The organism is Streptomyces sp. LUP30 (assembly GCF_001746365.1).
In the GTDB taxonomy this organism is placed as follows: domain Bacteria; phylum Actinomycetota; class Actinomycetes; order Streptomycetales; family Streptomycetaceae; genus Streptomyces.
In genome coordinates, this window is record NZ_MJAJ01000016.1 from 55,538 (window position 1) to 111,573 (window position 56,036).

Genomic DNA, 56,036 nt, shown 5'->3' on the forward strand with positions numbered 1-56,036 from the left:
CGGCTCGGCCGGGGGAGCCGCCACCCGGGTGCCTGCGCCGCGACGGGTGCGGATGAGCTCGGCGGCCTCCAGCTCACGGTAGGCGCGGGCCACGGTGCCCGGCGCCAGGCCCAGGTCGGCGGCGAGCTGGCGCACGGTCGGCAGCCGTTCGCCCTCGGTCAGCCGGCCGGTGACGATCAGGGCCGCCAGCTGGGCGCGGATCTGCTCGAACGGGGGCACCTGGCTGGTGGTGTCGACGCGGACGGCGGGTTCACTCATCGCCGACGGCCCGGGGCACGACGATGGTGAACAGGCACCATCCCAGACTGAACAGGGTCACCAGGCTCAGCGGGTAGATCACCAGAGCGGTGACGTTGCCCAGCATGCCGGCGCAGGTCGTGCGGGACAGCACTCTGCCGATCATCCCGAGGACGATCAGCAGCTGGCTGGAGACCAGCAGTCCCCATGCCGCGGTGATCGCCCACGAGCGGTCGTGGCGCTGCTGGTTGTCGCCGGGGCGGTGGGCGATGCGGCGCAGTGCCCAGACGCAGGCGGCGGTGCCGACGGCCAGGGAGGCGAGGAGGGGGGTGGCGTAGTAGATGCCGGGCCAGGGGCCCAGGGGTCTGGCCACGCTCCGGCAGGTCACGGTGATGGCCCGGCCCGTGCGGCCGGCGGCGTCGGCGGAGGCGGCGAACGTCCCCACCGTCAGGAGGGCCAGGAGGCACGCCGTCTGGAAGAGCAGCAGCGGGGCCATTCGGGGCGGCACATGGTCGCGGACCCGGCGGGGGGTGAGGGCGGCCGTGCGGACCGCCTCCTGGGGTGCGAGGGTGAGGGAGTCACCGAGCAGGACGCCGCCGACCGCGCTCAGGCCGAACGCGGTGATCGCGGTGACGAAGCGCATGGCGAGGGCGGTCTCGCCGCCCATGGCCCCCAACCGTTGTGCGACCACGACGCCCAGTGTCAGCCCCGCCCAACGGGCGCAGAGGTCGGCGCGGGCCAACAGGCGTTCTGGTGAGACGGTGTCGAGCATGTCGGCCCCCGGCGAGTACTTGTATCAAGCGGTGCACTTGTATCAAGCGGTGAGTACAAGAGGTGGGTACAAGATGCCCTGGACGGGATCTTGTGTCAAACCCCTGATACAAGCGGGTCGGGCCCCGGGGCGCGAGCTGACCGCGGACGCTGTGGTGAGGTATAAATCGGGTACGGATCCCGGCAGTTGTGGGTCCCGCGGCTCTGGGAGGAGGCAGGCGTGTCGAGTGACCGGTCCGCCTCGCGTTCCGCTCGCCCGCCCCGGCTCCCGCGCTCGCTCCCGCGGTCGGTGACGCGATCGGCCCCGCACCGGGTCCTCCGCTCGATCCCGCGGCCGGCCGCGCTGCTCCTCCTGCTCGTCACGGACGTCCTCCTCCTGGACTCCGGCGGCCTCTCCGCCGTGTCGGCCGCGTTCGCGCTGGCCGCGACCGCCGCGGCCGGATCCGCCCTCGCCGTCTGCGCGCTGGTGGCCGCGCGCAGCGCCCCCGCCGTCCCGCCCACCCGGGTCCGGACGGCCATCAGGGACCGGGCCCGCCGTACGGGCTTCCTGCCGCAACGCGATCCCGACGCGTCCGGCCGGCCCCGCCCCAGGGCCCCCGGCCACGCCCTCCCGACGACCGTCGCGTAGGGCGCACCCAGTCTCGACTCCGTGACCCCGCGCGGGTCGTCATGCCGCAGCCCCGAACCACCGGCACGACGAGACCCCCGGAGGGCTCCTCACCCATGTCCGTACTCCTGTCCCTGCCCATGTCCGTTTTCGCCGGCCTGGTCGAGCACCTCGCCGACCTGCTCCAGCCCCTGTTCGGCGCCGCCTCCGCGGCCGCCGCGATCGTCCTGTTCACCGCCTCGGTACGACTCCTCGTGCATCCCCTGTCGCGTGCGGCCGCCCGCGGACAGAAGGCCCGCGCGGCGCTGCAGCCGAAGATCGCGGAACTGCGCGAGAAGCACGGCAGGAATCCCGAGAAGCTCCAGCGGGCGGTGCTGGACCTGCACGCCGAGGAGAAGGTGTCGCCGCTCTCGGGCTGCCTGCCCAGCCTGCTCCAGCTCCCCGCGTTCTTCGTGCTCTACCGCCTCTTCTCCGGCTCCTCGGCCGGTGGCGCGGGCCACGGACTGCTCGACCACCACCTGTTCGCCGCGCCCCTGGCCGACCGCTGGACGGACGCGCTCGCCGGGGGCGGTCCGGTCGGCGGGGCCGGGCTGGTCTACCTCGTGCTCTTCGCCGTCGTCGCGGCCATCGCGTTCTTCAACTACCTGCGGACCAAGCGGACGCCGCTGCCCGTGACCGGCGGCCAGGACGTCCCCGGGGCCGGCGTCCTCGCCAAGGTCATGCCGTTCATGTCGTTCTTCACGCTGGTCACCGTGGCCGTCGTGCCGCTGGCCGCCGCGCTGTACGTCATCACCAGCACGGCCTGGAGCGCGATCGAGCGGGCCGTCCTCTACCGGTGACGGTCCAGTACGTGAACCGGGTATTGCGGAGTGGACCCTCAGTCTGGAGGATCGACCAGTCATCCGATGGCTGCACCCGTCGGTGGACGACCCGTGATCGAGGGAGATTGTCACCATGAAGCTGCTGCGAGTCGGTACGGCCGGAACGGAGCGCCCCGCGCTGCTCGACTCCGAGGGTGTCCTGCGAGACCTGTCCGGGGTCGTCCCGGACGTGGACGGGGCGCTGCTCGCCGACGACGTGGCGCTCGGCCGGGTGCGGGCCGCCGCAGAGTCCGGGGAGCTGCCGGCGCTGGACGCGACCGGGCTGCGGATCGGACCGCCGCTGGCGCGGATCGGCAAGATCGTGTGCATCGGGCTGAACTACCACGACCACGCCCGGGAGACGGGCGCCGAGCCGCCCGCCGAGCCCGTGGTCTTCTTCAAGGCGGCGGACACCGTCGTGGGGCCGTACGACACCGTCCTGGTCCCGCGCCGGTCCGTGAAGACCGACTGGGAGGTCGAGCTGGCGGTCGTCATCGGGCGCACGGCCCGCTATCTGGAGTCGGCGCAGGACGGGCTCGCGCACGTCGCGGGGTACGCCGTCGCGCACGACGTGTCCGAGCGGGAGTTCCAGATCGAGCGGGGCGGGACCTGGGACAAGGGGAAGAACTGCGAGACGTTCAACCCGCTGGGGCCCTGGCTGGTGACGGCCGACGAGGTCGCCGACCCGCAGAACCTGTCCCTGAAGCTCTGGGTGAACGGGGAGCTGAAGCAGGACGGGACCACGGCCGAGCAGATCTTCCCCGTAGGGGAGGTCGTGCGCTATGTCAGCCAGTTCATGACCCTGTACCCCGGCGACGTCATCAACACCGGGACGCCCGCGGGCGTGGCGATGGGCGAGCCCGAGCCGAAGCCGTACCTGCGGGCCGGGGACGTGGTGGAGCTGGAGATCGAGGGGCTGGGCAGGCAGCGCCAGTCGTTCAAGGACGCGTAGCGCTCCGCTGGACGCGCGGGGGACTGCCGGGTCGGGGGGGCCGGCGGGCCGGGCCGTGGGGCCTGCTCGGGGTGAGGGGCTGCCGGGGGTGGGGGCCCGCGGTCGCCCGTCGGCCGCGGGCCGTTCGTGGCTGGTCGCGCAGTTCCCCCGCGCTCCTCAGGGCGCTCCCGCGGAGCGGCCCTGGGGCGCCCGGTAGTGGCCACCACGGGGGGTGTCACTACCGGGCGGGCCGCCATGAGGGGCCGGCACGGGGCCTACAGCTGCTTCTCCAGGAATTGTTCCAGCGCTGCCACCACGAACCGGTGGTCCTCCAGCTGGGGCAGGCCCGAGACCGTCACCGCGCCGATCACCCCGACGCCCTCCACGTTGATCGGGAAGGAGCCGCCGTGGGCCGCGTACTCGTCCGGGTCCAGGCGGGAGGAGTCCTCGAACGTCGTGCCCCTGGCGCGGTACCGGGTCCCGACCAGGTAGGAGGAGGCGCCGAAGCGCTCGACCACCCGTCGCTTGCGCGCGATCCAGGCGTCGTTGTCGGGGGCCGAGCCGGGCAGGGCCGCGTGGAAGAGCTGCTGGCCGGCGCGGTGGATGTCGACGGCGACCGGCGCCTGGCGCTCGCGGGCCAGCTCCACCAGGAGCGAGCCGAGCGCCCATGCGTCGTCGTAAGTGAACTGGCGGAAGACCAGCCGCCGTTCCTGGGCCTGGAGCTCCTCCAGGCTCGGGGTGATCTCCGGGGTGAACTTCGGGGTGAGTTCGTGGGTGCCCATTACAGCGTCACCGCCACCTTGTCTCGTGCCGAACGGCGGGCCGCCTCCAGGACGTCGAGGGCGGCGGCCGCCTCGACGGCGGTCACCGGGTTGGGGCCGCCGTCTGTCAGTGCCTTGGCCACCGCAGCGTAGTAGGCCGGGTAGTCGCCGGGGAGGGTCCGTTCGGGGCGCCCGCCGCCGGTCAGCGGGGACTCTCCGGCGCCCACGCGGCCCCACAGGGCCTCGGGCTCCGTGCCCCAGTCCGCCGTCGTGCCGGGCCGTTCGCCTTCCCGCAGAGCCGCTTCCTGCGGGTCGAGGCCGTACTTCACATAGCCCGCCTTCGAGCCCAGCACCCGGAAACGCGGGCCGAGTTGGGCGGTCGTCGCCGAGACGTGGAGATGGGAGCGGACCCCGCTCGCGTGGGTCAGCGCGATGAAGGTGTCGTCGTCGGTCTCCGCGCCGGGCCGGCGGACGTCCGCCTCCGCGTACACGGAGAGCGCCGGGCCGAAGAGGACCAGCGCCTGGTCGACGACGTGACTGCCGAGATCGTAGAGCAGACCTCCGATCTCTGCGGGGTCGCCGGACTCACGCCAGCCGCCCTTCGGCAGCGGCCGCCACCGCTCGAACCGGGACTCGAACCGCCATACGTCGCCCAACTCGCCCTCGGCCAGCAGCTTGCGGAGGGTCAGGAAGTCGTTGTCCCAGCGGCGGTTCTGGAATACGGAGAGGAGCAGTCCGCGTTCCTCGGCGAGGGCGGCCAGCTCGCGGGCCTCGGCCGCCGTGCCCGCGACCGGCTTGTCCACGACGACCGGCAGGCCGGCCCGCAGCGCGGCGGTCGCGAGCGGGACGTGCGTCTTGTTGGGCGACGCGATGACGACCAGGTCCAGCTCGCCGGCGCGCGCGAGGAGGTCGTCGGCGGTGACGGCGACCCGTACGTCCGGGAACTCGGCGCGGGCCTGCTCCTGCCGCTCGGGGTTCGAGGTGACCACCGTGTCGAGGACGAGGCCCTCGGTGGCGGCGATCAGCGGGGCGTGGAAGACGGAGCCGGCGAGGCCGTAGCCGATCAGACCTGCGCGGAGAGGAGTACCTGTCATGGGTCCCACTTTCGCAACGCTGTTGCCAAAGTGCAAGCAGGGGGGAGAATGGGGCCGTGAACAGGACCGACGGAGGCCGGCAGTGAACAGGACGGACGCAGGCGTCAACCTCCTGGGCCTGCGCAGCCACAACACCGCGCTCGTGCTCGACCTGCTGCGGACGGCGGGACCGGACGGCATCAGCAGGCTGGAACTGGCCGAGCGCACCGGGCTCACCCCGCAGGCGGTCAGCAAGATCACCGCTCGGCTGCGGCAGGAGGGGCTGGCGGCGGAGGCGGGACACCGCGCGTCCACCGGCGGCAAGCCGCGCACGGTGCTGCGTCTGGTGCCGGGGGCCGGCCATGCGGTCGGGGTCCACCTCGACCGGGACGAACTGCGAGTGGTGCTGGCCGAGCTCGACGGCCGGGCGGTGCGGGAACGGTGCGTGCCGCTGTCGCTGGGCGCGGGGGCGGAGACGGTGCTGGAGGCGGTGGCACGGGAGGTGGCGGAACTCCTCGAAGGCGCACCGTCCGGCGCCCCGCCCGCATCGGAAGCGGACCGCGTCCCCGTCGGGCCGGCTCTCCTCGGTGTCGGGGTGGCCCTTCCGGGCCCCCTCGACCACGCCCGCGGGGTGCTGCACCGGGTCACCGGTTTCCCCGAGTGGGACGGCTTCCCGCTCCGCGACGCGTTGGCGGAGCGGCTCGGCGCGCCAGTGGTCGTCGACAAGGACACCAACGCGGCCGCGCTCGGTCTCGCCGTCGGCGGTGAGCGCGGCTCCTTCGCCTGCCTCCATCTGGGCACCGGCCTCGGCGCAGGCCTGGTCATCGGCGGGACCCTGCACCGGGGGGCGCGCACCGGCGCGGGCGAGTTCGGACACCAGGTCATCCAGTTGGACGGCCCGCCCTGCACCTGCGGCAACCGGGGCTGCGTCGAGGCGCTGTGTCTGGCGGCCCTCGGCCGGGGCGACGTCGGCGAGGCGGCGCGCGTCCTCGGCGAGGGCGCCGCGAACCTGGCCGGGCTGCTCGACATCGACGCGGTGCTGCTGGGCGGCCKWGCCATCGCCGCCGCTCCCGAGCCGTTCCTCCACGGCGTGACGGCTGTCCTGCGCGCCCGAGCCCGCCGGGAGGGCTCCCCGCCGGACGCCGTCCGGGTGCGCCTCGCCCCCCACGGCGCCCGCGCCGTGGCCCACGGCGCGGCCCAACTGTTCCTGGCCCCCCTCTTCGGCCGCGAGACCGGATGACACGGGGGGCCGGCGCAGTGCGGCCACACCGAGCGGCCACACTGCGCGGCCGCACGAGTGAGGCGGCGGGCGGCACGAGGTGGCGGGCCGGCACGGCCGCCGGTCTCCCCGCCCCGTCGGCTCCCACGGCTGGCTCCCGACCCGTCCCGACCCGGCCGTTGCCGTCGCCGTCGCCCTCGCCCTCGCCCGAACGAGGGGATTCGCACGGTCGTGCGGTGCGCCTGCGGGGGAGGGCGCGGGGGGCCGGGCAGGCTCACGTGTTCATGCGACTGTGCCCGCCTGTCTCCCTCTGCCTCGCCGCGGCCGCCGCCCTCCTCCCCGCGCCCGCCCATGCGGAAGCCGCCCCGGGCTGCGCCGGTTCCGCCGCCGGTGACTTCCCCCTCACGACCCGCATCCACGGCGGTCCCGCCTCCTACCGGGCGGGCGGCGGATACGGCGTCTGGTATCTCGACCTCACCAACACCACCCGCCGCACCTGCGCCGCGATCCACCCGGTGGTCGTCCTGGTCGACTCCGCACGCACCCTGAAACCGTCCCAGCCGCGGCTGGAGTTCTACGCCGACGGCCGACCGCACCCGGTCCGCTTCGAGCCCACGGACGACGCCGAACTCGTCGGCGCGTTCACCGGCGACAGCGACAGCGACAGCGGCGGCGCGGCCGGCGGCTTTTCCGGGTTCAGCGTGGGCCCCGGACGGACCCTCACCGTCAAGCTGCGGCTCGCCCTCGCCCCCGACGCCGCGGCCAACTCCGTCACCGCCAACGCGGCGGTCGTCCAGCGCCACGGCGACGACGGCGACTGGATCGGACAGTCGAACGACTACCGCTTCTCCGTCGAGTCCGACTCCGCCCCGGCCACCAGCCGGGCCACGACCGACCCCACGACCGACCCCACGGCCGAGGCGTCGGCCGAGACGACAGCCCGGACGCCGGCCGATCCCACGAGCCCCGCCCCGAGCGGATCCACGGCCGGCGCCGCGACGCCCCCCGCCCCCCGCCCCGACGCCTCCGGTCGCCTCTCGCTCGCCGACGAGGCCGAGGAACTCGCCCGCACGGGCCTCACCTCGCCCGGGGTGCTCGTCGCGGCCGCCGGCTGTCTCCTGGCCGCGGGCGCGGCCCTGCTGCTGGCCCGCCGACGCCGCTGAGCCGCGGGTGCGTCCCGTTCGCGTCCCAGCCGGTGGACGGTCCGGAACCGGCCATTCCCTCAAGATCGGGCCTGTGACTAGGCTGAGGCGCACGCAGCGACCGCATGCACGCGCAGCAACCGCGTACTCGCGTACGGCAGGGAGACCCCGCACATGGCAGACCGCAGGCCCATCGAGTCGTGGCTCACCGACATGGACGGTGTGCTCATCCACGAGGGCGTACCGATCCCCGGCGCCGACGCCTTCCTGAAGAGACTGCGCGAGTCGGGAAAGCCGTTCCTGGTCCTCACCAACAACTCGATCTACACCCCGCGTGACCTGCACGCCCGCCTGCGGCGGATGGGGCTGGACGTGCCGATCGAGAACATCTGGACCTCAGCGCTGGCCACCGCCCAGTTCCTGGACGACCAGCGGCCCGAGGGCACGGCGTACGTCATCGGCGAGGCGGGCCTGACCACCGCGCTGCACGACATCGGATACATCCTCACCGACCACGAGCCCGACTACGTCGTCCTCGGCGAGACGCGCACCTACTCGTTCGAGGCCATGACCAAGGCCGTCCGGCTCATCAACGACGGCGCCCGTTTCATCTGCACCAACCCCGACGAGACCGGCCCCTCCGCCGAGGGCGCGCTGCCGGCCACCGGGGCGGTCGCCGCGCTGATCACCAAGGCCACCGGCAAGAAACCGTACTTCGCGGGCAAGCCCAACCCGCTGATGATGCGCACCGGGCTGAACACCATCGGGGCCCACTCCGAGACCAGCGCGATGATCGGCGACCGTATGGACACCGACGTGCTGGCGGGCATGGAGGCCGGGATGCAGACCTTCCTGGTCCTCACCGGCCTGACGCGGCCCGAGCAGGTCGAGGACTTCCCGTACCGCCCGTCGAAGGTCGTGGACTCGATCGCGGATCTCGTCGACCGGATCTGAAACCCGTAGAGGCGCCGAACCCACTCGTACGGAGCAGTGACACCCCGTCGGAGGATGCGCCCGCGGTCCCGGCGGGGGAGTCTCCAGAGAGCTGGAGGTCACGATGGGTTTGAAGATCACTGTCTGTGCGGGCGTCGCGGTCGTCGCCGCGGTGCTCATCCCCACGGCGTACGCCTCGGGGGACGGCGGCCGTGACGATGGCGGCCGGGGCGGGAGCGGAGGCGCCGGGGTGTCCGTCACGCCGTCCAGGCCGTCGCCGGGATCCGAGGTCACGCTGAAGGCCACCGGCTGCGACGCCAGGACGGCCACCGCCGCTTCGCCCGCCTTCGTGGCGGACGCGCAGCTCGTCGTCGCGGAAGGCGCCGCCGGCGGGCTCGTCGGCGACACCCGGGTCCGCTCCTCGCTCGCGGCGGGCGGCTACGACGTGCGGATCACCTGCGCCGGCGTCCAGGTGAAGGGCCGGATCGAGGTCCTGGAACCGGCGTCCGCGACCTCCGGCGATCCCTCCGCGACCTCGGACGATCCGTCCGCTCCCGCTCCCGCTCCCGATGCCCCCACCCCTCCCGCCGACCTCAACGCTCCCGCCCCTCCCGCGAAGCCCGTCGCTCCCGCTCCTCCAGCCACGCCCGTTCCCACCTCTCCGGCCACTCCCCTCGCCGCCGCCTCTCCGGCCGCCCCCGGGGCCGTCTCGCCGGCGGCTTCCGCGTCTCCCGTCGCCCCGGTGCGTGCGGGCGGTGGCGGGGCCGCTCCGCTGGCCTCGGTCGAGGATGTCCGGGTGGACGCGCACGGTCCCGGCACGGTGCAGGCGGTCGTCGGTCTGGTGCTCGCGGGCGTCGCCGCGGCGGTCGTCGTGTACCGCGGACTGCGCAGGCGACGCGGGACGGACTGACCGGTGTCCGACTGTGAACGCCTCCCGGGCCGCCTCACCACCGGTCTGACCTGGGCGGTGCTGCTGCTCGGACTCTGGCTGTGGGGGCGCGAGGTGACCGAGGCCCGGCCCGGCCCGGCCGCCCCGTCCGCCGGTGACCCGGCCGCGGTGGTCCGCCCACCGGAGACCGCGCTCCCGCCCGCGGCGAAGCCGTGGAGACAGGCGCTGCCGCGGCGCATCGACATCCCCCGTCTCGGCGTCCGGGCCCCGGTCGTCGCGCGCGGTCTGGACGCCGAGGGGGCGATCGACCCGCCGCCCTTCGGCCAGCCGGGCGTCGTCGGCTGGTACGCCGGCGGTGTGAAACCCGGCGCCCCGGGCGCGGCCCTGCTGGTGGGACACGTGGACACCGAGACCAGGCCCGCCGTCTTCCACGGACTCGGCACGCTGGCGCGCGGCGAGACGATACGAGTGGTGCGCGACGACGGGAAGGTCGCGGAGTTCACCGTGGACGACGTCGAGGTCGTCCGGCGCGACCGCTTCGACGCCCGCCGGGCGTACGGCTCCCGTCGGCCGGGCCGGGCAGAGCTGCGCCTGATCACCTGCGGCGGAACCTACGACCCGGTCGCCCACGGCTACACGGCCAACGTGATCGTGTCGGCGTATCTGACGGGCGCAGCCGTCTGACCTGACGTCACCTGGTCCGGTCGGCGGCCCGCTCCCCCGAAACCGCCGACCGGACCGGTCCTCGACCGCGCGCGCTCGGGTTGCGGGAGTGACCCGGCGTCCGGCGCGGGAGGCTGCGCGAAGCCACGGAGAGTCAGGGGATGGCCGAGGCTCTGTAGGAGAGGTACCCCGCAAAGGTGCGACATGAACGAAGGCCCCTCGCTCTCGCGAGAGGCCTTCGATGTCTGTGCGCCGCCAGGGACTCGAACCCCGGACCCGCTGATTAAGAGTCAGCTGCTCTAACCAACTGAGCTAGCGGCGCCTGCTGACAGGAGAACTCTACAGGACCTGCGAGGGTGCCCAGGACCACCCGCGCCGGGTGCCCCGGGCGGCGGGCGGCCGCATTGGGCCGGGCGGGTTCCGCGTACATCATTCGGACCGTCAGCATGCGCGTCGGGAAGACAGTTGAGAAACTGCGAGCGTGCACAGTCGCGGACATTTCCAGCTGCAGTGTGAGGGGAATCGCATGGAGGCTCCGGTATTCGAGGAATTCGATCCCGAGAGCGACTGCGACTGCCCCGGATGCGTATCGCGGCGGCGGGCGGGCCGCCTTTCCCCGCTCGTCCCGTTCGGCGGCCGCCCGTCCGCCCACCGGGCCCTGGTCGTCGCCACCGCGACGGCCGCCGCGCTCGGCGCCGCCCTGGCGACGCCCGCCGTCGCCGCCCGGCAGGCGCCGGACCGTGCCGGTGTTCCCACAGGTGACGAACCCGCGACCCCGCAGGGAGGCAAGGCGCCGCTGCATGGCCCGGCCGGGCGGCCCGCACGTCCCGGAGGGTTGGCGGGGCCGGTCAGAACTTCCCCGACGACCCGGGCGGACATCATCCGGCGGGCCAAGCAATGGGTCTCGGCCCAGGTGCCGTACAGCATGAGCGCCTACTGGTACGACGGATACCGGCAGGACTGTTCGGGCTTCGTCTCCATGGCCTGGAACCTGCCGGGGAACGAGTGGACGGGCAGTCTCGACCAGTTCGGCACGAGGATTTACAAAGAGGAACTCCAGCCCGGCGACATTCTGCTGTTCCATAACACGGCCGACCCCGAGAAAGGCTCGCACGTAGTCATTTTCGGCGGCTGGACGGACTACACGCACAGCTACTACGTCGTCTACGAGCAGACCCGCCCGACCACTCGGCGTCAGGCCACGCCGTACGCCTACTGGAGCCATTCCGACCAGTACGTCCCCTATCGCTACAAGGGGCTCACCTCGCCCGCGCCGGGCGACGCCGAAGTGGTCGCCGCCGGTGGCGCGGGCGGCGGCAAACCCGTCGGCGGGAGCGTCTCGACGACGGCGTTCCCGGGGCGGGCGGCTTTCGGGCCCGGCGCGAACAACCCGTACGTCACCCTGCTGGGACGGCTCCTCGTCGAGCGCGGCGCCAGGCGTTTCTACAGCTCGGGCCCCGGTCCCCGCTGGTCGGCGGCCGACGGCAGGGCCACCCAGGCCTTCCAGCGGGCTCAGGGCTGGAGCGGGTCCGACGCCGACGGCCTGCCCGGCCCGAGGACCTGGTCGCTGCTGATCACCGGAACGGGCAGGGACATCGGGGCCCCGCAGGCCACGGGGACCGGGGCAGGGGCGGGGAGCGGGACCGGGGCGGGGAGCGGGACCGGGAGCGGTTCCGTGTCCGGCGTCGGGCAGCCCCAGCCTCCTGCGACCGGCCCGAGCGCCGGTCCGGGTGCGGGGGCCGGACCGGGACCTGGTGCCGGGACCGGTGCGGCCGGGGCGCCCGCCGCTCCCTCGGCGCCGCGCCTCCCCGCGTATCCGGGCCGGGCCGTGTTCCGGGCCGGGGTGCAGAGCGCGCACGTGACGCAGCTGGGGAAGCAGTTGGTGAAGCAGGGGTTCGGCATGTTCTACACAGCGGGTCCGGGACCGCGCTGGGGTGAGGCGGACCGGCGAGGAGTCGAGGCCTTCCAGCGCGCCCAGGGCTGGCGCGGCGGAGCGGCCGACGGCTATCCGGGCCCGGAGACCTGGCGGCGGCTCTTCTCATAGGCCCCCAGGCCAAGCTCCCCCAACCCCCCCCAGGCTGCCGAGCCCGCAAGCCCGCAAGCCCGCAAGCCCGCAGACCCACGAACCCGTAGACCCGCAAGCCCGCAGACCCACGAACCCGCAAGCCCGCAGCCCCTAGACCCGCAAGCCCGTAGACCCGCAGTCCCGTTAGCCCGTATTTCCGAAGTCCCTTATCGGGACCGTCCGGGGACCCGCTCGCCGCCGGAGTCCCGCTCACTGTCATGGCGTATCTGGCGCGGAGGCTGGAGGCACGCAATGCACACGACCACTTCACCGACACCCGAGCCCGAGGGGCCCACCAGGCCCACCCGGCTCATCCAGAACGAGGCGACCACCGAGATCCCCGTCCACCTGCTGTTCCGCGACGAGCCGGAGCCGCGGCCGGTGCCGCTCGGGCCCGCCGTGGTGGGCAGCCGGGCGGGCACCGGGGAGCAGCCGCGGCTGCGCCGCCCGGCGCCGGCCAAGCCCCGACCGGTGGCGCAGGTCGACCCCGACCTGGTGGAACGGCCGGCCCGGGTGCTGCCCGGTGTCGTGGGCGTGTTCGCCGGGGTCTGCGGGGTGGCCGGCTGTGTGGCCGCCTCGTGGTGGGCCGGGGTGCTGCCCCGGGTCGCGGTGCGGGCGCTGCGGCTGCCGGAGTTCGCGGGCGCCGGGCTCGGTCCGGCGCAGTGGGCGGCGTACGCGGGCGCGGGCGCGCTCGGGCTGTTCGGCTTCGGCGGACTCGCCCGGGGGCGGACCGGCCGGGCCTGGGTGCTCGGTCTGTTCGGCCGTTACCGGGGGACCGTGCGCCGTACCGGCCTGCTGTGGGTGAACCCGCTGCTGTTGCGCCGTCGGGTGGACGTGCGGCTGCGGCACTGGCGCAGCGAGCCGATGCCCGCAGCCGACGGCAGTGGTGTCGCGCTGCGGGTGGTGGCACTGGTGGTGTGGCGGGTGCGGGACACGGCGCGGGCCACGCTCGGCGTCGAGGACCACGAGACGTATCTGCGGGAGTGCGTCGAGGCGGCGCTGGTCCGGATCCCGGTCGAGACGCCGGGTGCGGGACGGGGATCGATGGAGGCGGCGGGCGAGGCGCTGAGCAGGCTGGTGGCGAGGGAGGCCGGCGCGATCGGGCTGGAGGTGTTCTCGGTGCAGCCGGTCCGGATCGAGTACGCCCCCGAGGTCGCCGCCGCGATGCACCGCCGCCGGATCGCGGCGCTCGACGCCCAGCACCGGGCGACGGTGCTGACCTCCGTGGTCGACTCGGTGGAGGACACGGTGACCCGGCTGACGATGCGGGGGCTCGTGGAGTTCGACGACTATGAGCGCAAGGCGCTGGTGAAGGACCTGACCGTGGCGTTCTGTGCGGGGCGGCAGGAGCAGACGTGATTGGTCTGGACATGACCAAGAAACGGCAATAATCTCACACTTGGTCTAGACCTGCACGCGGACCGATGGCGCGGCGCGGCCGGGCACGGCCGGGCACGGCCGGGCACGAGACCGCACCGCACCGCACAGCTCACCGAACTCCTGAACTCCCCACGTTCACCAGGAGCGCCAGCATGCGCGAGAAGAACCGCACAGGAACCGGCAAGAAGACCAAGTGGTACGCCGCCGCGCTCGGGCTCACCACCGCGGGGGCCTTCGTGCTCACCGCCGGGGGCGCGAGCGGGCACGGCTACACCGACCTCCCCGTCAGCCGCCAGAAGCTCTGCCAGAACGGCTCCGTCAGCAACTGCGGCGACATCCAGTGGGAGCCGCAGAGCGTCGAGGGGCCGAAGGGCTTCCCGGCCTCCGGACCCGCGGACGGCCGGATCTGTTCCGGCGGCAACACCCGCTTCGCCCAGCTCGACAGTGCGAAGACCCCTTCGGGCGGGGCATGGCCGACGACCAGGATGACCGGCGGTCAGAGCTACACCTTCCGCTGGCAGTTCACCGCGATGCACGCAACGACCGACTTCAAGTACTACGTCACCCGGCAGGGCTGGAACCAGAACCACAACCTGGCCCGCTCCGACCTCGACCTCACCCCGTTCCTGACCGTCCCCTACGGCGGTCAGCGGCCCCCGTCGACCCTCTCCCACACCGGCACGCTGCCGTCCGGGCTCAGCGGACGTCACGTGATCGTCGCGGTGTGGACGATCGCCGACACCGCCAACGCCTTCTACGCCTGCTCCGACGTCACGTTCTGACCGACCGATTTTCCTGAGCGTCGCTTGAGCTCCCCCGGGCCCGCACCCGGGTACGTTCCCTGCACGCCGACTCGACCAGGCCGGCGTCAGGACATCGGGGGAGTTCATGGAAGCGTTCTTCTACGTCGTGCCGACCGTCATGGCGGCCGGTCTGCTGTTCGGCATGTTCCGACTGCTGGTCCGGTCCCGGCGCATCGCCCGGGCCTGGAACAGCGGCCTCACCGCGGAGGCGCGCTGTCTGCGGTCGTACGCGACGGCCAGCGGCGGCGGCGACACCATGATCAGCACGACGCTGCACCACGTCTTCGAGTTCACCACCCGTGACGGCCGGGTCGTTCGCTTCGAGGAGGCGGACGGCCCCGGGACGATCCTCGAGGGCGACATCGTCACCGTCCGCTACGCGGCCGACCGCCCCGAGGAGGCCACGGCCAAGGCGCCGGCCCGCGGCCGGCTCCTCGCGGAGTCGGGGTGCCTGCTGGGCTTCCTGGGCGTCGCTCTCGCCTTCTGCGTCTTCTTCATGGTCACCGCCCACTGGATGTTCGGCGAGGCGGACAACCTGATGCCGTGACCCTCCACATCTGACGCCATGTCAACTACCGTGCGCCGCCATGGAGTCCACCAAGGCGACCGGTACCGTCGCCGAACTCGTGGCGGCCCGGTGGGGTGACCGCCGGCCGGGGCTGTGGTGCGAGGACACCGTCCTCACGCACCACGAGGTCGCCGCGGGCGCCGCCGCCCGGGCGGCCCTGCTGCGCGATCTGCTGCCGCCGGGCGGCCCGCCGCACCTGGGGGTGCTGCTGGACAACACCCCCGAGTTCCCCCTCTGGCTGTCGGCCGCGGCCCTCGCCGGGGCGGCCGTGGCCGGGATCAACTCCACCCGGCGCGGCCCCGAACTGGCCCGGGACATCCTGCACACGCAGTGCCGGCTGCTGATCACCGAGTCCGCCCACCTTCCCCTCCTCCAGGGTCTCCACCTGCCCGGAGTCCGGTTGCTGAGCACGGACGCGCCGGAGTACGAGGCCCTGCTCGCCCCGTATGCGGACGCCCGCCCGGATCCTTCCCGGGCCACCCCCGCCGACCGGCTCCTGCTCTACTTCACCTCCGGCTCGACCGGCGCGCCCAAGGCGGCGATCTGCACCCAGGGCCGGCTGGCCGCCGCGGGGCGCTCCCTGGCGGGCCAGTTCTCCGTCGGCCCGGACGACGTCCATTACGTGTGCATGCCGATGTTCCACGGCAACGCGGTGATCGCCGACTGGGCGCCGGCGCTGACCGCCGGGGCCGGGGTGGCGCTGCGCCGGCGGTTCTCGGCGTCCGGGTTCCTGGCGGACGTCCGACGCCACCGGGCGACCTACTTCACCTACGTCGGCCGGGCCATCCAGTACGTCCTGGCCACCGAGCCGGGCCCGGACGACCGCGACCACGCGCTGCGGCTGGGCTTCGGCACGGAGGCGGGCGCGGTGGACGCGGCCGCGTTCGAGCGGCGGTTCGGCGTGCGGCTGGTGGAGGGCTACGGCTCCTCGGAGGGCGGGGCGGCCGTGCAGTGGTCGCCGGGGACTCCGGCGGGGGCGGTCGGCCGGGCGGGCGCCGGTCTCGTCGTCCTCGATCCGCAGACGCGCGCGGAGTGCCCGCCGGCCGTGTTCGACGCGGCGGGACGGCTGCTGAACGGCGACGAGGCGATCGGGGAGCTGGTCAACCGGGGGCCGAACCCCTTCGAGGGCTACTGGCGCAACCCGGCGGCGGAGGCGGAGCGGCGCCGTGAGGACGGCGCGTACTGGACCGGCGACCTCTTCTACCGCGACCGCGCCGGCTTCCTCTACTTCGCCGGCCGCACCGACGACCGGCTCCGCGTCGACGGCGAGAACCTGGCGGCCGCGATGATCGAGAACATCCTCGCCCGCTACGAGGGGGCGGCCGCCGTCGCCGTCTACGCGGTGCCGGACCCGGTGACCGGGGATCAGGTGATGGCGACGCTGGCCGGGACCTTCGATCCGCTCGGCTTCGCCGAGTTCCTGCTCGCCCAGCCCGACCTGGGGACGAAGATGGCGCCCCGGTTCGTGCGGGTGACCGACCGGATGCCCGTCACCGCGACGAACAAGATCCACCGGGCGCTGCTGCGGCGCGAGGGGCCGCACTGCGCCGACCCGGTGTGGTGGCGGCCGCCCGGAGAGACCGGCTATCGGAGACTGACGGCGGAGGAGGCCGCGGAATCCGGTCGGGGCGCGGAGTCCGGCCGGGGTACCGAAACCGGTCGGGCCGCGGAATCCGGTCGGGGCGGGGACGCGCAGGGAGGGGAGGAAGTGGGGCGGGGCGGACAAGGCGAAGGGCCCCTCGTGTCCACGAGAGGCCCTTCATCTGTGCGCCGCCAGGGACTCGAACCCCGGACCCGCTGATTAAGAGTCAGCTGCTCTAACCAACTGAGCTAGCGGCGCATGACTCTCGCCCTCCGCCTTCGGCGGCTGGCGACGGAGAAAATACTACCTGGTCCTCGGGGGTGCTCCCGACCACCCGGCCAGGCCCGCGGCGACGGGCCCGACGGGTCTCAGATGGCCAGCGACAGCAGCACCGGCGCCGCGTTCCTGTTCAAGGTCTCGGCCGCCTGACGGAGCCGGTGGGCGTGGGCGACGGGCAGGGACAGCGCCAGACAGCCGGCCGTGGAACCGGCGGTGATCGGGACGGCCGCGCACACCGTGCCGATCGCGTACTCCTGGAGATCGAGCACCGGGACCGTGGGCGGCTGTGCCTCCAGGCGGGAGAGCAGCAGCTTGTCGCTGGTGATGGTGCGCGAGGTGAGCCGGGCCATCTTGTGCCGCGAGAGATGGTCGCGGCGGCCGTTGTGGTCGAGTTGGCCGAGCAGGCTCTTGCCGAGCGCGGTGGCGTGCGCCGAGGAGCGGAAGTCGACCCACTCGTTGACGGACGGCGTGGCCGGGCCGTCGGCGTACTGGGTGATCGTGACCTCGCCGTCGACGTACCGGCTGATGTAGACGGCGGCGCCGACGGAGTCGCGGAGCCGGTCCAGGGTGTGCTGCAGCTTGTCGTGCAGGGCCTGTTCCCGCTGGTGCGTGGAGCCCAGCCGGGCGAGGGCGTCGCCGGTGACGTACGCCCCGTCGGCGATCTGCTCCACATAGCCCTCGCGGCGCAGCATGCGCAGGAGCGTGGTCAGCCGCTCCGCGCCGAGGCCGCTCTCGCGGGCGAGTTCGTCGTCGGTGACACCGGTGGAATGCCGCGCCATCGTCTCCAGGACGCGCAGCGCGTCCTGGGCCGAGTGGTACGGCGCGGTCGGCTCGTGCTTCAGCGCCACGGTTCCCCCTGCGCCGCCTGTGTCGGCTGCGCTGCTGTAGTGGGCCGTAATCCGGTCAGTGAACCGCTTCCACCATAACGGCCAACTGCCCTGCGGGGAGGGGGTCGAGAGGAATACACCCCTCTCATCAGGGAGATTGTTCCGAAGGCATATGCCATCGGTGAGGCCCGCACCCTGGTACGCGAGTCCGGTTCCCCGGGTCCGGACGCGAGCCCGGCTCCGGAGAGACCGGGCTCGCGTCGCGGCGGGCTCACAGCACGGCGCTGAGGAACTCCCGGGTCCGTTCCTGTTCCGGATCGCTGAAGATCTTCTCCGGCGGGCCCGACTCGATGACGCGGCCCGAGTCGAACATCAGGACCTGGTCGGAGATGTCCCGGGCGAAGCTCATCTCGTGGGTCACGCAGAGCATCGTGATGTCGGTGGTGCGGGCGATGTCCCGCAACACGTCCAGGACGCCGACCACCAGCTCCGGGTCCAGCGCGGAGGTCACCTCGTCCAGCAGCAGGACCTGCGGCCGCATCGCCAGCGCCCGGGCGATCGCCACCCGCTGCTGCTGCCCGCCGGACAACTGGCCGGGGTACTTGTCGACGTGCTCGCTCAGACCGACCAGTTCGAGCAGGTCGCGGGCGCGCTCCTCGGCCTCGTCCTTGGACAGGCCGAGCACGGTGACCGGCGCCTCGGTGATGTTGCGCAGCACCTTCATGTTCGGGAAGAGGTTGAACTGCTGGAAGACCATCCCGATGTTCTTGCGGACCTCGCGCACGTGCTTCTCGCCGGCCCGGACCAGCTTGCCGCCCCGCTCCTCGTGGGTCAGATAGTCGCCGCCCACCCTGATCGTGCCCTCGTCGGGCGTGGTCAGGGTCATCAGCAGCCGCAGGATCGTCGTCTTGCCGGAGCCGGACGGGCCGATCAGCGTGACGTGTCTGCCGGAGTCGACGGAGAAGTCGAGCCGGTCGAGGACGGTGTTGTCGCCGAAGCGCTTGGTCACCTGGTCGAAGCGGATCAGTTCGCTGCCGTCCACGGGCGGATTGGCGAGGGCGTCGAGGGTCTGTGCGGTGTTGGCGTCAGCGGACAAGGCGTCGCTCCAGGACTCGGATCAGGAGGGAGGCGGGGTAGGCGATGACGATGAACGCCACGCCCACCACGGTGAGCGCCTCCGTGGTGAAGGTCTCGTTGCTGAAGGTCTGGGCCTCGCCGAGCATGTCGAACGCTCCGATGGTCGCGATCATCGGAGAGTCCTTGAGCATGGCGATGACGTAGTTGCCCAGCGGCGGGACGACGCGGCGGATCGCCTGCGGCAGGATCACCACCCGCCAGGTGCGGCCCCTGGACAGGCTCAGCGCCGTGGCCGCCTCCCACTGGCCGGCCGGGACGCCGTCGATGCCCGCCCGGTAGACCTCGGCGGTGTACGTGGAGTAGTGCAGCCCCAGGCCGACGACGCCGGTGGTGAGCGGCGACATCGAGGGACCGAAGTTCGGCACCACGTAGAACAGGAAGAACAGCTGCACCAGCAGCGGGGTGTTGCGGATGAACTCCGTCACCGCGACGACCGGCCAACGCACCCAGACGCGCGAGGACCGCTGCGCCAGCGCCCAGACCAGACCGAGCGCGAAGGCGATCAGGCTGCCGACGGCCAGCGCCTGCAGGGTGACGAGCACACCGTCCCAGAACCGCGGCATGAAGTCGTCCACGACGTTCCAGTCCCAGTTCATCGCACACCTCCCGCGGACTGCGAACCTGCGCGCACGCTCGTGGCGCGTGCGCCGGGCCGGGCGCCGATGCCGCCGGACTTCTCCGGCCGCTCCCCGACCCCGGCCTTGGCCCTGCGTTCCAGCATCCGCATGCCGCGGGTGATGACGAAGGCGAGGACGAAGTAGAGGACCAGCAGCAGCGTGTAGATGGGGGTGGTCTCGTTGGTGCCCAGCCGGAACAGGTTGCCGGCGAACGTCATGTCGGCCACCGTGATGACCGAGACCAGGGCGGTGCCCTTCAGCAACTCGATCAGCAGGTTGTTGAACGGCGGCATCATCTCGGGCCAGGCCTGGGGCAGTTCGATCAGACGCAGCCGCTGCCACCGGGTGAAGTTGAGCGCGACGCCCGCCTCCTTCTGCGCCGTGGGTACGGCGGCCAGCGAGCCGCGGACGATCTCGGAGCCGTAGGCCCCGTAGGTCAGGCCCAGCGCGCTGACCCCGGCCCACAGGGGCTCCAACTGCCAGCCGAAGAGCGGCAGCGCGAAGAACATCCAGAACATCAGCACCAGCGCCGACATGCCACGGAAGACCTCGAAGTAGGCGCCGGCCACGAAGCGGACGATCCACAGCCGTGAGCCGCGGGCGAGACCGATCCCGAACGAGACGGCCGCGCCGAGGACGGCCGCGTAGAGGGTCACCTGGACGGTGACCCAGACGCCCGGCAGGAACCAGGTGGTGAAGAACTCGGAACTCATCATCAGCCGCACAACTCCTTCGCCGTGAGGCCTGTCATGTCGGCCTTGGTGAAGCCGAACGGGCCGACAATCCCGAGGAGTTCGCGGTAGTCGTCCTGTTTGAGCTTCAGCAGTTCCGCGTTGAAGGCGTCACGCAGGTTCCGCTCGGACTGCCGGAAGGCGAAGCCGCCCGCGCCGTAGGCGGGCTTTCCGTCGACCACGGGCTGGAACGGTTCGGTGGCCGACACCCGTGCGGAACCCGCCACCGCCGACTTGACCGTGATGCGGGTGGCCGCGAAGGCGTCCACCCGGCCCTGCGCGACCGCGTCCAGCCCGGCCACCTGGTCCGGCAGGACCAGGACGTCGCGGATGCCCGCCGCCTTGGCGTAGTCGGTCTGGGCGGTGGCCTTGCCGGTGGCGAGCTTCAGCCCCTTCTTCTTGGCGTCGTCGTATGTCTTGATGCCGTGCGGGTTGCCCTTCCTGACGATGAAGGCGTCCAGCATCAGATAGTCCGGGTCGGCGAACAGCACCTGCTCGCACCGGACCGGGTTGATGTACATCCCCGCGGACACCACGTCGAACTGCCGCGCCTTCAGCCCGGGTATCAGGGCGGCGAAGTCCACCGGCACCGGCTTGACGTCGTCGATGCCGAGCTTCTTGAAGATCACCCTCGCGATCGCGGGCGCTTCTCCGGTGGCCTGACCGTCGTCTCCGACGTAGCCGAAGGGTGGCTCGCTCGCGATGCCGATCTTCACGGATCCTTGATCGCGCAGGGCGTCCAGGAGGCTGCCTCCCAGCACCTTCCCGTCGCCCGGGACGCGGCTGCAGCCGGCCGCCCCGAGACCCCCCGCGATGCCCAGCGACACCGCTCCTGCAAAGAGCGAACGGCGGCTCAGCCCTCCGGGGGGTCTGGTGCCGGTTTCTGATCGGTGTGCATGTGGTCGAGCCATGGGCGCGCGGCTACCCGACTTCATACGAGTCATGCCGGTCACTTCCGGCCCCGATCGTCGCAGGGCCCCTCGGTCGCGGGACGGGTGCGGCGGACCCGGCCGGTCGCCGTGTCGAAGCCCCGCTGGTCAGGAGCGGATCATCGCCATGGCAAAGGCGCTCGGCGAGTGAGCCCCGGTCACCCGCGCGATGCGTCCGGGACTCCCTCCCGCTCACCGGTGCCGTCCAGCATGCCGAACGGCCCCATGACGGGATCTGCGCCCCTTTTCACGTCTCTCCCCCTTCGCGGCGCAGGGGGACATGACGGGATGATCCGACCGCGCCGGAAAGACTCGCTTTCCGTGCGCGGTCGCCCGGCGCGCCTCCCTCGGGCGGCCTGAAATTGACCCATGAGAGTGCCCCCTTATTGAACCCCTCGCCGGGTCTTTCGACCGCCTAGATTTGTCTGTGTGCCCGTCCTGCGGCTCCGCCCGCGGACCACCGACCGACCCGACCGACCTCCGGGAGTCCCCATGAGCAGCAGCCCCCTCCTCGTCCGCGCCGACCAGGCCGAGACCGTGCAGGACGGCGCCCTCAGCCTGATCACCCTGCTCGCCGACGCGGGCGCCACCGACGGGGCCGTCACCGCCAACAAGGCGACCTTCGCCAAGGGGTCGCCCGGCGCCCCCGCGCACTTCCACACCAAGGCCACCGAGGTCTTCCTCGTCCTCGACGGCACGATGCGCTTCCTGGTCGGCGACGAGGTGCGCACCCTGGGCGCGGGCGACTTCCTGACCGTCCCGCCGACCGTCCCGCACGCGTTCGCGCCGGCTCCCGACAGCACCGCCGAACTCCTCGTCCTGTTCACCCCCGGCCTGCACCGCTTCGACTACTACCGGCTGCTGGAGCGGGTGTACCGCGGCGAGGCGGACGTCGAGGAGATCCGGGCGAGCTCCGAGCTCTACGACAACCACTACTTCGCGAGCCCGGTCTGGCAGGAGGAGCTGCGCCGGACCGCTCCGGCCACCGCCTGACCGCCCGCGGCCGTCAGTGTCCGGGGACGTAGCCTCGCTGCTTGTCGACCACGTTCTTCAGGGGCCGGCCCGCCGCCCACCGCTCGAACAACTCCACGAACTGCGCGCCGAGTTCGTCGTACGACCCGACGATGTCGCCGCTCATGTGGGGCGAGATCAGCAACCCGGGGACGTGCCACAGCGGGCTGTCGGGGGCGAGGGGCTCATCGGTGACGACGTCCAGGGCGGCGCCCGCGATCCAGCGCCGCTCCAGCGCCCGCACCAGCGCGTCCTCGACGACCAGCTGCCCGCGGCCGACGTTCACGAACCGGGCGGAGGGCTGCATCACGCCGAAGCGACGGGTGTCGAACATGCCACGCGTCTGCTCGGTGAGCGGGGCGGCGGCGATCACCCAGTCGGCGCGGGCGAGGAGCCGGTCCAGGTCCTGGGGGCCGTGGATGCCGGTGCGCGGGACCCGGCCCACGACCGCGGCGGTCATCCCGAGCGCCTTCAGCGTGCGGGCGATCGCCCTGCCGATCGGCCCGGAGCCGACGACCACGGCCCGGCCCCCCGCGACCCGCCGGCTCTCCCGGTGCAGCCATTCCCCGCGCTGCTGGAGCTCCCAGGTGCGCGGCAGGTCCTTGGCCATCGCCAGGACCAGCGCGGCGACGTACTCGGCGATCGGCTCGTCGAAGATGCCGCGCGCGTTCGTCACCACCGTGTCCGACGCGGCGAGTTCCGGGCACATCACATGGTCCACGCCCGCGCTCGCGGTGTGCACCCAGCGCGGTCTGGGCCCCTCGCCCGGCCAGGCGGCGCGCACCGCGTGCGAGGTGAAGTCCCAGACCAGCAGCACGTCCGCGGCCGGGAGCCGTTCCGCGAGCGAGGCCTCGTCGGTGTGCAGCACGCGGGCCCGCCCGGTGAGCCGGCCCAGCCGGGGGAGGGGATCGGCGTCGAGGACGAGAAGCGTGGGAAGAGCCGCGGGGGCGACGCTCATCCGGTGCCCCCTTCGTCCCTGACCCCAGTGTCTGACGTGCGCGGATCGACCACGTTCGCACCCGAACCCACGGTCGTCAACACGGCGGCCCCACCGGCTTGTTGCCTCCGGCCCCTCCTTCCCTTCCCCGGGCCGGCTTCCCCCCTTGCCGCTTCCCGGTTCCGGCCGGCCCCGCCCCCGCCCGAGTGCGGAATCGCATATACCGGTCATCTCGGCCAACCAGGTGACCGGGTGGGCGGCGCTGCGCCGATTGGGTACCCGAGCGGTGGGACCGTACAGGCGTTGCTGGAAGTCCCGGCGCGCGTGTGGCCCACCGAACCGCCGGACACCCGTGCGCTGCGGGAACTCTCCGTACCGCGGGAAGCCCCGGCACCGACGGAAGAAGAACAGCAGCAGGAAGGCTGGACATGACCGCACTCGGTTTCCTCTACCCGGGCCACTCGGCCGAGGACGACTACCCCCGCATCGAGCAGCTCCTGGGCAGCGACATCCGGGTGGACCTCGTCCACACGGACGTCGTGGAGGACACGCACCGGGTCGACGCGCTACAGCAGATGGGCGCGCCCGAGCGGCTCGCCAAGGGCGTCGAGGAGTTGCGGCTCGCCGGCGCCGAGGCGGTCGTGTGGGCCTGCACGAGCGGCGGCTTCGTGCACGGCTGGGACGGCGCCCAGGAGCAGGTGCGCACCCTGGCCACCACCGCGGGGATGCCGGCCTCCTCCACCTCCTTCGCCTTCGTGCACGCGGCCCGTGAGGTCGGGGCCGCACGGGTCGCCGTCGCCGCGACCTACCCGGACGACGTGGCCGCGCTGTTCGCCGGTTTCCTGCGGGCCGGCGGCCTGGAGGTGACCGGCGTCCGCAGCGCCGGGATCGTCACCGCGGCCGAGGTCGCCGCCTGGGGCGAAGGCGAGGTGCTCGCTCTGGCGCGGGCGGCCGACACGCCCGAGGCCCAGGCGGTCGTGCTGCCCGGCACCGCCCTGCACACCGCCGCCTGTCTGCCGGCGCTGGAGAAGGAGCTCGGCAAGCCGGTCCTGACCGCCAACCAGGTCACGGTCTGGGAAGCGCTGCGGCTGACGGACCGCCGCGTCCACGCGCCGGGGCTCGGCGCGCTGTTCGTCCGGGAGCCGATCGTGCAGGTCTGATCTCCGGACCGGACGGGAATAAGCGGGGACAGCCTCCTGTTAGTGCGACGAGGACGGACACACGGTCGACGACAGGAGGACCCCCGTGGCGGCGGACGAGACGGCGGCGGACGCGACGGCGCCCAGGGCGACGGCGACCGAAAGGCCGACGGCCGAAAGGCCGGCGACCGGGACGGCGGGGGCAGGGACGACGGCGGACGGGACGCCGGCGACCGGTGTCGCGGCCTCGGACGAGATCCGGGGTTCGGCGCGGGGGAGTGCTCCGGTCCCCCTGTCCGTGCTGGACCTGGTCACCGTCGGCTCCGGCCGGACCGCCACCGACGCCCTGCGCACCAGTGTCGAGCTCGCGAAGTTCACCGAGTCGCGCGGCTTCCACCGCTACTGGGTCGCCGAGCACCACTCCATGCCGGGCGTCGCGTCCTCCTCGCCCGCCGTGATCCTCGCGCACCTCGCCGCGCACACCGAGCGCATCCGGCTCGGCTCGGGCGGTGTCATGCTGCCCAACCACGCGCCCCTCGTCATCGCCGAGCAGTTCGGGACCCTGGAGGCGCTGGCCCCGCACCGCATCGACCTGGGACTCGGCCGCGCTCCGGGCACCGACGGCGCGACGGCCGCCGCCCTGCGCCGGTCAGCCACTCTGAACGAGGGCGCCGACGACTTCCCCGAGCAGCTCGCCGAGCTCACCCGCTTCCTGGACGACGACTTCCCCGACGGTCACCGCTACCGCCGGATCCACGCCATCCCCGGCCCGGTCCAGGGCTCCTCCCCGGGCGGGGTGCAGTCGCCGCACCGGCCGCCGGTCTGGCTGCTCGGCTCCTCCGGCTTCAGCGCCCGGCTGGCCGGACTGCTCGGTCTGCCCTTCGCCTTCGCGCACCACTTCTCCGCGCAGAACACCGTCCCCGCCCTCGACCTGTACCGGGAGTCCTTCCGGCCGTCGGCGGTGCTCGCCGAGCCCTACGCGCTGATCGGCGTCTCCGTGCTCGCCGCCGACGACGAGCGCGAGGCCCGCCGCCAGGTCCTGGCCACCGGCGTCAACATGGTCCGGCTGCGCACCGGCCGCCCCGGCCTGTTCCCCTCCCCCGAGGAGGCGGAAGCCTACGAACTCGGCCCGATGGAGCGGGAGTTCGTCGACTCCTGGACCGCGAACATCATCCACGGCACCGCCGACGAGGTCCGCACCGGCCTCGACGGCCTCCACAAGCGCACCGGCGCCGACGAGTTGATGCTCACCAGCCATGCCCACCGGGGCGAGCTGCGCCTGCGCTCCTACGAACTGGTCGCCGACGCCTACGGGTTGCCGACGGCGTAGGTCTGCGTTCCGGAGCCCTCCGCGGACTGCGTTCCGGTTTCCGCTCCCAGCAACTCGGAGATGCGCTCCGGTGACACCGGGCGGGAGTACAGCCACCCCTGCCCGGTGTCGCAGCCGATGCTGCGCAGCCGGGTCGCCTGCGCGGACGTCTCCACGCACTCGGCGGTGACGGTGAGTCCCAGCCGGTGGGCGAGGTCGATCATCGCCTCGACGACGACCTGGTCGGCCGGGTTCGGCGGGGCGGCCCCTTCCTTGTCGCTCTCGTACTGGAAGCCGCGCACGAAGGACCCGTCCAGTTTCAGCACCGACACCGGCAGCCGGCTCAGGTAGGCGAGATTGGAGTAGCCGGTGCCGAAGTCGTCGATGGCGATCCCCACACCCATCTCGCTGAGCGCCTGCAACGCCTGCAACGGCCGTCCCGCCGAGCCCATCACCGCCGACTCGGTCAGCTCCAGCTGCAGCAGACGCGGGGGGAGCCCGGTCTCGGCGAGGATCTTCGCCACGTCCGCCACCAGGTCGGAGTCCCACACCTGCCGGACCGCCACGTTGACGCTGACGAACAGCGGCGGCTCGTCGGGGTTGTCCAGCTGCCACTGCCGGGCCTGCCGGCACGCGGTGGCCAGAACCCATCGCCCGAGCGGGACGATCGAGCCGTCCTCCTCGGCCAGCGCGACGAACCGATTCGGCGACAGCAGACCGAACCGGGGGTGGTCCCAGCGCACCAACGCCTCCACCCCGCGCAGCCGGCCGTCCGACATGCCGACCAGTGGCTGGTAATCGAGGCGGAACTCACCGCGCTCGATGGCGGGCCGCAGTGTGGAGGCCAGGGCCTGCCGGGTCATCAGATGGGCGTTGCGCTCGGGGTCGAAGAGCGTCCAGCGGTCCTTGCCGTCCACCTTCGCCCAGTACAGGGTCGTGTCCGCGGCCTGCATCAGTCCGGTCGCGGTCGTGCCGGCCGCGTGCCGCTCCACGACGCCGATCGAGGCGGAGACGGCCAGCCGGTGTCCGGCCAGGTCGAAGGGCGCCTGGAGCGCCTTGAGCACGCACTCGGCCAGGTCGGCGAGCTGATCGGTGCCGGTGGAGTCCTCGACGAGCAGGGCGAACTCGTCGCCGCCGAGCCGGGCCACCAGCGGCACGCTCGGCCGGGTCTGCCCGGCCGCGGCGGCGCACTCCGTCAGCCGCTGGGCGACGGCGGTCAGCAGCCGGTCGCCGACGCGGTGACCGAGGGTGTCGTTGACGGCCTTGAAACCGTCGAGGTCCAGGTAGCACAGGCCGATCCGGCCGGTCCCGCTCTGCTCGTACGCCTCCGCCTCCAGCGCGGCCGACACCCGCTCGAAGAAGAGGGTGCGGTTGGGCAGCCGCGTCACCGGGTCGTGCATCTGCAGGTGGCGCAGTCTGGCCTGCAGGTCACGATGGGCGCTGACGTCGGTGACGGACAGCAGCACGCCGGGTTCGTCCGCGTCGAGCGGGGAGACCGTGATCTGCGTCCACAGCGAGCGGCCGTCGGGCTGCTTCAGCCGCCGGCTGCAGCGCAGTTTCGCCCGTCGGCCGCGCAGCACCTCCCGGTAGGCGTGCCAGGTCCGGGCGTCGGAGGCCAGGTCCAGCAGGTCGGAGGCGACCCGCCCGGCCAGCCCCGTGCCGCTGCCTCCGCTGCCGAGCAGCGCGCCGAACGCGTCGTTGGCGTCGACGATGCGACCCTCGCTGTCGACGACGGCCATGGCGAGGGGCGCCGCGCCGAAGACGGAACGGTAGGCCGGCGGCTGGGGGCCCGGCGATCCGCTTTCCGTACTGTCGATGTCACTCTCTGTGACGGCTGACCGGTCGAGGTCTGCCGCGGGCGTCGGCCCTTCGGACGTTCCGCTCACCGCTCGCTCCCGCAGTGCACTCGATCTCTGTCCGTGCAGGAAAGTCTGCCGATCATAGTGGCTGCCCCCGGACCCGCGCAGCCACTGCCCAGTGTCCCGGAACAACCCACCCTTCTGACAGATCGTTTCTGCCCGCACCTGGCCCCGTTCTGAGGGTGGGCGACCGCTTGTGACGTTCCGTGAGAATTCCGGGGGTGTCGGGGTGATGCCCGATTCCCGCCGCCTCACTCGTCTGGGGCAGACAAACAGGGCGTAGTACGACAAATTCACACAGGCTGGGTGGCGGTGTCCCGTGAACCGCACCCGGAGGTCTCTGTGCCGCGTCTGCCGCGACCCGTGCGACTGTTCCCCTACCCCCGGCTGCGCAGTACCGCGGCCGTGTTCACCACCCTCTCGGCGCTCGCCGCGACCTCCCTGATCGGCGGGCCCTCGGTCGCCGGGCCCTACTCCGCCGCGCCCTGCGCCTTGGCCCGCACCGACGCCCACCACTCGGAGGGCCTGGACACCTGGAACACCGCCTACCCCCGCCCGACGCGCGCCCTCGACGCGGTCATGGTCTTCCTGTCCTTCCCGGACTGGACCCCCATGGCGTCCCCCGCCGAACTGGCCGCCGATCACTTCCCCGCCACCAGCCGCTTCTTCCGGCAGGCCTCCTACGGCAGGTTCAGCCTGCGCGCACACCCGCTCAAGCGGTGGATCCGCATGCCGAAGCCGTCCACCGCGTACGCCATACAGCGCGACTGGAGTGCCGCCGGCCGGGCCGCCTATCTGCGCGACGCGCTCGCCGCGGCCGACCCGCACGTCGACTTCTCCCGCTACGACCTCGTCTACTTCGTGGCCGACCCCGACGCGCCCGGCGTCGACTCGGACGCGACGAAGGTCGTCAACCTGCAGACGCCGCTGCACGCCGACGGCACGGACATCCCCCGCGTGGTCACCGTCTTCGAGAAGCACCCCCCGGACCGGCTGGTCCTCGCCCACGAGACCGGCCACGTCTTCGACCTGCCCGATCTCTATCACCGGCCCGCCGACGGCAAGGGCGACTGGGACACCTACGTCGGCGACTGGGACCTGATGGGCAGCCAGTTCGGTCTCGCCCCGGACCTGTTCGCCTGGCACAAGTGGAAGCTGGGCTGGCTGGACGACCGACAGGTGGTGTGCGTGCGGGGCCCGGGCCCGACGCGGCTCACCCTGGAACCGCTCGCCGCCGGCCCCGGAGTGCCGGTCACCCGCGCCGCCGGCCCGCCGGCCTTCGGGCTCGGCGGCGGCGTCAAGCTCGCGGTGGTGCGCACCGGCCCCGACAGTGCGCTCGCCTTCGAGGTGCGCGCCCCGGTGGGCGACGACAGCGCGGCCTGCCGCTCCGGCATCCTCGTCTACCGCGTCAGCAGCGGGGCCCGCTCCGGCCGTGGCCCCGTGGAGGTGCTCGACGCCCATCCACGCACCGAGGCCTGCTGGGAGAACTCCGTCTACCCGCCCCTCGCGGACGCCCCGGTGGGCCTCGGCGAGAGCTTCACCGTCCCCGGGAACGGCGTCCGCGTGGACGTGGAGGGGCGCACGCCTTCGGGCGAGTGGACGGTGAAGATCACACCGGGCGTGAACCTCTGAGAGCGCGCCCGTGCCGGACATGCGAGAGGCCCCTCGCTTCCGCGAGGGGCCTCTGCCGTCTGTGCGCCGCCAGGGACTCGAACCCCGGACCCGCTGATTAAGAGTCAGCTGCTCTAACCAACTGAGCTAGCGGCGCCTGCTGACGTCGTAGACCTTAGCATCCTGGTCGGGGGGAGGAGAAATCGATATGCGCACCGCCGAGCGGGCCGCCCGGACCGCCGCCCACAGCAGGATTTCGGGGCCCGGCAGCCAGGGATGACGGGTGTCCGGGGCCACCACCCACCGGGTGGCGCACCCGGCGCCCGAGGGGGTGAGCGCGGGCACGGTCACCGCGTCCCCGGTCCCGTGGCACAGCAGTGGCGGCACGGTCGAGGTGCGGCCCTCCCGGCGGCCGTCGACGCCCCACTCCTCCCACTCCAGCAGTGAGGGCAGCCGCTGGGCGGTGCCCGGCGCGGCGAACAGCAGCGTGCGTCCGCGGAACGCGGCCACCGGGCCGGAGCCCGGCCCCTCGGCCCACAGCCGGTCGAGCATCAGCCGTCCGAACATCGAGGGCGCGCTGACGATGTCGAACACCGAGCCGCACGGCAGGACCACCGGGGCCCGTGGGCGCTCCTCCCAGAGGGCGAGCGTGCTGCGCGGATACGTTCCGGCGGACGCCAGCCAGGCCGCGCCGTCCGGGGTGACGCCGAGAGGTTCGTCGTATGCGCTGCTCATGCCCCCAGGTCTACCTGGAGTGAACGGTCGATTTCACAGGGTTGCCGGAAACCGGGACGCCGGGTGCGGGGGAGGAGTATCTTGCCCGCCCGGCATATGCCAGAGGGTGGATGCGGCTCGGCCCGGCGCCCAGGCGCCCAGGCGGCCGGGTGTTCAACGGCTCAGACCGGGTCGGCGTGGCCCCGGCCCTCGGAGTCGCCCCGCAACAGATCACGGCCGAACTCGACCATCTTCTTCGCGTAGTCCTCGGTCCACTCGGCCCGCTCGGCGATGTCCGCCGCGGTCAGCCGGTCGAAGCGGCGCGGATCGGCGAGCTGCGCGGCCGCCATGGCCTGGAACTCCACCGCTCGGTCGGCCGCCGCACGGAACGCGAGCGTCAGCTCCGTCGCCCGCGCCAGCAGCGCCCCCGGATCGTCTATCGACTCCAGGTCGAAGAAGTGTTCCGGATCACCGGTCGCCTCGGCGGGCTCGAAGAGCAGGGGCGCGGGGCGTAGCCGCGGTTCGTTCCGACGCGGCGTGGGCTCCGCCATGTCTCGGCCTCCTCGTACGGTTCGGATGACGCCACAGGTGGACAGCACCGGTGGAGTGGACCACCTTCCATTGTCCCCCGGTGACGCAAGAGCCATTCGGCCCCGGACTCTCAAGCCCCGAACGCCCCCGGATGTTCCCGGCCCCGTGGGACTCACGGACTCCACGGGACGCGGTGTTCCGCGAGGTGGGCCAGGACGGCGTGGTTGGCCTCCCAGCCGTCCGGGAACTTCACCAGCGTCCCCAGCTGGACGGGCTCCGTCGACGGGTACTCGTCCAGCAGGTCGCCCACCCCCGCCCGGCACACCACCACACACGCGTGCCGGTGGCGGGAGGCCAGGACGCACAGGCGGCCCGTCTCCAGGTGGAAGGCCGTGGCGTCGGGGCGGCCGGAGAGCGGGTGCAGGATCACCGTGACGTCGAACTCCATGCCCTGCAGCCGGTTCGCCGTGTCCACGGTCACGTCCGCCACGCCCAGCTCGGTCAGCGCCGCCCTCACCGCGGCCGCCTGGTCGCGATGCGCCGTGCCGACGGCGACCCGGCCGGCGGTCAGCGGGGTCGGGTCGGGGGAGCCGTCCGAGAGGGCCGCGCCGCCCCGGTCCAGGAGCCGCCGCACGACCGTGGCGACCGCCCGCACCGCCTCCGGATCGGTGCGCGGGGTGTGCCGGGCGGGCAGCTCCAGCAGGCCCCAGCCGGACTCCGCCGCCTCGTCGATCACCCGGTCGGCGCCCGAGCCGTCCGACGGGACGGCGAAGGACAGCAGGCGGTCGCCGTGGTCCGTCCCGCTGCGGAACGGCGTGTACGGGTAGAACGCGTCGGAGACCAGCGGCGCGGCGGACGCCGGGAGCCGCCAGGACACCGGCAGGCGGTGCTGCGGCAGCTGCGGGTTGTGGGCGAGCAGGGTCGACACCGCCGAGGCCGACGGGTCGTAGGACAGGCCCGCCCACTGCTCGCCGCCCACGATCGAGAACGGGTCCAGCTGTCCCGGGTCGCCCACGAACAGCGCCCGCTCGAACAGCCCGGCCACGGCGAGCAGCCCGTCCGACCGCATCTGGTACGCCTCGTCCACGATCGCGTGCCGCCAGGGCTCGTCCACCTTCACATGCGCCCACTTGGCGGCGGTGGAGATCACCACCGGCAGCCCGGCCAGCTCCGCCGCCTTCGCCGACTTCCGTACGTTCGGCAGCCGCTCCAGCGCCTTGTCGTACGGGTCGGCGTCGCTGCTGTGCAGCCGGCCCACCGGCAGCTCGGGGTTCTTCCGGGCCAACCGCTCGACCAGGTCGTCCACTTGGGCGTTGGTCTGGGCGACCACCATCAACGAGCGTCCCGCTTCGGCGAGTTCGAGCGCGGCGCGGACGACGAGCGTGGACTTGCCGGCGCCCGGCGGGGAGTCGACGACGACCCCGCGCGCGGTGCCGTGCAGCGTGTCGCGCAGGATCGCGTCGGTGGCACGGGTCGCGGCGGTACCGGGGTCGAAGGCGGCCTCGGTGCTCACAGAAGGTCCTCCTGGGTGACGGAGTCGGGGGCCTCGGGCGTCTGCTCGCCGGGCGGCCCGCCGTGCGTCCACGGCGTCTCCTCCGGATCGGGCAGCTTGGCGCCGCCGCGCTGTTCGTGCTCGAAGAGCGTGAAGCAGAGCCGGTCGCCCTTCTCCGGCACGGACCCCGCCTCCGGCTCCTTGCCGCGCCCCATCTTGTCGACGATCCGCAGCACCAGCAGACCCTCACCGTCCGCGCCGTGCCCGCCGTCCACGCCGGCCGCACAGCCCTCGGCGTCCCAGCGCACGAACTCCGCCGCCTGCGGCTTGCCGCCGAGCGACCGGTACACCTTCGCCCGCTCCGCGAGATGCGGCAGGTCCTCCGTGCGGACGGTGACCAGAGGGCGCGGGCTCGGCCTCTTCCCCTCGCTGTACGCCATGACGACGTCGACGACCTCACCCGCGAACGCCTCTCCGGCGAGCCGCCGTGCCGCCATCACCAGCGGGTCGTCTAGCGCCTCCTGGGCCTCCAGGCGGGCCTGTTCGCGCTCGCGCGTGGCGAGCTTGTTCGCGGCGGTGACCGCGTCGTCCCGGCGCGGCTGCGGGGGCTCGCCGGCGACGACCCGGTCGCGGTGGCCGGTGAACGACCAGCGGTCGCGCGTCCACCGCTCCTCGACGTGCGCGCCCTCCGGCAGCGACCGCAACAGATCGAGGCCGCGCCACACCGCGTCCCAGGTGGGCAGCGTCCGGCTGCTCACCAGCGCGCGGATCTCCCCCTCGGCGGCGGTGAGCGCGCCCAGCCGGTCGTCGGCCTGCAGCCCGTCCTCGGCGGCGGCCAGGGCGGTGCGCGCACGGTCGTAACGCTCGATGGCCGGCGCGAGCAGCCTGTTGTCGAACGCCGGGTCGGTCGCCGGACCGGCCGGCGGGCACAGCAGTTGGCCGTCCGCGTCCCGTGCCAGCTCCGCCCGCAGCGCCGCCTGCGCGCCCGTCTCGCCCGCCGGGGGGTCGATCCAGGCGAGCAGGGCCCCGAGGTGCTGGTCCTCCAGGGTGGACTGGCCCGTGGCCCAGTGCCGGCCCAGCAGCTCCGTCACGGCCTGCAGCAGGGAGGAGCCGGGCACCCGGGACCGCTCCCCGAAGTGGGTCAGCCACCGCCCGAGCAGCGGCACGCGCGGGGGCGCGGGATACGGCGTCTGCGGATCCTGCTCCGCCGTCCGCCGGAACCGGGTGGAGCGGCCGAGGAGGCGCACGTAGTCGACGCCCGCGCGGCTGGGGACGATCAGCTGGGGCGCGTCGGCGCACAGTTCGACCTCGACCTTGACGCGCTTACCGGTCTCCGGGTCGGTCTCGTTGCGCTCCGCGGCCTCCACGACGTCGGCGTACGAGTCGATGTAGGGCAGCACGATGTCGGCCAGTTCGGCGAGGAACGCGAACCGCAGGTCGCGGTCGCGCGGCTGCGGCACGACGAGCAGGCGCGGCGCGTGCCGGTCGGTGCCTACCAGTGCGCCCAGCGGGGCGCCGGCCTCACCGGCGGTGGTCAGCGGCACGAAGACGAGCGGCCGCTCCGACAGACGCCGGTGGCGGACGGTGGCGGTGGGCTGGGCGCGTCCGGTGGCGACGGCCTCCAGCCGGGCGAGGGTGGCGATCAGCGACACGCGGGCACCGCCCCGGCGGTCGGCGTCAGCCCGCTCCACGGAGCGGCCGCCGGCTCGGCGCGCGAGGAGGCCGCGTCCAGCGCCTCGGCCCGCAGTCCGGCCGCTCTGCGCAGTGCGGCCACCGCCGGGTCCCGAGGGTCGCCGATCTCGCCGCGCGCCGCCGCCAGCACGTCCTCGACCGTCGTCAGCGCGCCCAGTTCGGCCCGCACGGACCGGCCCAGGGAGGTCACCGCGCCGGCCGCGCGGGAGCGGTCACGGCAGTGGAACGCCAGCTCGCAGGCGGCCAGGCATTCTGGCGCGTACGTCGCCGCGACCGACTCGACGGCCGCCGTGAGCTGTTCGGCGGGCAGCTCGGGGGAGAAACAGACGCCCTGGGGAAGGGCGTCGGCGATGTCCTGGATCCGGGTGAGACGGGCCAGCTGGCGGCTGGTGACCGCCCGCTGCTTGCGCACGTCCACGGCGGAGGCGGTGGGCAGGTTGGAGAAGTCCTTGGGGCAGACGAGCAGCACGCGGTGGCGCACGCGCGGGGCCGGGTCGAGGCGGGCGGCGACCTCCTCCAGGGCCAGCACGTAGACGGCGGCCTGCCGGGCGGCGGCGCCGACCTTGGCCGGGTCCGCCGACCCGTCCAGCATCGGGAAGGACTTGATCTCCACGACCGTCCAGCTGCCGTCCGGGTGCACCACCACGGCGTCCGGCTCCAGGAAGGCGGCGGAGCCCGCGACGTCGAGCGCGAGCATGGGGTGGTCGAGGAGCGTCCAGCCGCCGGCCGCCGCGGTGGCCTCGCGCAGTGCGAGCGCCGTGCGGGCGGTGCGGCCCTCGGGGCCGATCGCGGACAGCTCGGGCACGGCCGCGTCGACGGGCGGCGCCGCCGCCGGGTCCAGCCGTTCGTGCACCAGCCGCAGCAGTTCGGCGCCGCCGTCCGCCTTCACCTTCGCCTCGAAGGCGTTGCCGCGGGTCAGGGCGAACTGCGACTGCCCGAAGGCCGAGGGCGAGCCCAGCGCGCCGGCCAGCGCCGCCTTGTCGACCCCCGCGCCGTCGAGAATCGCGCGCCGCTTGCAGCCCGGGTTCGCGGCGAGCGCCGCGAGGGCCCGGGCGTCCAGCGCCTTGGCCGGTACGTCGGGACCGCGCAGCTCAGCGAGCCGCTGCCGGAGCGCCGTCCCCCGCGTCCGAGGGAGAGGCGTCGGGCTCGGCTCCGGGCCGGTGCCGTGACTCGCGCTGCCGTGGAATTCGCTCACCCGTGGAAGTCTGGCATCCGCCACTGACAATCGAGGCCGATGTGTCCGTGGAGGCCGCCGGGACCAACGGGACCCGGGCCGTGAACCACACCCGGGCGCGGTCCGCGCCGCGCATCACCAGCGGGGTCAGCAGCAGGCCGACGCCCATCACGGCCGCGCCCGCGACCGCGTCGAGGAAGTAGTGGTTGGCGGTGCCCATCACCACGAGCGTCGTCACCAGCGGGTAGACGACGCCCGCCGTCTTCGCCGTGCGCGTGCCGCCGTGCCGCCACAGCATCACGCCGCACCACAGGGCCCAGCCCACGTGCAGGCTCGGCATGGCGGCGTACTGGTTGGTCATCCCGCCCATGCCGCGCGGCGCGCTCGCCTCGCCGCCCCACCAGCCGTACGAGCTGTACTGGGCCATGGTGTCCACGAAGCCGTGGCTCGCCGACAGCAGCCGGGGCGGGCAGGTGGGCATCAGCGTGAAGCCGATGAGGCCCATGAAGGTGGACGCCATCAGCCAGGTGCGGGCCGCCCGGTAGTGCAGCGTCCGCGACCGGAACAGCCAGACCAGGATCGCGGGAGTGACCAGGTAGTGCAGCGACGCGTACCAGAAGTCGGCCGGTACGCCGATCCAGGCGTGGGCCGTGAACAGGCGGTTCAGCGGGTGTTCGGCGTTGAGGTAGAAGACCTTCTCCACGCGCAGGATCGCCAGACCGTGGTCGACGGCGGTGGAGACGTCACCGCGTGCGAGCAGCCGGCCCGCCGAGTAGCAGAGGTACACCAGCACCAGCAGGGGCAGCTCGGTCCACCAGCGCAGCCGCGTCCGCGGGGCCGCCTCGGTGCCTGGTGTCTCGGTCTGCGGCATCCGATCGCCTCCCCCTTCTTGTCTGTGTCGTCGCTGCGGCGCCGGTGGCGCGGGACAGGCCACTTTACGGCGTGTGCATGAGCCGGCGATGAGCGCCCCGGATCTCAAAGACGCGGGGATCGCCCGTCGGGTTGCCCCTGTTCAGGGTGAGCGATGATGGAGGGGATCGGCCCCTGATCTCTCCCCTGGTTCGTCCCGGGGTTCTCCCGGAAAGGTCCCCCATGGCACCGCGCATCCTGCTGGCCCGGCACGGACAGACGGAGTGGTCGCTGTCCGGCAAGCACACCGGCAGGACCGATGTGCCCCTCCTGGAAGAGGGACGCAGGGGCGCGAAACTGCTGGGCGAGCGGCTGCACCGGGCGCCTCACGAGGGCATCGCGGGAGTGGAGACACGCACCAGCCCGCTGGTCCGCGCGCGGGAGACGTGCGAGCTCGCCGGCTTCGGGGAACGCGCCACGACCTGGGACACCCTCATGGAGTGGGACTACGGCGCTTACGAGGGCATGACCCCCGCCGAGATCCAGGCCGTCCGGCCCGGCTGGCTCATCTGGCGCGACGGCGTCCCCGAGGGCGAGACCCTCGCCGAGGTGACGGCCCGCGCGGACGAGGTCGTCGCCTGGGCCCGCTCGGCCGACCGGGACGTCCTGGTCTTCGCCCACGGTCACATCCTCCGCTCCATCGGTGCACGCTGGCTGGGTCTGCCGCTGGACTTCGCGGCGCGGATCCGCCTGAACCCGACGTCGCTGTCGGTGCTGGGCTGGGCGTACGGCGAACCGGCGATCGAGAGCTGGAACGACCTCGGCCACCTCGCCTAGCGGCAGGGCCCGGGCCGGGCCGTAGCGGCCGCCGCCGTCCGCGCCGCCCCTGACCCGCCGTCTCTGACCCGCCGTCTCTGACCCGCAGTCCCCGGCCCACCGGGAGACACCACCGGGTGTTCCTCAGGGCATCCGCGGTGTCGAGGCGTGCCGCTCCAGGAACGCCGAGACGCCCCCGGCGCGCCGGTGCGGCAGCAGCACCCTGGCCGTTCCCGCCAGCATCGTCTGGATCCGGGACGACTGGACCTGGTCCAGCAGGTCCAGGACCCGCATCCCGGCGACCGCGGCCTCGTCGGGCCGCCCCCCGCGCGCGAGGTCGTCCGCGAACTCGGCCGTGTACAGGGCGATGTTGCGGGTGAAGTGCGGGTCCTGCAGCTCTGCCGCCCGCCTGGCGTGCCGGGCCGCGCGCGGCCACTCGCCCAGGGTGGACCAGCACTGGGCGGTGAGCCCCTCCAGTTCGGCCTCGCCGTAGAAGCTCATCCACTCGGGGTCGTGGTCGCACGGGCCCCGGTCGTAGAGGACCTGCGCGCGCACCAGGGCCTGTTCGCAGCCGGCCCGGTCGGCGAGCCCGGCCCAGCCGCCCGCCTCGCGCAGCGCGAGCAGCGACATCAGACGGGGCGAGCCCAGCGGGCGGGCGACGCGCTGCGCGGCCTGCGCGGCCCGCACGGCCTCGCGGGGACGGCCGGCGTCCCGGGCGAGGAACGCGGTGTTGCAGAAGGCGTGCGCCTCCAGCGCCGGGTCCCCGGTCATCCGCGCGGTCGCCAGGGCCTCGGCGTAGTGCGAGCGGGCGTCGTCGAAGCGGCCCGAGTCGTGGGCGAGCCAGCCCACGGAGATGGCGAGCTCCCCGGCGCCGGAGTGGAGCCGGTCGGCCGTCGTCTGCCGGGTGGTCCCGGCGTCCAGCAGCGCGTAGGCGGCGCGCAGCGGAGCGGCCGCGCGCCGGTAGAGGCCGTCGGCCCCGTGCCGGTCGTCCAGCAGCCGGATCCTGCGGACCGCTTCTTCGAGGGCGCCCGCCTCGCTCGTCCCCGCGCGGCGCGCGGGACGCGCGGCGGTGGACGCGTCGTGGGCGAACCCGAAGGGGCCCAGGGCGGCGACGGCCATCGTGGCGCCTCCGCCGGTCATGAATGCGCGACGCAGCACGTCGCTCTCCTCGTGGTCGTGGTGCGTGTCGTACGGGTTCTGCGTGTCATACGGCTCGTGCGCTCCACTCGTCTCACCCGTGTCCTGCTCGTCACTCGTGATGCGCGCGGGCTGAAGGAAGTGCGCGCGGGGCGCTTCCTCGGCGGTGCGCGCCCCCCGGCCGCGAACGGTCGAGCGAAGTGCGAAACCGAGGTCGGTGAGCGTGCGGCCGGGGAACATGTGCAGGAACACCCGCTCGTACGCGTAGTTGGGGCAGCGGATCTCACCGGCCTCGACCCGCCCGATGTAGCGCGCGTCGCAACTGACCCGCTCGCCGATGTCGCGCGCGGCCCGCCGCACGAGTGCGGCGAACTCGGCCGGTGAGCGCTGTCCGCGCAGCTGTCGGAAGGCGAGGTTGGGCCGTGGTGGCCGGTCGGGCCGAGGTGGGGTCAGCGTTGACGACGCCATGGCCGGGTCCTCTCGTGCGAACCGTCGAACCATGCCGGAGCAGGGGTGACGTGTCCGTGTGGCACCCTTGTTCCCGGCGGGCAAGAACGTACCTGCTGTGATCGGGCCGTCACGCGGTGTTTGGCTACAAACCGGATATCTCATCCGGGATCTGCCATGAACTGCCATCCTTTGCGGCGGACTTCCGCCGTAGCCCTTGACGCCGTGCGGCGTTGAACCTTGTGGACTACAGGCGGGCTGCGCGGTGGAGGCCGGGATGGAGACCAGCCAGAGCAACGACCTTCGTACGTCGTCGGTGGCGGCGTGCGACCTAGTGACGGTGCCCACCCGTCAGGGGTTGGAGGCGGTCGACATCCTGCGAAGGGCGTCGTCGGCCGGGGACGGGATGGGACCCGTTCTGCACGACGACGGCGACGACACCCTCGGCTTCGTGGTGCCGGCCGGCACGGCGGCGGCCTGGGACGTACCGGGCAGCACCTGCACCGGGACCGACGGCGGTGGGCTGAGACTCGCCCCCGAGCCGCCGCCCCGGGGCTCGGACTGGCTGGTGCCGCCCGGAGAGGCGGACCTCGCGACGGACCCGGCGGTCCTGCGCCGCGCGCTGGGCGAGGCGGCCCGGCTGATCGAGGCGGCGGACAGCTGCCGGTGAGGGCCCCCGCCGCCACGTGAGGCGAGGGGCCTCGCGCCGGCCCGCGCGAGCGGTCGCCCGCTCGCCCGCGCGCGTGTTGTGCGCCGGTGCCGACCGGGCGTACCGGGAGCGCCGCCGGCCTGCGAAAATGCTGTCATGGCAAAGTCCAGGAACACCCGGCGCGGGCGGGACGCCGACGCCGACGTCGTCGAGACCGTGGACGGCGGACTCGCCCAGCTCGTGCCCGACCGGGACCGGCCGCGGGCCTGGACGCTGCTCATCGACGGAGCCCCCCAGTCGCACGTCGATCTCGACGATCCCTCCTACCTCTCCTTCGAATACCAGCGGCGCCTGGGCCATGTCATCGACCTCGCCTCCCCGCCCGGCAAGCCCCTGCAGGTCGTGCACCTCGGCGGCGGCGCCCTCACGCTCGCGCGGTACGTCGCCGCCACCCGCCCCCGCTCCACCCAGCAGGTCGTCGAACGGGACGCCGCCCTCGTCGAACTGGTCCGCCGCGAGCTGCCGTTGGATCCGGGGGCCAGGATCAGGGTCCGGTCCGCCGACGCCCGGGAGGGCCTCGCCAAGGTGCCGGACGGCTGGGCCGACCTCGTCATCGCCGATGTGTTCAGCGGGGCCCGCACGCCCGCCCACCTCACCTCGACCGAGTTCCTCGACGAGGTCCGCAGGGCGCTGAAGCCCGGTGGGCGCTACGCCGCCAACATCGCGGACGGCCCGCCGCTCACCCACCTGCGGGGGCAGATCGCCACCGCGGCCGCGCGCTTCCCGGATCTCGCACTGGTCGCCGACCCGACCGTGCTGCGGGGCAGACGGTTCGGCAACGCGGTGCTCGTCGCCTCCGACCTGCCCCTGCCGATCGCCGAACTGACCCGCCGGGCGGCCTCCGACCCGCACCCCGGCCGGGTCGAACACGGCCGCGCGCTCACCGACTTCACCGGCGGGGCGGCCCCGGTCGCCGACGCGACGGCCGTGGCCTCGCCCGTGCCACCGCCCTCCGTGTTCCGCTAGCGGGCCCCCACCGGGGTCAGTACGTGCCGATCTCCACCCGGGGCGGCCCGTCGTGCCAGGTGCAGAAGACCGACACCCGGTCCGCCCCGGAGGCGAACTCCACCCGGATCCACGACTCCGTCTTCCACACCTGCATCGACCAGCCCGCGCCCGGGGTGGCCGAGACGAGCGTCGCCGAGGTCCGGCCGAGGTCGAAGACGGCCCGGCCGCCGCCGGTGTCGTAGCTCTTGACGGTGCTCCCGGCCGTCGCGGAGGAGGCGGGGGAGGGGCCTGCCGTGGCCGTCCTCGAAGGCGTCGGCGGGGCGGGTGTGCGACTCGGGCGCGGGGACGGGCTCACCGACGGGGTGGGGCTGCTCGTCGAGGAGGCCCGGGGGCCCGGCTCCCGGGTGGTGGCGTCCGCCGCGGTGAGCGGCAGGGCGCGCGGCGGGTCGTAGACCGTGCCCGCCATCACCGTGTGGACACCCCACCACGACAGCGTGACCGCCGCGCCGGTGGCGAGCGACCAGGCCAGTACGTGTACGAGTCCTCTGCGCATCGCGGGCCATCTTGCCCCACCCGTCTCACCCGTGTCGCACGGATGTGCCCCCGATCCGGTACGGCGCCTCACCGGTCGTCCACAGGAGCCGAGTTGTCCACAGGCCCGGATGGCGCTCGCCGGCATGGCGTAGGTTGCGGCGCATGGCAAGTGTGCTCGTGGTCGAGGACGACCAGTTCGTGCGCTCGGCGCTCATCCGGCAGCTGACCGACGCCTCGCACACCGTGCGCAGCGTGGGCACGGCGTTGGAGGCGCTGCGCGAGGTCGCCCATTTCCGCTTCGACGTGGTCGTGCTCGACCTCGGCCTGCCCGACCTGGACGGCTCCGAGGCCCTGAAGATGCTGCGCGGCATCACGGACGTCCCGGTCATCATCGCCACCGCGCGCGACGACGAGGCGGAGATCGTCCGGTTGCTGAACGCGGGCGCGGACGACTATCTGACCAAGCCGTTCTCCGTGGAGCACCTGTCGGCGAGGATGGCGGCCGTGCTGCGGCGGGCCCGGTCCGGCGCCGGGGAGGCCGCGCCGTCCAGCGTTCTGCGCGTCGGCGGTCTGGCCGTCGACCCGCTGCGCCGGCAGGCCGAGCTGGACGGCGCACGACTCGACCTCACCCGCCGCGAGTTCGACCTGCTCGCCTTCCTCGCGGGCCGGCCGGGTGTCGTCGTCCCCCGTCGTGAACTGCTCGCCGAGGTGTGGCAGCAGTCCTACGGCGACGACCAGACCATCGACGTCCATCTGTCCTGGCTGCGCCGGAAACTGGGCGAGACGGCGGCGAGCCCGCGCTATCTGCACACCCTGCGGGGCGTCGGAGTGAAGCTCGAACCACCGGGGGAAGGAGCGCCGGCGCTGTGAGATGGGCTCTGGTCAAGGTCTGCCTGGCGGTCACCACCATGGTCGTGGTCGCCTTCGCCGTCCCGCTCGGCCTGGTCGTCAAGGAGATGGCCCGCGACCGCGCGTTCTCCAACGCGGAGCGGGAGGCCGCGGTCGTGGTGCCGGCCCTGTCCATCACCACCGACCGCGACCAGTTGGAGCGGGTGGTGGCCTCCGCCGGCGCCGACGACGGCATGGCCGTGCACCTGCCGGCGGGCGACGGCCGGGCGGCCGTCGACCTCGGCCGGCAGCGCGCCGCCGCCTCGGACGTCGAGGCCGTGCGGAAGCTGGGCCGCGCCTCCACCACGGACGTCCCGGGCGGGTCCGCGCTGCTCCAGCCCGTCGCGCTGAGCCTGGGGACCGTGGTGATCGAGGTGTACGTCCCCGAGTCCGAGATGAGCAACGGCGTCGGCACGGCCTGGGCGGTGCTGGCGGCGGTCGGTGTCGCCCTGGTCGTCGGATCGGTCGCGGTCGCCGACCGGCTGGGTGTGCGCATGGTGCAGCCGGCCAGGCGGCTGGTCGAGGGCGCGCACGAACTGGGGGAGGGCAAGCTCGGCGCCAGGGTGCCGGAAGAGGGGCCGGACGAACTGCGCCTGGCGGCGGTCGCGTTCAACTCGATGGCCGATCAGGTGGTCCGACTCCTCGCCAACGAGAGGGAGTTGGCGGCCGATCTGTCCCACCGCCTGCGTACCCCCCTCACCGTCCTGCGGCTCAACGCGGCCTCCCTCGGCGACTCCCCGGCCGCCGAGCAGACCCGCACGGCGGTCGCCCAGTTGGAGCGCGAGGTCGACACGATCATCCGCACCGCCCGGGAGGCGAAACCGCAGACGGCCGCCCCCGGCCCCGGCGCCGGGTGCGACGCGGCCGAAGTGGTGCGCGAGCGGATGGCGTTCTGGTCGGCGCTCGCCGAGGACGAGGGCCGCAAGGTGCGCACGGCCGGCGTCGACCGACCGGTGCGCATACCCGTGGCCCGTGCCGACCTGGCCGCCGCCCTCGACGCCCTCCTCGGCAACGTCTTCCGGCACACCGCGCAGGGCACGGCTTTCGCGGTCGACGTCCACAACGGCGACGACGCGGTGATCGTCCTCGTGTCGGACGCGGGCCCCGGCATACCCGACCCCGAGGCGGCGATGGCCCGCGGCCGCGGCTCGGGCACGGCCGGTTCCACGGGCCTCGGCCTGGACATCGTCCGCCGTCTCGCGGAGTCGACCGGCGGCGACGTCCGCATCGGCTCCTCGGTGCTGGGCGGCGCCGAGGTCCGCGTCTGGATCCAGCTGGACGGCCGTGAACCGGTGCGCAGGGGCCACCGGGGCTCCGTCCGGCGCCGCAGACGCCTGGCGGTCGGGTGACGGAGGTGACGGGAAGGCGGGACGGCGGCGGGGAGGGGGAGCGTGCGCCCGACCTGGTGTGGGAGGACGTCCGGGGGTGCTTCGACCCCGACGGGGGGACGCTGCCCGACGTCGTCGTGCACGGAGCCTCCGCGGCCGACTGGCAGGCGGTCCTCGACCTGGTGGCCGAGCGCGGCTGGGAGCACGAGTACGCCGAGGGGGTCACCGTGCTGCCGGTGCCTCGGGCCGGGGTGGTGCACTCCCGACCGGCGGGCGCCGAGTGCCCCGAGCTGCGGGTGTGGCCGGCCCCGGACATGCTGGCGATCTTCCGCTTCTACTCGGTCGACGAGATCGACTTCGACGTCGACGTGCGGGAGGTGCAGGGCCAGGAGCGGCTCGACGAGTTCTGCGGGTTCCTCCGGGCGATCGGACGTCGTCTGGGCAAGCCCGTGGCGATGTACGCCGAGGGCGGTCGGACAGGCCCCGCGTTGATCGGGTTCGACCCCGGAGCCGACCGGGTCGTGCTGCTCCGCGAGGGGCGAACCGGTCTCGACCTTTAACCGGTCCCGATGCCTTCCTTAAGTGCGGCCTAAGATCCTCGGCCCCCGTCCCTGTCAGGCCTTTTGCCCCTTTCACGGTCGCTAGCGTGCTGCCGCACCCCACCTCCGGGAACCCCCGTGAACACTGAAGGCAGGCATGTCATGAGCACGCACCGGCGCAAGATCAGCCGCAGGAACAAGGTCATCGGGGGCGCGGTCGCCGCGGCCGTGGCGGGCGGCGGGGTCGCGCTGGTCACCGGCACCGCGCACGCGGCCGGGGTCGGGGCGGCCTACACCAGGACCAGCGAGTGGTCGACGGGCTACACCGCCCAGTACGTGGTGACCAACGACAGCGGCGGGGCCGAGGCCGACTGGAAGCTGGAGTTCGATCTGCCGGCCGGGGCGAAGCTCGGTTCGCTGTGGAACGGGACGTCGAGCGTCGCCGGGCGGCACATCACCGTGACACCACCGAAGTGGGACGTCGACGGGCTCGCCGCCGGGGAGTCCGTCACCGTCGGATTCGTGGTCGAGGGGACCGGGGACCCGGTCGGCTGTCTCGTCGACGGGGCCAGGTGTTCGGCCGACGGCGGGGCGACCCCCGAGCCGAGCGGGCGGCCGACGCAGTCCACCGCACCCACCGCCTCCCCCACATCGGCGCCCACCTCCAGCCCCGCCCCCACCGCCCCCGCCTCGCCCTCCCCGAGTGCGAGCGGCACTCCCGGGACCGGCACCCCCGCGTCCGCCGGCTTCGCCCCCTACGTCGACACCTCCCTCTACCCCGCCTTCGACCTCCTCGCGAACATGAGCGCGACCGGCGTCAAGGACTACAACCTCGCCTTCGTGACCGACGGCGGCGGCTGCACGCCGAAGTGGGGCGGAGTGAGCGACCTCGCGAGCGACGGTGTGGCCGCACAGATCGGGGCGCTGCGCGCCAAGGGCGGCGACGTGCGGGTCTCCTTCGGCGGAGCCTCCGGTTCCGAGCTGGCCACGACCTGCTCGTCGGCGGACGCCCTGGCAGCCGCGTACGGGAAGGTGGTGGACGCCTACCGGCTCACCAAGGTCGACTTCGACGTGGAGGGCGGGGCGCTGCCCGACGCCGCCGCGAACACCCGGCGCGCCCAGGCCATCGCCAGGCTTCAGCGGCAGCATCCGGGCCTGAACGTGTCGTTCACCCTGCCGGTCATGCCCGAGGGGCTGACCCAGGGCGGTGTGAGTCTGCTCGCAGATGCGAAGGCCAACAACGTGAGCGTCGCCACTGTCAACATCATGGCGATGGACTACGGTCCCGCGTACAGCGGTGACATGGGCGCCTATGCCGAGCAGGCGGCCACCGCCACCCAGGCCCAGGTCAAGAGTGTGCTCGGGTTGACTGACAGCGCCGCGTGGAACACCGTCGCCGTCACGCCGATGATCGGCGTGAACGACGTCTCCTCCGAGGTCTTCAAGGTCGAGGACGCCACTCAGCTCGTCGCCTTCGCGAAATCGAAGGGTCTGGGATGGCTGTCGATGTGGTCGGCGACGCGGGACAAGCAGTGCGCGGGCGGTGCCAAGGGCTCCGCGGACGCCACCTGCAGCTCGATCCTCCAGGCGCCTTCCGCCTTCTCGAAGGCCTTCGCGACCTTCAAGTGACCGCTCACGGCCGCCGGATGATCAAGATTGTAGAGAACAAGTGATCAAGGTGTGTCGATTACGTTTCGACAAATGAAAGCGACGGCTCTTGACGCATGACCGGACATGCGGCTGTTATTGCGCCACCTCGTGTTCGGTCGAGTTGATTTCTGGTCGATTGTGATCAGCTTTCAGTCGCCCTCATGGCTGAACCTCGCGTCAGGAGCCGTTCATGCATCACCTCTCCCCCTCCGGCCGACTCTCCCTCCCCTCCCCGAGCCGCCGCACGCTGCTGCGCGGCATAGGCGGGGCGGCCGTCCTGGGCGCCGGGCTGCCGCTGCTGTCCGCATGCGGCTCCAGCGGCTCGGCCGCCGACCCGAAGACCGTCACCCTCGGTTCCAACGCCTCCGACGCGGTGCCGAAGAAGGCCTTCGCCGAGATCTACGCGGCCTTCAAGAAGCAGTCCGGGATCGCGGTCGACGTGAACACCAAGGACCACAACACGTTCCAGGAGCAGATCAACTCCTACCTCCAGGGCACCCCGGACGACGTGTTCAACTGGTTCGCCGGCTACCGCATGCAGTTCTTCGCGGCCAAGAAGCTCGCCTCGCCGATCGACGACGTGTGGCAGAAGATCGGGGGCAACTTCCCCGACGCGATGAAGCAGCTCTCCAAGGGCGAGGACGGCAAGTACTACTTCGTGCCGCTGTACACGTACCCGTGGGCGCTCTTCTACCGCAAGAGCGTCTTCCAGCAGCACGGCTACCAGGTCCCGACCACCTGGGACCAGCTGGTCTCCCTGTGCAAGCAGATGAAGAAGGACGGCCTGGTCCCGATCGCCTTCGGCGACAAGGACGCCTGGCCGGCGATGGGCACCTTCGACCAGATCAACTTCCGCCTCAACGGCTACGACTTCCACAAGTCCCTGATGGCGGGCAAGGAAGCGTGGACGGACCCGAAGGTGAAGGCGGTCTTCGACCACTGGGCCGAGCTGCTGCCCTACCACCAGGACGGCTTCATGGGCCGTACCTGGCAGGACGCCGCGCAGACGCTGGTGTCGAAGAAGGCGGGCATGTACATGCTGGGCTCGTTCGTGGCGCAGCAGTTCACCGACAAGGCCGACCTGGACGACCTCGACTTCTTCGCCTTCCCGGAGATCAACTCCGCGTACGGGCAGGACACCGTCGAGGCCCCCACCGACGGCTTCATGGTCAGCAAGGCCCCCAAGAACCACGACGGCGTCGTCAAGCTCATGGAGTTCCTGGGCACGCCGGAAGCCGAGCAGATCTACCTGAAGGCCGACTCCAGCGTGGTGGCCGCCTCCAGCAAGGCGGACACCTCGTCGTACACCACGCTGCAGAAGAAGGCGTACACCATGATCAGTGAGGCCAAGAGCCTCACCCAGTTCATGGACCGCGACTCCCGCCCGGACTTCACGTCCACCGTGATGCAGCCAGGCCTGCAGAAGTTCCTGCAGAACCCCAAGGGCGTCGACAGCCTGCTGTCCTCGATCGAGCGCCAGAAGAAGACGATCTTCGCGTCCTCATGAGCATCGACACCTCCTCGAAGAGCCCGGAAGCGGCCCCCGTGCCGCCTCCGGGCCCCGCGTCTGCCGTCAAGCGGGTCCCGCAGGGGCACAAGCGCCTGCTCACCCGCCGTGACCGCGTCACGCTCGCCTTCATGGCGGGCGTGCCCACGGTCCTGCACGTGGCCCTGGTCTGGGTCACCGCCCTCGCCTCGATCGCCCTCGCCTTCACCACCTGGGACGGCATCGGCTTCGACTCCATCAAGTGGGTCGGCCTGGACAACTTCAAGCAGTTGTTCACCGACAACCCGCAGTTCTGGCCCGCCGTCGAGCACAACGTCATCTGGTTCGTCGTGCTCATCCTGATCCCGACCCCGCTCGGCCTGTTCCTGGCCATGCAGCTGGACAAGAAGATCCGCTTCAGCAGGGTCTACCAGACCGCGTTCTTCCTGCCGGTCGTGATGTCGCTGGCCGTCACCGGCTTCGTCTGGCAGCTGATCTACAACCCCGACACCGGCCTGATCAACAGCCTGATCGGGGCCAACAAGCCCGGCCACTACATCGACTGGATCGGCGACCCGCACCTGAACCTGTGGGCCGTGCTGGTCGCCGCGTCCTGGCGGCACACCGGCTACATGATGATCCTCTACCTGGCCGGCCTCAAGGGCGTCGACCCGTCCCTGCGCGAGGCGTCCTCGCTGGACGGCGCGAACGAGTGGCAGACGTTCAAGAACGTCATCTTCCCCACCCTGCGCCCCACCAACACGGTCGTGCTGGTGGTCACCATCATCGAGGCGCTGCGCGCCTTCGACCTGGTCTTCGTCTTCAACAAGGGCGCTCAGGGCACCGAGCTGCTGTCGATCCTGATCACCAACAACATCATCGGCGAGTCCAGCCGGATCGGATACGGCTCCGCGATCGCCGTCGTCCTGCTCGTCATCTCCCTCGCCGTGATCATCCCCTACCTGATCGCGACCTTCCGGAAGGAGCGGCGCGCATGAGCACGGCCCTCGCGGCGAAGAAGCGCGCCCCCGTCCGACCAGCGCGCGTCCTGCTGCACACCTTCCTCGTCGTCACGGCGCTCGCCTGGCTCGCCCCGCTGCTGTGGGCGGTCTTCGCGGCCCTGCGCCCCTACGCGGAGACCAGCGACAAGGGTTACGTCTCCTGGCCGGACAAGCTCAGCCTCGACAACTTCACGAACGCGTTCGAGCAGTCCGACATGATGCACTACTTCGGCAACACGCTGATCATCGCGGTCCCGGCCGTGCTGCTCACGCTGCTGCTGGCATCGATGGTCGCGTTCTACGTCAGCCGCTTCGACTTCCGGCTCAACATCGCGCTGCTGCTGGTCTTCACGGCCGGCAACCTGCTGCCCCAGCAGGTCATCATCACCCCGCTCTACCGGCTGTACCTGCTGGTCGACCTGCCCGGCATCACCATGAGCGGCAAGCTCTACGACTCCGCGCTCGGCCTGGTGCTGATCCACGTGGCGTTCCAGTCCGGCTTCTGCGCGTTCGTGCTCAGCAACTACATGCGGATGCTGCCGCACGAACTGACCGAGGCCGCCCTCGTCGACGGCGCCTCCGTGTGGCGCATGTACTGGCAGATCGTGCTGCCGCTGTGCAAGCCGGCGATGGCCGCCCTGGCCACGCTGCTGTCCATCTGGATCTACAACGACTTCTTCTGGGCGATCGTGCTGATCTCCACCGGCGAGAACATGCCGATCACCTCGGCCCTGAACAACCTCTCCGGCCAGTACTTCACCGACCCCAACCTGGTCGCCGCCGGCGCCCTGCTCACCGCGATCCCCACCCTGATCGTGTACTTCGTGCTCCAGCGCCAGTTCGTCAGCGGCCTCACCCTGGGCGCCAACAAGGGCTGAGCCCGTTCCTCCGTGAAAGAGACCCCCGTGCACGACCCCTTCACCCCGGTGGCCACCGTCCCCGTGGACCCGCGCCGCGCGCGCGTCCACGAGGAGGGCTGGCAGTCCTGGAGCCCGAGCGGCGCCTACGCCCTCGACGCGCGCCCCCACCGTCCGACGAACGCCGACTGGGCGACCGTCTGCTACCGCCCCGGGGTCACCGCCCCCGCCGGCGTCTTCCAGGGGGAGGGGCTGCTGGCCCTGGACCCCGGCGACGGCTCGCCGGTCCGCCTGTGGGCGGCGACGGACCCGACCCGGGAGGTCCCCTCGATCCGGCTGACCGCCCGGGCGGGCCGCGCCGAGGTGACCGCCGACGGACCCGTCAAGGAGTACGCGGGGGCGGAGGGCGCGGACCTTCAGGCGACCCTGGCCGACTGGGCCACGTCGTGCGGTCTCGCGGCCCCCCGCCCGGCGCCCACCGTCTGGTGCTCCTGGTACGAGTACTTCACCGCCGTCACCGAGGACGACGTCCACGAGAACCTCCGCGCCATGGACACCCTCGACCTGCCCGTCGACGTCGTCCAGATCGACGACGGCTACCAACGGGCCCTGGGCGACTGGCTCACCCTCTCCGGCCGCTTCCGCTCCCGCGAGGGCATCGCGGACGCCATCCGCGCGCGCGGACGCCGGGCCGGCATCTGGACGGCCCCCTTCCTCGTCGACCCGGCGAGCGACCTGGCCGCCGTCCACCCGGACTGGCTCGTCCGCGACGACGACGGCGGCTTCGCGCACGCCGGCCGCAACTGGGGCCACGACCTGCGCGTCCTGGACACCACCCACCCCGACGCGGCGGCGTACCTGACGGACGTCTTCCGGACCCTGTGCGCCGAGGGCTACGACTACTTCAAGGTCGACTTCCTGTACGCGGGCGCGCTGGACGGCGTCCGGCACGACGACCGCGTGGACGCGACCGCCGCCTACCGCCAGGGCATCGCGCTCATCCGCGAGGCCATCGGCCCGGACGCGTACCTGCTGGGCTGCGGTGCGCCGATCCTGCCCTCCCTCGGGCTGTTCGACGCCATGCGGGTCAGCCCCGACACGGCCCCGCACCGCCGCCCCGAGGCCGACGACTACAGCCAGCCCGGCCAGGACCCGGCCGAGTTCACCGGCGTCGGCCGCCAGTGGCAGCACGGCCGGCTCTGGACCAACGACCCCGACTGTCTGATGGCCCGCCCCGCGGTGGAGACCCGGGAGCGGTGGGCCGCGCACGTGGAGGCGACCGGCGGACTCATGGCCTCCAGCGACCGGCTGCTGTCACTCGACGAGTGGGGCGTGCACACCACGCGACGGCTGCTGTCGGGAGGCCGGTGATGGAGCGCCCGCTGAACATCCCCGGCATCGCCTATGGCGGCGACTACAACCCCGAGCAGTGGCCCGAGGAGGTCTGGGCCGAGGACGTGCGGCTCATGGCCGAGGCCGGCGTGAACATGGTCAGCGTCAACATCTTCTCGTGGGCGCTGCTGGAACCCTCCGAGGGCGTCCACGACTTCACCCGCCTGGACCGCGTCCTCGACCTGCTCCACGCCCACGGCATCGCCGCCGACCTGGCCACCCCGACGGCGGCGCCCCCGGCCTGGTTCTTCCGGGCCCACCCCGAGGCCCTGCCGGTGGACCGGTACGGCCGCGGACTGTCCTACGGCAGCCGTCAGACGTTCTGCCCGAGCAGCCCGGCCTACCGGGAAGCGGCGCTGCGGATCGCGGGCGCCCTCGGGGAGCGGTACGCGGGCCACCCGGCGGTGGTCATGTGGCACGTCCACAACGAGTACGGCTGCCACAACGCGGAGTGCTTCTGCGACACGAGCGCGCAGGCGTTCCGCCGCTGGCTGCGGGCCAGGTACGGCGACGACCTGGCGGCGCTCAACCACGCCTGGGGCACCGCGTTCTGGAGCCAGTGGTACTACGACTGGGACGAGATCCTGCCGCCGCGCGCGACGGGCGCGGTCCCCAACCCGACCCACCGGCTGGACTGGCGCCGCTTCTGCAGCGACGAACTGCTGTCCCTGTGCACGGCCGAGCGGGAGGTGCTGGCCCGGGCCGCTCCCACCGTCCCCGCCACCACCAACTTCATGGTGATGCACAACTTCGACGCGCTGGACTACTGGCGCTGGGCGCCGGAGCTGGACATCGTCTCCAACGACCACTACCTGCGTTCCACCGACCCCGAGTCGGAGATCGACATCGCGATGAGCGGCGACGTGGTGCGCTCGCTCGCGGGCGGCCGCCCCTGGCTGCTGATGGAGCACTCCACGGGCGCCGTGAACTGGCAGCCCGTCAACCGGGCCAAGAAAGCGGGGGAGTTGCGCCGCAACGCCCTCGCGCACGTGGCGCGCGGCGCCGACGGCATCGCCTACTTCCAGTGGCGGGCGGCCAAGGCGGGCGCCGAGCAGTGGCACTCGGCGATGCTGCCCCACGCCGGCACGGACAGCGCGATCTGGCGGGACGTCGTGGCGCTCGGCGCGGACCTGGCGGCGCTGGCGGAGGTGCGCGGCAGCACGGGCACCGCCGAGACGGCGATCGTCTGGGACTGGGACGCCCGCTGGGCGCTGGAACTTCCCTCACAGCCCAGCGAGCAGGTCCGCTTCCTGGAACTGACGAGGTCCTGGTACGAGCCGCTGTGGCGGGCGGGCGTCGCCGTGGACTTCGTCCGCCCGGACGCGGATCTGACGGCGTACCGCCTGGTCCTCGCGCCGAGCCTGTATCTGGTCGACGACGCGGGCGCGGCCAACCTGACCGCCTTCGCCGAGCGGGGCGGCACCCTGGCGGTCGGTTTCCACAGCGGGGCCGTCGACGAGAACTGCCATGTGCGGCTGGGCGGTTACCCCGGAGCGTTCCGCGAGGCGCTCGGCGTCCGCACGGACGAACTCTTCCCGTTGCTGCCGGGGGAGACGGTGGGGCTGAACGGGGGCGGCACGGCCTCGCTGTGGTCGGAACGGGTCCGAACGGCGGGCGCCGAGCCGGTGACCTCCTACACGGACGGCCCCCTGACCGGCGTCCCCGCGGTCACCCGGCATGCGCACGGCGCCGGCGCCGCCTGGTACCTGGCCACCCTGCCCGACCCGCACACGCTGGCGGCGCTGCTCACCCGGATCCGCGAGGAGGCGGGCGTGCGGCCGGTGCACCCGGACGTGCCGCCGGGCGTGGAGGCGGCCCGGCGCCGGGGGAGCGAGGCGGACTACCTCTTCCTCATCGACCACGGCGGGACGGGAGCCGAAGTGGCGGTGGCCGCCGGGGCGGTCGAACTCCTCACCGGGGAACCGGCGGCGCACGGCTCGGTGCCGGTCCCGCCCGGTGGCGTCGCGGTGGTACGGGAGCCGCACGGAAGGTGACCGGGGCGCAAGGCCCTCTTGTCGGCCGCTCGAGGGCCTCCTACCCTGCTCTTCCCGCGAGTGGCATCCGTCGGCGAGGGGAAGCGCGTTGGCCAAGGCACCGTCCGAGGAAGAGATGCTCAAGGCGGTCGAACGGTACGTCTCCCGGCCCGGCGTCACCGCTCACCTCACCGTTCCCGGCGCGGCGGCGCTCTCCTGGCAGTCGGTCCTCGAGTGCCGCATCGTCCGTTCCATCGAGCGGCGGACCGAGCGCGCGATGAGGGTCAAGGGCAAGCGGAGTGCGATCGCGGGCCGGCCGACGTACACCGACCTCGACGCCTGGCCCGTCACCCCGCCGGACGATCCGGGGACCGCGCGGCGGGTCGAGCTCGTGCGGGAGGGCTCGCTGGCGGAGGAGCCGTGCGGCGACTGCGTCGACGGCAAGCAGGAATGCCGCGGCTGTGCGGGCCGGGGCGGTCGCCGGTGCGCCCGGCACGTCGAGTGCGACGTCTGCCAGGGCGGCCCCGACGCGTGCTGGGAGTGCGACGGCACGGGCCATCCGCGCACCCGCCGGGCCCGGCCGCAGCGGCCCCGCACCGAGGGGGCGCAGGAGCGCGCCGCGTGCAAACGGTGCCGACGCCCCGACGTGGCGTGCCCGAAGTGCCTGGGAGAGCGGCAGTTGAAGTGCCCGACCTGCGACGGCACGGGCCGGGCCGTCTGCGGCACCTGCAAGGGCGCCAAGCGTCTGCGGCACGAGAAGTGCGGGGGCACCGGCCGGTTCACCGTGTGGACCGAGGGGGTGATCACCCACACGCCGACCCCCGACGGGATCAAGCCCGTCTACCCGCCCCTGACCCGGTCGAAGGCGGACGGCGCCGGTCGATGGCACACGGCCGTCCTGTCCTCGCCCTCCGAGGAGCTACCGGAGTTCCTGGAGGACGACCAGGTCAAGCAGGTCGCACCGCTCCTGGCCGAGAAGGAGGGGGAGGTGCGACGCCGGGTGGAGCTCCGCTGTCTGCCGCTGGCCAGGGTCGTGGTGCGCACCGACCCGGACCGCGTCTACTACGCCTTCCCCGGGGGCGTCGACATCGAGGTGATCGGCCGCCCCAGCAGACAGCGCCTCACGGCCCTCGCCTGGGCGGCCGTCGCCGTCGCCGCCCTGGTCGCGGTGGTGTCGCTGACCGTACTGCGGTGACCTGCGGCGCCCCTCGCCCGCGCGGCCCGGCTCGGCCCCCTCCGGACGGCCGGGGCGCGGCAAGCCCCCTCGACCTGCCGCGCCCTCCCCTCCCCTGCCCCTTCCCCCGGGCAGGTGGTTCTGTGGTCAGTCCGTCCCGACCTCCGGCAGGGTCCCCGTCCTGGCCGCCCGGCCGTACCAGATCGCGCTCGACTTCGGGGTGCGGGCGAGCGTCGCGTAGTCGACGTACACCGCCCCGAACCGCTTCTCGTAGCCGTACGCCCACTCGAAGTTGTCGAGCAGGGACCAGAGGTAGTAGCCGCGGACGTCCGCGCCGTCCGCGATCGCGCGGCGTACCGCGCTCAGGTGACCGTGCAGGTACGCGATGCGCTCCGGGTCGTGGACGCGGCCGTCCGAGTCGGGCTTGTCGTCGTAGGCCGCGCCGTTCTCCGTGACGTAGAGGGGAAGGCCCGGGGCCTCCTCGACGTAGCGCATGATCAGCTCGTGCAGCCCGGTCGGGTCGATCGTCCAGCCCATCTCCGTGCGCTCGCCCGGAGTCTGGTGGAAGGCGACGTCGTCCGCGCCCGGCCAGGGGGAGTGGGCGCTCTTGCCGTGGCCGTCCGAGCGCGGCCCCCTCGGCTCCGCGTCCGCCGCCGAGACCAGGGTGGGCGTGTAGTAGTTCAGGCCCAGGGCGTCCAGCGGCTGGTTGATGCTGCGCAGGTCGCCGTCGAGGACGAACGACCAGTCCGTCAGCGACGAGGTCGCCGCCAGCAGCGTCTGCGGGTAGGCGCCCTTCAGGATCGGGCCGTGGAAGACGCCGTTGGCGAGATCGTCGATCTTCTGGACGGCCGCCAGGTCCGCGGCGTTGCCCGGGGAGAGCGGGCGCACGACCGACGAGTTGAGGCTGAGCGCCACCGCGTTGCGGGCCGGCATGACCGAGCGCAGCGCCGAAGTGCCCAGCCCGTGCGCCAGGTTCAGGTGGTGGGCCGCCTTCAGCGACGCCGCCGGGTCGGTCCGGCCCGGCGCGTGCACCCCGGACGCGTAGCCCAGGAACGCGCTGCACCACGGCTCGTTCAGCGTGATCCAGTTCTCCACACGGTCGCCGAGCGCCTCGCCGACGATCTGCGCGTACTCGGCGAACCGGTGGGCGGTGTCCCGCTCCGGCCAGCCGCCCGCGTCCTCCAGTTCCTGCGGGAGGTCCCAGTGGTAGAGGGTGACGGCCGGCTTGATGCCCTTCGCGAGCAGCTCGTCGACCAGGCGGCGGTAGAAGTCCAGGCCCACCTGCACCGCGGGTCCGCGGCCCGTCGGCTGCACCCGGGACCAGGACACGGAGAAGCGGTACGCCGTCAGGCCGAGGTCCGCCATCAGCGCCACGTCGTCGCGGTAGCGGTGGTAGTGGTCGACCGCGATGTCACCGGAGTCGCCGCCGGCCGTCTTGCCCGGCGTGTGGCTGAAGGTGTCCCAGATCGACGGCGTACGGCCGTCCTCCCGCACCGCCCCCTCGATCTGGTAGGCGGACGTCGCGGCGCCCCAGAGGAAGGAAGGAGGAAAGGCCGCGGTCATCAGGTCGGGCATGAGGTCGCTCCCGTGAGTCGGGTGAGCGCCCATTATGCATGGGAGCGCTCCCACGGCGAAAGGGGGATGCGCAAAGGAGGAGGGGAAAAGGTCCGGTCTTTCGCCCCGCCCTCCGTCGGCGGGGGTCCGGTCCCGCTCCGGGCCCCCCTCCCGCGCGAGCGGGCGCGAGGGCCGGGATCCGCCCCCGGTCCCCGGGCCCCGCCGGCCGCGTCGATTCCCGGACGGTCCGGTGGCGCCTCGCTCCGGGGGCGCGTGGGGCTGATCGTTCACCTTCCGGCGTCCCGTCCGAACTCGCCTCGTTCCGGGTCGGAAAAACCGTGCGCGGACGTCGGCGAGCGGCGCCGGGCCCGCGTGCCGGGCGCGGACCCGTTCGTGACCTGCGTGATTCCTGCGGGCAGCCGGCTGATGTCCGGGTGGGTGACCCGGTCCGGTGCGACACATTCACGTGACGCAGAGAACACGCTTGCGCAACAACGCCGTTTTCAAGTCTTGACACCCGGTCCGGCAGCAAGGAGTCTTCCGGCATGCCGCGTGGGAGCGGTCCCACGGACAGTCGGGGGCCCTCTCCTCCGCGACCCGAACTACCAACAGCCCTTCCCTCTGACGCACATGGCGCACCGTTGACCAGCACGTTTTCACCGCACGCCATGTGCTGTGGGCTGGCCACCGCTCGAATCGAGAGGGCAGGTCGGGAGCGTCGAACCCCGGCGGTCCGATTCCTGAGATCCCGTTCCCCACTGGAACAAGGAGTAGTGGAATGCGCATCACCCGTACCAGCGGCGGTCGCGGCCGCAGAGCAGCGGCCCTGACCACCACGGTCTTGACGGCCTCGGCGCTGCTGCTGACCGGCTGCAGCGACGACGGCGACTCGGACGCCTCGGACTCCAACGGGAACATCACTCTCAAGGTGGCCGACTTCGGGCAGTTCGGCTACAAGGAAGCCGGTCTGTTCGCGAAGTACCACACGTTGCACCCGAACATCACGGTGACGGAGGAGACGACCGCCAACGAGCAGGACTACTACCCGAAGCTTCTTCAGCAGCTGAACACGGGCAGCGGTCTGGCGGACGTCACCGGCATCGAGGTCGGTCGCATCAAGGAGGTCACCGACACCCAGGCGGCCAAGTTCACCGACCTGAGCAAGTCGATCAACGTGGCCGACTGGGTCTCCTGGAAGGAGAAGCAGGCCACCGCGAAGGACGGCACGGTCATAGGCGCCGGCACCGACATCGGCCCGATGTCCCTGTGCTACCGCAAGGACCTGTTCGAGAAGGCGGGCCTGCCGGCCGACCGCGAAGCCGTCGCGGACGCGGTGAAGGGCGGCTGGGAGGACTACATCAAGCTCGGCGAGAAGTTCAAGGCGAAGGCGCCCGCCGGCACCTTCTTCATGGACTCCGCGAGCGCCATGTACAACGCGGTCGTCGGCTCCTCCCCGAAGCAGTACTACGACGCCGACGGCAAGGCGATCTACAAGGACAGCCCCTCCGTGCAGCAGGCCTGGAACCTCTCCGCCGAGGCCGCCTCGAAGAAGCTGACCCAGGGTCTGCCGCAGTTCACCGACCCCTGGAAGGCGGCGCTGCGCAAGGGCACCGTGGCCACGGTGGCGTGCCCCGCCTGGATGGCCGGCCAGATCTCCATCAACTCCGGTGACGCCTACAAGGGCAAGTGGGACATCAGCCGTGCGCCCGGCGCCACCGCGGCCAACTGGGGCGGCTCCTTCCTGGCCGTGCCCAAGGGCGGCAAGCACACCAAGGAGGCCACCGAGCTCGTCAAGTGGCTGACCGCTCCCGAGCAGCAGGCCGCCGTGTTCAAGGCGATCGGTGTCTTCCCGTCCAACAAGGGCGCCTACGAGCTCGCCGACGTCAAGGACGCGAAGCTCCCGTACTTCAGCGACGCCCCGATCGGCCAGATCTACGCCGAGGAGGCCAAGGCCATCCCGGAGACCGTGCTCGGCCCGAAGGACGCCACGATCAAGGACACGATCTCCACGCAGATCAACAACATGGAGAAGCGCGGCACCAAGCCCGCTGACGCGTGGAAGGCCGCGACCGACACGATCGACAAGGTGATCGGCTGACATCCGCCGGTGCGGGCGGCCCCACGGGCCGCCCGCACCGCGCTGCGGCGCGCGGGGCCGTACTGCGGCCCCCGCGCCGCGGGCACGGAGGTGGTCCACACCAGGTCGGCCGTCCGGCGCCGGTCTGCTCCGCGGCGTCCGGGCGTCCGGCAGACACCCGCCGGACGCCGCGGCACCGTGTCG

The 56,036-nt window shown here is 72.7% G+C and carries 51 protein-coding genes and 3 tRNA genes (1 of these 54 cut by a window edge); 31 read left to right on the plus strand and 23 right to left on the minus strand.

The window, feature by feature from the left end; all coding sequences use genetic code 11:
* Both BG482_RS15605 and BG482_RS15610 read right to left on the minus strand, forming a co-directional pair.
* Positions 1–258 carry the 5' portion of a GntR family transcriptional regulator gene (locus BG482_RS15605; protein WP_069769625.1) on the minus strand. 126 nt of this gene lie to the left of the window's left edge, so the window shows 258 of its 384 coding nt (coding positions 1–258); the start codon lies at positions 256–258; its stop codon lies off the left edge, out of view.
* Complete coding sequence (locus tag BG482_RS15610; RefSeq protein ID WP_069769626.1) at positions 251–1,009, minus strand: hypothetical protein; 759 nt, start codon at positions 1,007–1,009, stop codon at positions 251–253. Before BG482_RS15610 ends, BG482_RS15605 begins: the two co-directional genes overlap by 8 nt.
* 288 nt (positions 1,010–1,297) lie before the next feature.
* Between BG482_RS15610 and BG482_RS15615 the strand changes: the two genes are divergently transcribed.
* The 3 genes from BG482_RS15615 to BG482_RS15625 all read left to right on the plus strand — a co-directional run bounded on the left by BG482_RS15615 (position 1,298) and on the right by BG482_RS15625 (position 3,427).
* Positions 1,298–1,636 (plus strand): DUF6412 domain-containing protein, encoded by a 339-nt coding sequence (locus tag BG482_RS15615; RefSeq protein WP_069769696.1) that lies wholly within the window; start codon positions 1,298–1,300, stop codon positions 1,634–1,636.
* Positions 1,637–1,755: 119 nt separating this feature from the next.
* Entirely contained in the window at positions 1,756–2,454 is a 699-nt protein-coding gene (locus tag BG482_RS15620) for a YidC/Oxa1 family membrane protein insertase (protein ID WP_069769697.1), read from the plus strand.
* Positions 2,455–2,569: 115 nt separating this feature from the next.
* A complete protein-coding gene (locus BG482_RS15625; protein ID WP_069769627.1) occupies positions 2,570–3,427 on the plus strand; it encodes a fumarylacetoacetate hydrolase family protein in 858 nt (285 codons plus the stop codon).
* A gap of 254 nt (positions 3,428–3,681) precedes the next feature.
* Here the strand turns inward: BG482_RS15625 and BG482_RS15630 are convergent, their stop codons facing one another.
* Both BG482_RS15630 and BG482_RS15635 read right to left on the minus strand, forming a co-directional pair.
* Positions 3,682–4,188 (minus strand): heme-degrading domain-containing protein, encoded by a 507-nt coding sequence (locus tag BG482_RS15630; RefSeq protein ID WP_069769628.1) that lies wholly within the window; start codon positions 4,186–4,188, stop codon positions 3,682–3,684.
* The gene (locus BG482_RS15635) at positions 4,188–5,261 is read right to left on the minus strand and encodes a Gfo/Idh/MocA family oxidoreductase (protein ID WP_069769629.1); all 1,074 of its coding nucleotides are present in this window, start codon (positions 5,259–5,261) and stop codon (positions 4,188–4,190) included. Before BG482_RS15635 ends, BG482_RS15630 begins: the two co-directional genes overlap by 1 nt.
* A gap of 82 nt (positions 5,262–5,343) precedes the next feature.
* Here BG482_RS15635 and BG482_RS15640 point away from each other — a divergent pair, with 82 nt between their 5' ends.
* The 5 genes from BG482_RS15640 (at position 5,344) to BG482_RS15660 (ending at position 10,107) form a co-directional block, all read left to right on the plus strand.
* A complete protein-coding gene (locus BG482_RS15640; RefSeq protein WP_069769630.1) occupies positions 5,344–6,480 on the plus strand; it encodes an ROK family transcriptional regulator in 1,137 nt (378 codons plus the stop codon).
* 263 nt (positions 6,481–6,743) lie between these two features.
* Positions 6,744–7,622, plus strand: a complete 879-nt coding sequence (locus BG482_RS15645) for an LPXTG cell wall anchor domain-containing protein (protein ID WP_069769698.1) — start codon at positions 6,744–6,746, stop codon at positions 7,620–7,622.
* 153 nt (positions 7,623–7,775) lie between these two features.
* Positions 7,776–8,555 carry an HAD-IIA family hydrolase gene (locus BG482_RS15650; RefSeq protein ID WP_069769631.1) on the plus strand — a complete coding sequence of 260 codons (780 nt, stop codon included), beginning with the start codon at positions 7,776–7,778 and terminating at the stop codon, positions 8,553–8,555.
* 103 nt (positions 8,556–8,658) lie between these two features.
* The gene (locus BG482_RS15655; RefSeq protein ID WP_069769632.1) at positions 8,659–9,444 is read left to right on the plus strand and encodes a hypothetical protein; all 786 of its coding nucleotides are present in this window, start codon (positions 8,659–8,661) and stop codon (positions 9,442–9,444) included.
* 3 nt (positions 9,445–9,447) lie between these two features.
* Entirely contained in the window at positions 9,448–10,107 is a 660-nt protein-coding gene (locus BG482_RS15660; protein ID WP_069769633.1) for a class F sortase, read from the plus strand.
* Between the two features lie 227 nt (positions 10,108–10,334).
* Here the strand turns inward: BG482_RS15660 and BG482_RS15665 are convergent.
* Positions 10,335–10,408: transfer RNA gene (locus tag BG482_RS15665), tRNA-Lys, on the minus strand.
* A 204-nt stretch (positions 10,409–10,612) separates the two neighbouring features.
* Here BG482_RS15665 and BG482_RS15670 point away from each other — a divergent pair.
* From BG482_RS15670 to BG482_RS15690, 5 genes are all read left to right on the plus strand, one after another.
* Positions 10,613–12,130 (plus strand): peptidoglycan-binding protein, encoded by a 1,518-nt coding sequence (locus BG482_RS15670; protein ID WP_069769634.1) that lies wholly within the window; start codon positions 10,613–10,615, stop codon positions 12,128–12,130.
* Positions 12,131–12,403: 273 nt separating this feature from the next.
* On the plus strand, positions 12,404–13,510 hold the full coding sequence (locus BG482_RS15675) for an SPFH domain-containing protein (protein ID WP_069769635.1): 1,107 nt from the start codon (positions 12,404–12,406) through the stop codon (positions 13,508–13,510).
* Between the two features lie 173 nt (positions 13,511–13,683).
* On the plus strand, positions 13,684–14,313 hold the full coding sequence (locus BG482_RS15680; protein WP_069769636.1) for a lytic polysaccharide monooxygenase: 630 nt from the start codon (positions 13,684–13,686) through the stop codon (positions 14,311–14,313).
* A 106-nt stretch (positions 14,314–14,419) separates the two neighbouring features.
* Positions 14,420–14,881 carry a DUF3592 domain-containing protein gene (locus BG482_RS15685; protein WP_069769637.1) on the plus strand — a complete coding sequence of 154 codons (462 nt, stop codon included), beginning with the start codon at positions 14,420–14,422 and terminating at the stop codon, positions 14,879–14,881.
* 40 nt (positions 14,882–14,921) lie between these two features.
* A complete protein-coding gene (locus BG482_RS15690) occupies positions 14,922–16,703 on the plus strand; it encodes an AMP-binding protein (protein WP_079141837.1) in 1,782 nt (593 codons plus the stop codon).
* On the opposite strand, the gene BG482_RS15695 is transcribed toward BG482_RS15690, so the two are convergent.
* The 6 genes from BG482_RS15695 to ehuB form a co-directional block, all read right to left on the minus strand.
* Positions 16,669–16,742: transfer RNA gene (locus tag BG482_RS15695), tRNA-Lys, on the minus strand. The genes BG482_RS15690 and BG482_RS15695 overlap by 35 nt on opposite strands.
* Positions 16,743–16,852: 110 nt before the next feature.
* Positions 16,853–17,611: an IclR family transcriptional regulator gene (locus BG482_RS15700; RefSeq protein ID WP_069769638.1), complete on the minus strand. Its 759-nt coding sequence runs from the start codon at positions 17,609–17,611 to the stop codon at positions 16,853–16,855.
* Between the two features lie 250 nt (positions 17,612–17,861).
* Positions 17,862–18,632 carry an ectoine/hydroxyectoine ABC transporter ATP-binding protein EhuA gene (gene ehuA / locus BG482_RS15705; RefSeq protein ID WP_069769699.1) on the minus strand — a complete coding sequence of 257 codons (771 nt, stop codon included), beginning with the start codon at positions 18,630–18,632 and terminating at the stop codon, positions 17,862–17,864.
* Positions 18,633–18,675: 43 nt separating this feature from the next.
* Entirely contained in the window at positions 18,676–19,323 is a 648-nt protein-coding gene (ehuD, locus tag BG482_RS15710) for an ectoine/hydroxyectoine ABC transporter permease subunit EhuD (RefSeq protein WP_069769639.1), read from the minus strand.
* Positions 19,320–20,060, minus strand: a complete 741-nt coding sequence (ehuC, locus tag BG482_RS15715) for an ectoine/hydroxyectoine ABC transporter permease subunit EhuC (RefSeq protein ID WP_069769700.1) — start codon at positions 20,058–20,060, stop codon at positions 19,320–19,322. The genes ehuD and ehuC overlap by 4 nt, the downstream gene beginning before the upstream one ends.
* Positions 20,060–20,986 carry an ectoine/hydroxyectoine ABC transporter substrate-binding protein EhuB gene (ehuB, locus tag BG482_RS15720; RefSeq protein WP_069769640.1) on the minus strand — a complete coding sequence of 309 codons (927 nt, stop codon included), beginning with the start codon at positions 20,984–20,986 and terminating at the stop codon, positions 20,060–20,062. Before ehuB ends, ehuC begins: the two co-directional genes overlap by 1 nt.
* 510 nt (positions 20,987–21,496) lie before the next feature.
* On the opposite strand from ehuB, the gene BG482_RS15725 reads away from it, so the two are divergent.
* Entirely contained in the window at positions 21,497–21,997 is a 501-nt protein-coding gene (locus BG482_RS15725) for a cupin domain-containing protein (protein WP_069769641.1), read from the plus strand.
* 13 nt (positions 21,998–22,010) lie between these two features.
* Here BG482_RS15725 and BG482_RS15730 read toward each other — a convergent pair whose 3' ends face one another.
* A complete protein-coding gene (locus BG482_RS15730; protein WP_069769642.1) occupies positions 22,011–22,973 on the minus strand; it encodes a D-2-hydroxyacid dehydrogenase in 963 nt (320 codons plus the stop codon).
* Between the two features lie 407 nt (positions 22,974–23,380).
* Here BG482_RS15730 and BG482_RS15735 point away from each other — a divergent pair, with 407 nt between their 5' ends.
* Together BG482_RS15735 and BG482_RS15740 are read left to right on the plus strand one after the other, a co-directional pair.
* Positions 23,381–24,112: an aspartate/glutamate racemase family protein gene (locus tag BG482_RS15735; protein ID WP_069769643.1), complete on the plus strand. Its 732-nt coding sequence runs from the start codon at positions 23,381–23,383 to the stop codon at positions 24,110–24,112.
* Between the two features lie 235 nt (positions 24,113–24,347).
* A complete protein-coding gene (locus BG482_RS15740) occupies positions 24,348–25,421 on the plus strand; it encodes an LLM class flavin-dependent oxidoreductase (RefSeq protein ID WP_069769701.1) in 1,074 nt (357 codons plus the stop codon).
* Here the strand turns inward: BG482_RS15740 and BG482_RS15745 are convergent.
* The gene (locus tag BG482_RS15745) at positions 25,400–27,286 is read right to left on the minus strand and encodes a bifunctional diguanylate cyclase/phosphodiesterase (RefSeq protein WP_069769644.1); all 1,887 of its coding nucleotides are present in this window, start codon (positions 27,284–27,286) and stop codon (positions 25,400–25,402) included. The genes BG482_RS15740 and BG482_RS15745 overlap by 22 nt on opposite strands.
* Before the next feature lie 324 nt (positions 27,287–27,610).
* Here BG482_RS15745 and BG482_RS15750 point away from each other — a divergent pair, with 324 nt between their 5' ends.
* Positions 27,611–28,891, plus strand: a complete 1,281-nt coding sequence (locus tag BG482_RS15750) for a M6 family metalloprotease domain-containing protein (protein WP_069769702.1) — start codon at positions 27,611–27,613, stop codon at positions 28,889–28,891.
* A 62-nt stretch (positions 28,892–28,953) separates the two neighbouring features.
* Here BG482_RS15750 and BG482_RS15755 read toward each other — a convergent pair.
* The 7 genes from BG482_RS15755 to BG482_RS15785 all read right to left on the minus strand — a co-directional run bounded on the left by BG482_RS15755 (position 28,954) and on the right by BG482_RS15785 (position 35,344).
* Positions 28,954–29,027: transfer RNA gene (locus BG482_RS15755), tRNA-Lys, on the minus strand.
* On the minus strand, positions 29,018–29,605 hold the full coding sequence (locus tag BG482_RS15760; protein WP_069769645.1) for a bifunctional DNA primase/polymerase: 588 nt from the start codon (positions 29,603–29,605) through the stop codon (positions 29,018–29,020). Before BG482_RS15760 ends, BG482_RS15755 begins: the two co-directional genes overlap by 10 nt.
* 161 nt (positions 29,606–29,766) lie before the next feature.
* Entirely contained in the window at positions 29,767–30,135 is a 369-nt protein-coding gene (locus BG482_RS15765) for a hypothetical protein (RefSeq protein WP_069769646.1), read from the minus strand.
* A gap of 152 nt (positions 30,136–30,287) precedes the next feature.
* A complete protein-coding gene (locus BG482_RS15770) occupies positions 30,288–31,628 on the minus strand; it encodes an AAA domain-containing protein (protein ID WP_069769647.1) in 1,341 nt (446 codons plus the stop codon).
* Entirely contained in the window at positions 31,625–33,259 is a 1,635-nt protein-coding gene (locus BG482_RS15775; RefSeq protein WP_069769703.1) for a hypothetical protein, read from the minus strand. Before BG482_RS15775 ends, BG482_RS15770 begins: the two co-directional genes overlap by 4 nt.
* Entirely contained in the window at positions 33,250–34,494 is a 1,245-nt protein-coding gene (locus BG482_RS15780; protein ID WP_069769648.1) for a hypothetical protein, read from the minus strand. The genes BG482_RS15775 and BG482_RS15780 overlap by 10 nt, the downstream gene beginning before the upstream one ends.
* Positions 34,391–35,344 (minus strand): phosphatase PAP2 family protein, encoded by a 954-nt coding sequence (locus BG482_RS15785; RefSeq protein WP_069769649.1) that lies wholly within the window; start codon positions 35,342–35,344, stop codon positions 34,391–34,393. The genes BG482_RS15780 and BG482_RS15785 overlap by 104 nt, the downstream gene beginning before the upstream one ends.
* Before the next feature lie 221 nt (positions 35,345–35,565).
* Between BG482_RS15785 and BG482_RS15790 the strand changes: the two genes are divergently transcribed.
* Positions 35,566–36,159 (plus strand): histidine phosphatase family protein, encoded by a 594-nt coding sequence (locus tag BG482_RS15790; RefSeq protein WP_069769650.1) that lies wholly within the window; start codon positions 35,566–35,568, stop codon positions 36,157–36,159.
* 123 nt (positions 36,160–36,282) lie between these two features.
* Here BG482_RS15790 and BG482_RS15795 read toward each other — a convergent pair whose 3' ends face one another.
* A complete protein-coding gene (locus BG482_RS15795; RefSeq protein ID WP_069769651.1) occupies positions 36,283–37,743 on the minus strand; it encodes a hypothetical protein in 1,461 nt (486 codons plus the stop codon).
* A gap of 256 nt (positions 37,744–37,999) precedes the next feature.
* Here BG482_RS15795 and BG482_RS15800 point away from each other — a divergent pair, with 256 nt between their 5' ends.
* Together BG482_RS15800 and BG482_RS15805 are read left to right on the plus strand one after the other, a co-directional pair.
* Complete coding sequence (locus BG482_RS15800; RefSeq protein ID WP_069769652.1) at positions 38,000–38,392, plus strand: hypothetical protein; 393 nt, start codon at positions 38,000–38,002, stop codon at positions 38,390–38,392.
* Between the two features lie 135 nt (positions 38,393–38,527).
* Positions 38,528–39,397 (plus strand): spermidine synthase, encoded by an 870-nt coding sequence (locus BG482_RS15805; protein WP_069769653.1) that lies wholly within the window; start codon positions 38,528–38,530, stop codon positions 39,395–39,397.
* Positions 39,398–39,413: 16 nt separating this feature from the next.
* On the opposite strand, the gene BG482_RS15810 is transcribed toward BG482_RS15805, so the two are convergent.
* Positions 39,414–39,932 (minus strand): hypothetical protein, encoded by a 519-nt coding sequence (locus BG482_RS15810; protein WP_069769654.1) that lies wholly within the window; start codon positions 39,930–39,932, stop codon positions 39,414–39,416.
* A 143-nt stretch (positions 39,933–40,075) separates the two neighbouring features.
* Between BG482_RS15810 and BG482_RS15815 the strand changes: the two genes are divergently transcribed.
* The 10 genes from BG482_RS15815 (at position 40,076) to BG482_RS41065 (ending at position 52,222) form a co-directional block, all read left to right on the plus strand.
* Entirely contained in the window at positions 40,076–40,783 is a 708-nt protein-coding gene (locus BG482_RS15815) for a response regulator transcription factor (protein ID WP_069769655.1), read from the plus strand.
* Entirely contained in the window at positions 40,780–42,150 is a 1,371-nt protein-coding gene (locus tag BG482_RS15820) for a HAMP domain-containing sensor histidine kinase (RefSeq protein ID WP_069769656.1), read from the plus strand. Before BG482_RS15815 ends, BG482_RS15820 begins: the two co-directional genes overlap by 4 nt.
* A 5-nt stretch (positions 42,151–42,155) precedes the next feature.
* Complete coding sequence (locus BG482_RS15825; protein WP_069769657.1) at positions 42,156–42,689, plus strand: hypothetical protein; 534 nt, start codon at positions 42,156–42,158, stop codon at positions 42,687–42,689.
* Positions 42,690–42,830: 141 nt separating this feature from the next.
* The gene (locus BG482_RS15830; RefSeq protein ID WP_069769658.1) at positions 42,831–44,297 is read left to right on the plus strand and encodes a cellulose binding domain-containing protein; all 1,467 of its coding nucleotides are present in this window, start codon (positions 42,831–42,833) and stop codon (positions 44,295–44,297) included.
* Between the two features lie 211 nt (positions 44,298–44,508).
* A complete protein-coding gene (locus BG482_RS15835) occupies positions 44,509–45,825 on the plus strand; it encodes an ABC transporter substrate-binding protein (RefSeq protein WP_069769659.1) in 1,317 nt (438 codons plus the stop codon).
* The gene (locus tag BG482_RS15840; RefSeq protein WP_069769660.1) at positions 45,822–46,802 is read left to right on the plus strand and encodes a carbohydrate ABC transporter permease; all 981 of its coding nucleotides are present in this window, start codon (positions 45,822–45,824) and stop codon (positions 46,800–46,802) included. Before BG482_RS15835 ends, BG482_RS15840 begins: the two co-directional genes overlap by 4 nt.
* A complete protein-coding gene (locus tag BG482_RS15845; protein ID WP_069769661.1) occupies positions 46,799–47,683 on the plus strand; it encodes a carbohydrate ABC transporter permease in 885 nt (294 codons plus the stop codon). The genes BG482_RS15840 and BG482_RS15845 overlap by 4 nt, the downstream gene beginning before the upstream one ends.
* Before the next feature lie 27 nt (positions 47,684–47,710).
* Positions 47,711–49,033: a glycoside hydrolase family 36 protein gene (locus tag BG482_RS15850; protein ID WP_069769662.1), complete on the plus strand. Its 1,323-nt coding sequence runs from the start codon at positions 47,711–47,713 to the stop codon at positions 49,031–49,033.
* A complete protein-coding gene (locus BG482_RS15855) occupies positions 49,033–51,048 on the plus strand; it encodes a beta-galactosidase (protein ID WP_069769663.1) in 2,016 nt (671 codons plus the stop codon). Before BG482_RS15850 ends, BG482_RS15855 begins: the two co-directional genes overlap by 1 nt.
* Positions 51,049–51,136: 88 nt before the next feature.
* Positions 51,137–52,222, plus strand: coding sequence for a hypothetical protein (locus BG482_RS41065; protein WP_141746605.1), 1,086 nt, complete (start codon positions 51,137–51,139; stop codon positions 52,220–52,222).
* A gap of 126 nt (positions 52,223–52,348) precedes the next feature.
* Here BG482_RS41065 and BG482_RS15865 read toward each other — a convergent pair whose 3' ends face one another.
* Entirely contained in the window at positions 52,349–53,776 is a 1,428-nt protein-coding gene (locus BG482_RS15865) for a GH1 family beta-glucosidase (RefSeq protein ID WP_069769664.1), read from the minus strand.
* 757 nt (positions 53,777–54,533) lie between these two features.
* On the opposite strand from BG482_RS15865, the gene BG482_RS15870 reads away from it, so the two are divergent.
* Entirely contained in the window at positions 54,534–55,853 is a 1,320-nt protein-coding gene (locus tag BG482_RS15870; protein WP_069769665.1) for an ABC transporter substrate-binding protein, read from the plus strand.
* Positions 55,854–56,036 lie beyond the last annotated feature (183 nt).

What these genes read in the sequence shown, in the direction of transcription:
- BG482_RS15610 (WP_069769626.1), bottom strand. Translation starts at nt 1,009, where the DNA reads ATGCTCGACACCGTCTCACCAGAACGCCTGTTGGCCCGCGCCGACCTC.
- BG482_RS15620 (WP_069769697.1), top strand. Translation starts at nt 1,756, where the DNA reads ATGTCCGTTTTCGCCGGCCTGGTCGAGCACCTCGCCGACCTGCTCCAG.
- BG482_RS15625 (WP_069769627.1), top strand. Translation starts at nt 2,570, where the DNA reads ATGAAGCTGCTGCGAGTCGGTACGGCCGGAACGGAGCGCCCCGCGCTG.
- BG482_RS15630 (WP_069769628.1), bottom strand. Translation starts at nt 4,188, where the DNA reads ATGGGCACCCACGAACTCACCCCGAAGTTCACCCCGGAGATCACCCCG.
- BG482_RS15635 (WP_069769629.1), bottom strand. Translation starts at nt 5,261, where the DNA reads ATGACAGGTACTCCTCTCCGCGCAGGTCTGATCGGCTACGGCCTCGCC.
- BG482_RS15645 (WP_069769698.1), top strand. Translation starts at nt 6,744, where the DNA reads ATGCGACTGTGCCCGCCTGTCTCCCTCTGCCTCGCCGCGGCCGCCGCC.
- BG482_RS15650 (WP_069769631.1), top strand. Translation starts at nt 7,776, where the DNA reads ATGGCAGACCGCAGGCCCATCGAGTCGTGGCTCACCGACATGGACGGT.
- BG482_RS15655 (WP_069769632.1), top strand. Translation starts at nt 8,659, where the DNA reads ATGGGTTTGAAGATCACTGTCTGTGCGGGCGTCGCGGTCGTCGCCGCG.
- BG482_RS15670 (WP_069769634.1), top strand. Translation starts at nt 10,613, where the DNA reads ATGGAGGCTCCGGTATTCGAGGAATTCGATCCCGAGAGCGACTGCGAC.
- BG482_RS15675 (WP_069769635.1), top strand. Translation starts at nt 12,404, where the DNA reads ATGCACACGACCACTTCACCGACACCCGAGCCCGAGGGGCCCACCAGG.
- BG482_RS15680 (WP_069769636.1), top strand. Translation starts at nt 13,684, where the DNA reads ATGCGCGAGAAGAACCGCACAGGAACCGGCAAGAAGACCAAGTGGTAC.
- BG482_RS15685 (WP_069769637.1), top strand. Translation starts at nt 14,420, where the DNA reads ATGGAAGCGTTCTTCTACGTCGTGCCGACCGTCATGGCGGCCGGTCTG.
- BG482_RS15690 (WP_079141837.1), top strand. Translation starts at nt 14,922, where the DNA reads ATGGAGTCCACCAAGGCGACCGGTACCGTCGCCGAACTCGTGGCGGCC.
- ehuD (WP_069769639.1), bottom strand. Translation starts at nt 19,323, where the DNA reads ATGAACTGGGACTGGAACGTCGTGGACGACTTCATGCCGCGGTTCTGG.
- ehuC (WP_069769700.1), bottom strand. Translation starts at nt 20,060, where the DNA reads ATGATGAGTTCCGAGTTCTTCACCACCTGGTTCCTGCCGGGCGTCTGG.
- ehuB (WP_069769640.1), bottom strand. Translation starts at nt 20,986, where the DNA reads ATGGCTCGACCACATGCACACCGATCAGAAACCGGCACCAGACCCCCC.
- BG482_RS15725 (WP_069769641.1), top strand. Translation starts at nt 21,497, where the DNA reads ATGAGCAGCAGCCCCCTCCTCGTCCGCGCCGACCAGGCCGAGACCGTG.
- BG482_RS15730 (WP_069769642.1), bottom strand. Translation starts at nt 22,973, where the DNA reads ATGAGCGTCGCCCCCGCGGCTCTTCCCACGCTTCTCGTCCTCGACGCC.
- BG482_RS15735 (WP_069769643.1), top strand. Translation starts at nt 23,381, where the DNA reads ATGACCGCACTCGGTTTCCTCTACCCGGGCCACTCGGCCGAGGACGAC.
- BG482_RS15760 (WP_069769645.1), bottom strand. Translation starts at nt 29,605, where the DNA reads ATGAGCAGCGCATACGACGAACCTCTCGGCGTCACCCCGGACGGCGCG.
- BG482_RS15765 (WP_069769646.1), bottom strand. Translation starts at nt 30,135, where the DNA reads ATGGCGGAGCCCACGCCGCGTCGGAACGAACCGCGGCTACGCCCCGCG.
- BG482_RS15785 (WP_069769649.1), bottom strand. Translation starts at nt 35,344, where the DNA reads ATGCCGCAGACCGAGACACCAGGCACCGAGGCGGCCCCGCGGACGCGG.
- BG482_RS15790 (WP_069769650.1), top strand. Translation starts at nt 35,566, where the DNA reads ATGGCACCGCGCATCCTGCTGGCCCGGCACGGACAGACGGAGTGGTCG.
- BG482_RS15795 (WP_069769651.1), bottom strand. Translation starts at nt 37,743, where the DNA reads ATGGCGTCGTCAACGCTGACCCCACCTCGGCCCGACCGGCCACCACGG.
- BG482_RS15800 (WP_069769652.1), top strand. Translation starts at nt 38,000, where the DNA reads ATGGAGACCAGCCAGAGCAACGACCTTCGTACGTCGTCGGTGGCGGCG.
- BG482_RS15805 (WP_069769653.1), top strand. Translation starts at nt 38,528, where the DNA reads ATGGCAAAGTCCAGGAACACCCGGCGCGGGCGGGACGCCGACGCCGAC.
- BG482_RS15810 (WP_069769654.1), bottom strand. Translation starts at nt 39,932, where the DNA reads ATGCGCAGAGGACTCGTACACGTACTGGCCTGGTCGCTCGCCACCGGC.
- BG482_RS15815 (WP_069769655.1), top strand. Translation starts at nt 40,076, where the DNA reads ATGGCAAGTGTGCTCGTGGTCGAGGACGACCAGTTCGTGCGCTCGGCG.
- BG482_RS15830 (WP_069769658.1), top strand. Translation starts at nt 42,831, where the DNA reads ATGAGCACGCACCGGCGCAAGATCAGCCGCAGGAACAAGGTCATCGGG.
- BG482_RS15835 (WP_069769659.1), top strand. Translation starts at nt 44,509, where the DNA reads ATGCATCACCTCTCCCCCTCCGGCCGACTCTCCCTCCCCTCCCCGAGC.
- BG482_RS15840 (WP_069769660.1), top strand. Translation starts at nt 45,822, where the DNA reads ATGAGCATCGACACCTCCTCGAAGAGCCCGGAAGCGGCCCCCGTGCCG.
- BG482_RS15845 (WP_069769661.1), top strand. Translation starts at nt 46,799, where the DNA reads ATGAGCACGGCCCTCGCGGCGAAGAAGCGCGCCCCCGTCCGACCAGCG.
- BG482_RS15855 (WP_069769663.1), top strand. Translation starts at nt 49,033, where the DNA reads ATGGAGCGCCCGCTGAACATCCCCGGCATCGCCTATGGCGGCGACTAC.
- BG482_RS15865 (WP_069769664.1), bottom strand. Translation starts at nt 53,776, where the DNA reads ATGCCCGACCTGATGACCGCGGCCTTTCCTCCTTCCTTCCTCTGGGGC.
- BG482_RS15870 (WP_069769665.1), top strand. Translation starts at nt 54,534, where the DNA reads ATGCGCATCACCCGTACCAGCGGCGGTCGCGGCCGCAGAGCAGCGGCC.